Origin of the sequence: Klebsiella aerogenes, from assembly GCA_029027985.1 — a bacterium.
GTDB classification, from domain to species: domain Bacteria; phylum Pseudomonadota; class Gammaproteobacteria; order Enterobacterales; family Enterobacteriaceae; genus Klebsiella; species Klebsiella aerogenes_A.
Genome location: CP119076.1, coordinates 1959580 through 2017250, shown reverse-complemented (window position 1 = coordinate 2017250; position 57671 = coordinate 1959580). Strand labels below are relative to the sequence as shown.

Annotated in this window: 49 protein-coding genes and 2 pseudogenes (2 of these 51 only partly in view); 27 read left to right on the top strand and 24 right to left on the bottom strand. The window is 55.3% G+C overall.

The genetic code is table 11. From position 1 onward, the window contains the following. From narH to PYR66_09545, 3 genes are all read right to left on the bottom strand, one after another. On the bottom strand, positions 1-557 hold the start of the coding sequence (gene narH, locus PYR66_09555) for a nitrate reductase subunit beta (protein ID WEF29915.1). It extends 979 nt beyond the left edge of the window; the window shows 557 of its 1536 coding nt (coding positions 1-557); its start codon is at positions 555-557; its stop codon lies beyond the left edge, outside the window. After that, positions 554-4297: a nitrate reductase subunit alpha gene (locus tag PYR66_09550; GenBank protein WEF29914.1), complete on the bottom strand. Its 3744-nt coding sequence runs from the start codon at positions 4295-4297 to the stop codon at positions 554-556. The genes narH and PYR66_09550 overlap by 4 nt, the downstream gene beginning before the upstream one ends. A 389-nt stretch (positions 4298-4686) precedes the next feature. Continuing rightward, complete coding sequence (locus PYR66_09545; protein WEF29913.1) at positions 4687-6075, bottom strand: NarK family nitrate/nitrite MFS transporter; 1389 nt, start codon at positions 6073-6075, stop codon at positions 4687-4689. Positions 6076-6385: 310 nt separating this feature from the next. On the opposite strand from PYR66_09545, the gene narX reads away from it, so the two are divergent. Next, the gene (narX, locus tag PYR66_09540) at positions 6386-8164 is read left to right on the top strand and encodes a nitrate/nitrite two-component system sensor histidine kinase NarX (protein ID WEF29912.1); all 1779 of its coding nucleotides are present in this window, start codon (positions 6386-6388) and stop codon (positions 8162-8164) included. A gap of 10 nt (positions 8165-8174) precedes the next feature. After that, positions 8175-8825 carry a two-component system response regulator NarL gene (narL, locus tag PYR66_09535; protein ID WEF29911.1) on the top strand — a complete coding sequence of 217 codons (651 nt, stop codon included), beginning with the start codon at positions 8175-8177 and terminating at the stop codon, positions 8823-8825. On the opposite strand, the gene PYR66_09530 is transcribed toward narL, so the two are convergent. After that, a complete protein-coding gene (locus PYR66_09530) occupies positions 8822-10198 on the bottom strand; it encodes a YchO/YchP family invasin (GenBank protein ID WEF29910.1) in 1377 nt (458 codons plus the stop codon). The genes narL and PYR66_09530 overlap by 4 nt on opposite strands. A gap of 341 nt (positions 10199-10539) precedes the next feature. Between PYR66_09530 and PYR66_09525 the strand changes: the two genes are divergently transcribed. Both PYR66_09525 and PYR66_09520 read left to right on the top strand, forming a co-directional pair. Then, the gene (locus PYR66_09525) at positions 10540-10893 is read left to right on the top strand and encodes a DsrE/DsrF/TusD sulfur relay family protein (GenBank protein ID WEF29909.1); all 354 of its coding nucleotides are present in this window, start codon (positions 10540-10542) and stop codon (positions 10891-10893) included. Positions 10894-11120: 227 nt separating this feature from the next. Next, positions 11121-11363: a DUF1883 domain-containing protein gene (locus PYR66_09520; protein ID WEF29908.1), complete on the top strand. Its 243-nt coding sequence runs from the start codon at positions 11121-11123 to the stop codon at positions 11361-11363. Between the two features lie 28 nt (positions 11364-11391). Here PYR66_09520 and PYR66_09515 read toward each other — a convergent pair whose 3' ends face one another. Further along, entirely contained in the window at positions 11392-12072 is a 681-nt protein-coding gene (locus tag PYR66_09515; protein ID WEF29907.1) for a gamma-glutamylcyclotransferase, read from the bottom strand. A gap of 442 nt (positions 12073-12514) precedes the next feature. Here PYR66_09515 and chaA point away from each other — a divergent pair, with 442 nt between their 5' ends. Next, the gene (gene chaA, locus PYR66_09510) at positions 12515-13615 is read left to right on the top strand and encodes a sodium-potassium/proton antiporter ChaA (protein ID WEF29906.1); all 1101 of its coding nucleotides are present in this window, start codon (positions 12515-12517) and stop codon (positions 13613-13615) included. 97 nt (positions 13616-13712) lie between these two features. On the opposite strand, the gene kdsA is transcribed toward chaA, so the two are convergent. The 6 genes from kdsA to hemA are packed head-to-tail and all read right to left on the bottom strand — an operon-like array spanning position 13713 to position 19042. Continuing rightward, complete coding sequence (gene kdsA, locus PYR66_09505) at positions 13713-14567, bottom strand: 3-deoxy-8-phosphooctulonate synthase (GenBank protein ID WEF29905.1); 855 nt, start codon at positions 14565-14567, stop codon at positions 13713-13715. A gap of 39 nt (positions 14568-14606) precedes the next feature. After that, the gene (sirB1, locus tag PYR66_09500; protein ID WEF29904.1) at positions 14607-15419 is read right to left on the bottom strand and encodes an invasion regulator SirB1; all 813 of its coding nucleotides are present in this window, start codon (positions 15417-15419) and stop codon (positions 14607-14609) included. A 3-nt stretch (positions 15420-15422) separates the two neighbouring features. Then, complete coding sequence (gene sirB2 / locus PYR66_09495; GenBank protein WEF29903.1) at positions 15423-15815, bottom strand: invasion regulator SirB2; 393 nt, start codon at positions 15813-15815, stop codon at positions 15423-15425. Then, positions 15812-16663, bottom strand: a complete 852-nt coding sequence (prmC, locus tag PYR66_09490) for a peptide chain release factor N(5)-glutamine methyltransferase (protein WEF30401.1) — start codon at positions 16661-16663, stop codon at positions 15812-15814. Before prmC ends, sirB2 begins: the two co-directional genes overlap by 4 nt. Then, positions 16663-17745 (bottom strand): peptide chain release factor 1, encoded by a 1083-nt coding sequence (gene prfA / locus PYR66_09485; protein ID WEF29902.1) that lies wholly within the window; start codon positions 17743-17745, stop codon positions 16663-16665. Before prfA ends, prmC begins: the two co-directional genes overlap by 1 nt. A gap of 40 nt (positions 17746-17785) precedes the next feature. Then, on the bottom strand, positions 17786-19042 hold the full coding sequence (hemA, locus tag PYR66_09480) for a glutamyl-tRNA reductase (protein WEF29901.1): 1257 nt from the start codon (positions 19040-19042) through the stop codon (positions 17786-17788). Between the two features lie 272 nt (positions 19043-19314). Here hemA and lolB point away from each other — a divergent pair, with 272 nt between their 5' ends. From lolB to dauA, 4 genes are all read left to right on the top strand, one after another. Continuing rightward, a complete protein-coding gene (lolB, locus tag PYR66_09475) occupies positions 19315-19929 on the top strand; it encodes a lipoprotein insertase outer membrane protein LolB (protein WEF29900.1) in 615 nt (204 codons plus the stop codon). Continuing rightward, a complete protein-coding gene (gene ispE / locus PYR66_09470; protein WEF30400.1) occupies positions 19929-20780 on the top strand; it encodes a 4-(cytidine 5'-diphospho)-2-C-methyl-D-erythritol kinase in 852 nt (283 codons plus the stop codon). The genes lolB and ispE overlap by 1 nt, the downstream gene beginning before the upstream one ends. Before the next feature lie 179 nt (positions 20781-20959). After that, positions 20960-21907 (top strand): ribose-phosphate diphosphokinase, encoded by a 948-nt coding sequence (gene prs, locus PYR66_09465; GenBank protein ID WEF29899.1) that lies wholly within the window; start codon positions 20960-20962, stop codon positions 21905-21907. Between the two features lie 124 nt (positions 21908-22031). Then, positions 22032-23711: a C4-dicarboxylic acid transporter DauA gene (gene dauA / locus PYR66_09460; GenBank protein ID WEF29898.1), complete on the top strand. Its 1680-nt coding sequence runs from the start codon at positions 22032-22034 to the stop codon at positions 23709-23711. A 213-nt stretch (positions 23712-23924) separates the two neighbouring features. On the opposite strand, the gene ychH is transcribed toward dauA, so the two are convergent. Then, positions 23925-24200 carry a stress-induced protein YchH gene (ychH, locus tag PYR66_09455; GenBank protein WEF29897.1) on the bottom strand — a complete coding sequence of 92 codons (276 nt, stop codon included), beginning with the start codon at positions 24198-24200 and terminating at the stop codon, positions 23925-23927. Between the two features lie 271 nt (positions 24201-24471). Here ychH and pth point away from each other — a divergent pair, with 271 nt between their 5' ends. From pth to PYR66_09440, 3 genes are all read left to right on the top strand, one after another. After that, positions 24472-25056, top strand: a complete 585-nt coding sequence (gene pth, locus PYR66_09450) for an aminoacyl-tRNA hydrolase (protein ID WEF29896.1) — start codon at positions 24472-24474, stop codon at positions 25054-25056. Between the two features lie 117 nt (positions 25057-25173). Then, on the top strand, positions 25174-26265 hold the full coding sequence (gene ychF / locus PYR66_09445; protein WEF29895.1) for a redox-regulated ATPase YchF: 1092 nt from the start codon (positions 25174-25176) through the stop codon (positions 26263-26265). Positions 26266-26585: 320 nt separating this feature from the next. Next, entirely contained in the window at positions 26586-26915 is a 330-nt protein-coding gene (locus PYR66_09440) for a hypothetical protein (GenBank protein ID WEF29894.1), read from the top strand. On the opposite strand, the gene PYR66_09435 is transcribed toward PYR66_09440, so the two are convergent. After that, entirely contained in the window at positions 26890-27693 is an 804-nt protein-coding gene (locus PYR66_09435; GenBank protein WEF29893.1) for a DUF4225 domain-containing protein, read from the bottom strand. The two genes, PYR66_09440 and PYR66_09435, sit on opposite strands and share 26 nt — an antisense overlap. Positions 27694-28012: 319 nt before the next feature. On the opposite strand from PYR66_09435, the gene PYR66_09430 reads away from it, so the two are divergent. The 4 genes and pseudogenes from PYR66_09430 (at position 28013) to PYR66_09415 (ending at position 30571) form a co-directional block, all read left to right on the top strand. Beyond that, positions 28013-28840, top strand: coding sequence for an aminoglycoside phosphotransferase family protein (locus tag PYR66_09430; GenBank protein WEF30399.1), 828 nt, complete (start codon positions 28013-28015; stop codon positions 28838-28840). A gap of 179 nt (positions 28841-29019) precedes the next feature. Beyond that, positions 29020-29553 (top strand): annotated as a pseudogene (locus PYR66_09425) (SDR family NAD(P)-dependent oxidoreductase). Between the two features lie 6 nt (positions 29554-29559). Then, a complete protein-coding gene (locus PYR66_09420; protein ID WEF30398.1) occupies positions 29560-29763 on the top strand; it encodes a hypothetical protein in 204 nt (67 codons plus the stop codon). Positions 29764-29884: 121 nt separating this feature from the next. Next, the gene (locus PYR66_09415) at positions 29885-30571 is read left to right on the top strand and encodes an RluA family pseudouridine synthase (protein WEF29892.1); all 687 of its coding nucleotides are present in this window, start codon (positions 29885-29887) and stop codon (positions 30569-30571) included. A 4-nt stretch (positions 30572-30575) separates the two neighbouring features. On the opposite strand, the gene tdcG is transcribed toward PYR66_09415, so the two are convergent. The 9 genes and pseudogenes from tdcG to PYR66_09370 form a co-directional block, all read right to left on the bottom strand. Continuing rightward, positions 30576-31940, bottom strand: coding sequence for an L-serine ammonia-lyase (gene tdcG / locus PYR66_09410; protein WEF29891.1), 1365 nt, complete (start codon positions 31938-31940; stop codon positions 30576-30578). 87 nt (positions 31941-32027) lie between these two features. Beyond that, positions 32028-34322, bottom strand: a complete 2295-nt coding sequence (gene pflB, locus PYR66_09405) for a formate C-acetyltransferase (GenBank protein WEF29890.1) — start codon at positions 34320-34322, stop codon at positions 32028-32030. A gap of 33 nt (positions 34323-34355) precedes the next feature. Further along, positions 34356-35564 (bottom strand): propionate kinase, encoded by a 1209-nt coding sequence (tdcD, locus tag PYR66_09400; protein ID WEF29889.1) that lies wholly within the window; start codon positions 35562-35564, stop codon positions 34356-34358. A gap of 28 nt (positions 35565-35592) precedes the next feature. Beyond that, complete coding sequence (gene tdcC, locus PYR66_09395) at positions 35593-36924, bottom strand: threonine/serine transporter TdcC (protein WEF29888.1); 1332 nt, start codon at positions 36922-36924, stop codon at positions 35593-35595. Between the two features lie 21 nt (positions 36925-36945). After that, positions 36946-37935 (bottom strand): bifunctional threonine ammonia-lyase/L-serine ammonia-lyase TdcB, encoded by a 990-nt coding sequence (gene tdcB, locus PYR66_09390; GenBank protein WEF29887.1) that lies wholly within the window; start codon positions 37933-37935, stop codon positions 36946-36948. 98 nt (positions 37936-38033) lie between these two features. After that, the gene (gene tdcA, locus PYR66_09385; protein WEF29886.1) at positions 38034-38972 is read right to left on the bottom strand and encodes a transcriptional regulator TdcA; all 939 of its coding nucleotides are present in this window, start codon (positions 38970-38972) and stop codon (positions 38034-38036) included. A 585-nt stretch (positions 38973-39557) separates the two neighbouring features. Beyond that, positions 39558-40073 (bottom strand): glycoside hydrolase family 3 N-terminal domain-containing protein, encoded by a 516-nt coding sequence (locus PYR66_09380; protein WEF30397.1) that lies wholly within the window; start codon positions 40071-40073, stop codon positions 39558-39560. A gap of 5 nt (positions 40074-40078) precedes the next feature. Then, positions 40079-40333, bottom strand: a complete 255-nt coding sequence (locus PYR66_09375; GenBank protein WEF29885.1) for a carbohydrate porin — start codon at positions 40331-40333, stop codon at positions 40079-40081. A 103-nt stretch (positions 40334-40436) separates the two neighbouring features. After that, a pseudogene (locus PYR66_09370) lies at positions 40437-41794 on the bottom strand (glycoside-pentoside-hexuronide (GPH):cation symporter). Positions 41795-42304: 510 nt separating this feature from the next. Here PYR66_09370 and PYR66_09365 point away from each other — a divergent pair. The 9 genes from PYR66_09365 to PYR66_09325 all read left to right on the top strand — a co-directional run bounded on the left by PYR66_09365 (position 42305) and on the right by PYR66_09325 (position 53831). Then, positions 42305-44026: an alpha,alpha-trehalase gene (locus tag PYR66_09365; GenBank protein ID WEF29884.1), complete on the top strand. Its 1722-nt coding sequence runs from the start codon at positions 42305-42307 to the stop codon at positions 44024-44026. 178 nt (positions 44027-44204) lie between these two features. Further along, on the top strand, positions 44205-45233 hold the full coding sequence (locus PYR66_09360) for an ABC transporter substrate-binding protein (protein WEF29883.1): 1029 nt from the start codon (positions 44205-44207) through the stop codon (positions 45231-45233). Continuing rightward, entirely contained in the window at positions 45230-46213 is a 984-nt protein-coding gene (locus PYR66_09355) for an iron ABC transporter permease (GenBank protein ID WEF29882.1), read from the top strand. The genes PYR66_09360 and PYR66_09355 overlap by 4 nt, the downstream gene beginning before the upstream one ends. Then, complete coding sequence (locus PYR66_09350; GenBank protein ID WEF29881.1) at positions 46210-46974, top strand: ABC transporter ATP-binding protein; 765 nt, start codon at positions 46210-46212, stop codon at positions 46972-46974. Before PYR66_09355 ends, PYR66_09350 begins: the two co-directional genes overlap by 4 nt. Before the next feature lie 2 nt (positions 46975-46976). Further along, entirely contained in the window at positions 46977-47780 is an 804-nt protein-coding gene (locus PYR66_09345) for a methyltransferase domain-containing protein (protein WEF29880.1), read from the top strand. Next, positions 47777-48631: a ModD protein gene (modD, locus tag PYR66_09340; GenBank protein ID WEF29879.1), complete on the top strand. Its 855-nt coding sequence runs from the start codon at positions 47777-47779 to the stop codon at positions 48629-48631. The genes PYR66_09345 and modD overlap by 4 nt, the downstream gene beginning before the upstream one ends. Before the next feature lie 25 nt (positions 48632-48656). Further along, positions 48657-50627: a TonB-dependent receptor gene (locus PYR66_09335; protein WEF29878.1), complete on the top strand. Its 1971-nt coding sequence runs from the start codon at positions 48657-48659 to the stop codon at positions 50625-50627. 33 nt (positions 50628-50660) lie between these two features. Continuing rightward, positions 50661-51305 (top strand): MOSC domain-containing protein, encoded by a 645-nt coding sequence (locus PYR66_09330; protein ID WEF29877.1) that lies wholly within the window; start codon positions 50661-50663, stop codon positions 51303-51305. A gap of 405 nt (positions 51306-51710) precedes the next feature. Beyond that, positions 51711-53831, top strand: coding sequence for a TonB-dependent siderophore receptor (locus tag PYR66_09325; GenBank protein ID WEF29876.1), 2121 nt, complete (start codon positions 51711-51713; stop codon positions 53829-53831). A 49-nt stretch (positions 53832-53880) separates the two neighbouring features. Here PYR66_09325 and emtA read toward each other — a convergent pair whose 3' ends face one another. Beyond that, positions 53881-54492: a membrane-bound lytic murein transglycosylase EmtA gene (emtA, locus tag PYR66_09320; protein ID WEF29875.1), complete on the bottom strand. Its 612-nt coding sequence runs from the start codon at positions 54490-54492 to the stop codon at positions 53881-53883. A 161-nt stretch (positions 54493-54653) separates the two neighbouring features. On the opposite strand from emtA, the gene ldcA reads away from it, so the two are divergent. After that, the gene (gene ldcA, locus PYR66_09315; GenBank protein WEF29874.1) at positions 54654-55568 is read left to right on the top strand and encodes a muramoyltetrapeptide carboxypeptidase; all 915 of its coding nucleotides are present in this window, start codon (positions 54654-54656) and stop codon (positions 55566-55568) included. A 90-nt stretch (positions 55569-55658) separates the two neighbouring features. Beyond that, positions 55659-57392 (top strand): potassium/proton antiporter, encoded by a 1734-nt coding sequence (locus PYR66_09310; protein WEF29873.1) that lies wholly within the window; start codon positions 55659-55661, stop codon positions 57390-57392. A gap of 16 nt (positions 57393-57408) precedes the next feature. On the opposite strand, the gene dadX is transcribed toward PYR66_09310, so the two are convergent. Next, positions 57409-57671, bottom strand: the 3' end of a protein-coding gene (gene dadX, locus PYR66_09305; protein WEF29872.1) for a catabolic alanine racemase DadX. It continues 808 nt past the right edge of the window; the window shows 263 of its 1071 coding nt (coding positions 809-1071); its start codon lies off the right edge, out of view — the gene reads right to left on this strand; it ends in the stop codon at positions 57409-57411.

Below are 57671 nucleotides of genomic sequence, written 5' to 3'. Positions count from 1 at the left end.
CAGTGCTCGCACAAGCGCGGCAGGTACATCATGAAGGTGTTTTCGAACTGGCCGTACATCGCCTTCTGCATGTTGTCGAAGTTCTGATCTTTGGCGCGTTTTTCAAACTCGCCGCCGAGAATTTCTTCCCAGTTCGGACCGCTGGTAATTTTGTCCATGCGTTGGCCGGTAATCAGCGAACGCGGGCGCGCGATCGGCTGATGTTTGCTTTCCGGCGCGTTGTGCAAGTTCTGGTAGTCAAAATCAAACGGCTCGTAGTAATCATCGATCCCCGGCAGATGCGGGTTCGCGAAAATTTTACCCAGCAGCATCGCGCGGTTGCCCATACGCGGCTGCAGCTTACCGTTGATTTTGCGGATCCAGCCGCCTTTCCATTTTTCCTGGTTTTCCCAGTCGTTCGGGAAACCGACGCCAGGCTTACTTTCAACATTGTTGAACCAGGCGTATTCCATCCCTTCACGGCTGGTCCAGACGTTTTTACAGGTAACGGAGCAGGTGTGGCAGCCGATGCATTTATCGAGATTCAGCACCATGCCGACTTGTGAACGAATTTTCATTTTACGCTCTCCTGTACCTGGTCATTGCCTTCACCGTCTAACCAGTTAATGTTCTTCATCTTACGTACCACTACAAACTCATCACGGTTGGAACCAACGGTGCCGTAGTAGTTAAAACCGTATGCCAGATGGCCATAGCCGCCGATCATGTGAGTCGGTTTTGGCGTAATACGGGTGACCGAGTTATGGATACCGCCGCGCTGACCGGTGACTTCAGAACCCGGCAGGTTAACGATACGTTCCTGTGCGTGGTACATCATGGTCATCCCGGCTGGTACGCGCTGGCTCACTACCGCACGCGCCGTCAGGGCGCCGTTGGCGTTGAACACTTCGATCCAGTCGTTATCTTCGATACCCAGATCTTTTGCATCCGCTTCGCTCATCCAGACGATCGGACCGCCGCGTGACAGGGTCAGCATCAGCAGGTTATCGCTGTAGGTCGAGTGGATACCCCATTTCTGGTGCGGCGTCAGGAAGTTCAGCGCCTTCTCCGGATTGCCGTTGGACTTCTCACCCATCACCGCTTTCACCGAACGGGTATCAATCGGCGGACGATAGACCAGCAGGCTTTCTCCGAAGTCGCGCATCCACTGGTGATCCTGATACAGCGACTGACGGCCGGACAGCGTACGCCACGGGATCAGCTCATGAACGTTGGTATAACCGGCGTTATAGGAAACGTGTTCGTCTTCCAGACCAGACCAGGTCGGGCTGGAGATGATCTTACGCGGCTGCGCCTGAATATCGCGGAAGCGGATCTTCTCGTCTTCTTTGTTCAACGCCAGATGCGCATGTTCGCGGCCGGTAATTTCGCTCAGCGCTTTCCACGCCTTCACCGCCACCTGGCCGTTGGTTTCCGGCGCCAGAGTGAGGATCATCTCAGCGGCATCAATGGCGGTTTCCAGCTTCGGCTGTCCTTTCGCCGGGCCTTCGGCCTTGGTGTAGTTGAGCTTACGCAGCAGGTCCATTTCGCTCTGGGTATTCCAGGCGATGCCTTTACCACCATTGCCGATGGTTTCCAGCAGCGGGCCGATCGAGGTGAAGCGCTCGTAGGTCGCCGGATAATCACGCTCAACCGGAATAATATGCGGTGCGGTTTTGCCCGGGATTAGCTCGCATTCGCCTTTCTTCCAGTCTTTAACATCAAACGGCTGCGCCATTTCAGCGGCGGAGTCGTGCTGAATCGGCAGCGTGACGACGTCAGTTTCTTTGCCGAGGTGGCCCACGCAGACTTCGGAGAATTTTTTCGCGATACCTTTATAGATATCCCAGTCACTCTTCGATTCCCAGGCCGGATCAACAGCGGCAGACAGCGGGTGAATAAACGGATGCATATCCGAAGTATTCATGTCGTCTTTTTCGTACCAGGTCGCAGTCGGCAGCACGATGTCGGAGTACAGGCAGGTGCTCGACAGACGGAAGTCGAGGGTCACGACCAGGTCCAGCTTGCCATCGAGGCCGTTATCCCGCCATTCGACTTCTTCCGGCTTCACGCCGCCCTGCTTGCCAAGGTCTTTGCCCTGAATGCCATTCTCGGTACCCAGCAGGTACTTGAGCATGTATTCATGGCCTTTACCGGAAGAGCCCAGCAGGTTGGAACGCCAGATAAACAGGTTACGCGGATGGTTTTTACCGTTTTCCGGCTGTTCGGCCGCAAAACGAATAGAACCTTCTTTCAGCGACTTCACGGTGTAATCGACCGGGGTCATACCAGCTTTCTTCGCTGCTTCCGCGATACGCAGCGGGTTCACGCCTAACTGCGGCGCCGACGGCAGCCAGCCCATACGCTCTGCGCGTACGTTGAAGTCGATCAGGTGTCCGCTGTAGCGGGATTTATCCGCCATCGGCGACAGCAGTTCCTGCGCGGTAACGGTTTCATAGCGCCACTGGCTGGAGTGGTTATAGAAGTATGACGTACTGTTCATGTGGCGTGCCGGACGCTGCCAGTCAAGACCGAACGCCAGCGGCTGCCAGCCGGTCTGCGGACGCAGTTTTTCCTGGCCAACGTAGTGCGCCCAACCGCCGCCGCTCTGACCGACGCAGCCACAGAAGACCAGCATATTGATCAGCCCGCGGTAGTTCATGTCGAGGTGGAACCAGTGGTTCAGGCCTGCGCCGACGATAATCATCGAACGACCGTGCGTTTTATCGGCGTTATCGGCAAATTCGCGTGCAGTGCGGATGATGTGCGCGCGGGATACGCCGGTGATCTTCTCAGCCCAGGCCGGGGAGTACGCCTTCACATCATCGTAGCTGGTCGCGCAGTTTTCATCGTTCAGACCGCGTTCCAGACCGTAGTTAGCCATGGTCAGATCATAAACGGTGGTCACCAGCGCGGTAGAACCATCGGCCAACTGCAGGCGTTTCACCGGCAGTTTGTGCAGCAGGATGTTTTCGAGGTCAACTTTGTTGAAGTGCTCGGAACCTTCGCCGCCGAAGTACGGGAAACCGACATTGGCGATATCGTCATGGCTGCCAAGCAGGCTCAGGCGCAGCTCAATTTCATCACCGGTTTTACCATCGCGCTGTTCGAGGTTCCATTTCCCTTTGTCACCCCAGCGGAAGCCCAGTGAGCCGTTCGGCACGGTCATTTCGCCCTTCTCGTCAAAGGCGACGGTTTTCCATTCCGGATTCTGTTCCTGGCCCAGGGAGTCAACCAGGTCGGAAGCGCGCAGCATACGGCCAGCGGCATAGTAGCCGTCACGCTCCTCAAGTGTCACCAGCATTGGCATGTCGGTATAGCGACGCACATAATCGGTGAAATACTGGCTCGGTTTATCGAGGTGGAACTCACGCAGCATGACGTGGCCCATCGCCAGCGCCATCGCGGCATCGGTACCCTGTTTCGGCGCCAGCCACAGATCGCACAGCTTGGCGATTTCAGCGTAGTCCGGGGTAATCGCCACCGTTTTGGTTCCCTTATAACGAACTTCAGTAAAGAAGTGCGCATCCGGGGTACGGGTCTGCGGAACGTTGGAGCCCCAGGCGATGATATAGCTGGAGTTGTACCAGTCGGCGGATTCAGGAACGTCGGTCTGTTCACCCCAGGTCATCGGCGACGCTGGCGGCAGGTCGCAGTACCAGTCGTAGAAGCTCAGGCAGGTGCCACCGATCAGCGACAGATAACGCGCGCCAGAAGCGTAGGAGACCATCGACATCGCCGGGATCGGCGAGAAGCCGGCCACGCGGTCCGGGCCGTACGTTTTCACGGTATAGACGTTAGAAGCGGCAATCAGCTCGTTGACTTCTTTCCAGGAGGAGCGGACAAAACCGCCGCGACCGCGGGCTTGCTTGAAGCTTTTGGCTTTATCGGCATCTTCAATAATTGAAGCCCAGGCATCAACCGGATCGCTGTGCTGGACTTTTGCTTCACGCCACATCTTCATCAGACGCTTGCGCATCAGTGGGTATTTCAGGCGGTTAGCGCTGTACAGATACCAGGAGTAGCTGGCGCCGCGCGGGCAGCCACGCGGTTCGTGGTTCGGCAAGTCCGGGCGGGTACGCGGATAGTCCGTCTGCTGGGTTTCCCAGGTGACGAGACCATTTTTGACATAAATTTTCCAGCTGCATGAGCCGGTACAGTTTACACCGTGAGTGGAACGCACGATTTTGTCATGCTGCCAACGCTGGCGGTATCCATCCTCCCAATCCCGGTTGGTTTTAAGAAGCTGGCCGTGCCCATCGGCAAAGGTTTCACCCTTCTGTTTGAAGTAGCGAAACCGGTCCAGAAATTTACTCATCGGGTTTCTCCTGATATGGAGCCTGGCGGCTCTCTGATAAATCGACATTGCTGGATTTGCAGCGAAAATAGCGCTATGTAAGAAGAGGAGAATTGATGGCGATCAATCCGAAATACCTTATAAATCCGCACTTAACCCACCAATACCACCAAAGTAGTATCAATTCTTATTTTTCATCTATTTGTTTTATAAGGATTATTTAAAACAAATGTTAAAATAAACCGGGGATTACACCGCGCTTAGGTATTAAGTGGTAGATACCCTTGCCGACAGATATTTCCGTGAATTCAATTACATTGTTTACTTAAAAAGTATGTTGTAACTAATAAAAAGCCATAAAAAAGGGCGCAACATTGAGTGCGCCCTTCTGCTTACCATTAAGGATGAACTTATTTCTGTTTGCGGCCGTACACTGCCCAGGTGATCACCACACAGGCAATATAGAAGACGAGGAACACTTTCATCGCCCCGGCCGGAGAACCGGTCAGATCCAGCGAGATACCGAACGCTTTCGGGATAAAGAAGCCGCCGATCGCGCCAATCGCCGAAATAAAGCCCAGCGCCGCCGCCGTGTCCGTTGCCGCTTCGCGCATCGCCTGCGCTTCGCTACCGCCCTGTGCTTTTACGCGATCCATAGTCAGTTTACGGAAGATAACGGAAATCATCTGGAAGGTAGAGGCGCTACCCAACCCGGCCGTCAGGAACAGCACCATGAATACCGCGAAGAAGGCGATAAAGTTGCCGCCCTGGCCGTTCGTCGGCAAGGTCAGGAACAACAGCGCGCAGAAGATAGCCATCACCACGAAATTCACCAGCGTGACGCGGGTACCGCCCAAACGGTCGGAGATCGCGCCGCCCATCGAGCGCGCCAGTGCACCAATGAACGGGCCAAAGAAGGCGTAGTGCAGGATCTGTACGTCCGGGAACTGGGTTTTCGACAGCATCGCAAACCCGGCGGAGAAACCGATGAAGGAGCCGAAGGTCGCCAGATACAGCAGCGCCATAATCCACAGATGCAGACGTTTAAGAACCGGCAGTTGCTCGCTCAGCGACGCTTTAGAGGCCGACAGGTCGTTCATGAAGAACCATGCCGCCAGGGTGAAAATAATCAGGAACGGTACCCAGACCCACGCGGCGTTTTCCAGATACAGCATTGAGCCATCCGGCTGCTCGCTCCCCGTACCACCAAAGACGGCGAAGAGAGAGAGCGATACCACCAACGGAGCAACCAGCTGCATGACGCTGACGCCCATGTTGCCGAGGCCGCCGTTGATACCCAGCGCGCCACCCTGCTTTTCTTTCGGGAAGAAGAAGCTGATGTTGGCCATACTGGAGGCGAAGTTGGCGCCGGCGAAGCCGCACAGCAGAGAGATAATCACAAAGACGCTAAACGGTGTAGAGGTATCCTGTACAGCAAAACCCAGCCACACGCACGGAATAATCATGATACCGGTACTAAATGCCGTCCAGCGACGGCCGCCAAACAGCGGAACCATGAAAGCGTAAGGTACGCGCAGCAGCGCGCCAGACAGCGCCGGCAGCGCGGTCAACATAAACAGCTGATCGGTTGTAAACTGAAAACCCACTTTATTGAGGTTGACGGCAACGGCGCTGAACAACATCCAGACGCAGAAAGCCAGTAAAAGACAGGGAACGGAGATCCATAAATTGCGGCTTGCCACAGGGTGACCGCGCTGTTGCCAAAACTCAGGATCTTCAGGACGCCAGTCAGTGATGACTGAGCTGTTAGCCTTCTCCGGGATTGAAGAGTGACTCATAGATACCTCTGATTATTCATATTTCCTGTCGCTACCTTAGGGGTTGCTCAAGGTAGTAAGTTGATATAAATCAAAGGAAAAGCGCGGGCCAATTTGTTTAAAAAAAAAACATGCCCCAAAGTGAGTAGATAATTATGAGAAAAAAAGTGTGGTTTTTCACGTGACTGCCGGGTTTCATCCAACCCCCACCACCACACTACCTACCACCGACAATTAAGGGGTAATCCTTTAGGGGTATGGGTATACTCCAGGGGATGTCCGAGAATAAGCGCCACTCCCGGAGAGGTAACCGGTCAGGAGCCACGCATTCATGTTAAAACGTCTTTTTACCCCGCTAACGTTGGTCAATCAACTGGCGTTAATCGTGCTACTCGCCACCATTATCGGCGTGGCCGGCATGGCGATATCCGCACGTCTGGTACACGGCGTGCAAGGCAGCGCGCACGCCATCAACAAGGCCGGGTCGCTGCGCATGCAGAGCTACCGTCTGCTGGCGGCTATACCGCTGACTGAAAAAGATCAAAAGTTGATCCATCAGATGACCGCGACCGTCTTCAGTCCGGAACTGCAATCTTCCGCGCGCCGCGATGGCCAGGAAGTGCAGCTCAAAGCATTGCAGCAATACTGGCAGCTGGAGCTGGGGCCAGGCCTGAAACATGCGGTTAAGCAGGAAGACGTCGCGCAGGATGTGGCCGATTTTGTCGACCGTATCGACCAATTAGTCACCGCTTTCGACCATACCACCGAACAGCGTATCGAACGGGTAGTGTGGATCCATCGTATCCTCGCCATCGGTATGGCGTTACTGCTGATTTTTACCATTATCTGGCTGCGCGCTCGTCTGCTGCGGCCGTGGAAACAACTGCTGGACATGGCGCGGGCGGTGAGCCAGCGCGATTTTACCCAGCGCGCGCGCATTAGCGGACGCAACGAAATGGCGACCCTCGGCATGGCGCTGAACAATATGTCGGAAGAGCTGGCGGAAAGCTACTCGGTACTGGAGCGCCGGGTGCAGGAAAAAACCGCCGGTCTTGAACAGAAAAACGAAATTCTGGCTTTTTTATGGCAAGCTAACCGCCGCCTGCATTCCAGCGCCCCGCTCTGCGAACGCATTTCGCCAGTACTCAACGGCCTGCAGGGGCTAACGCTGCTACGCGACATTGAAGTGCGGGTCTATGATCTGGAAGATGAAGACAATCATCAGGAGTTTGCCTGCCACTCCAATATCGAGTGCGATGATAAAGGCTGCTATCTGTGTCCGCGCGACCTGCCGCCGCTGCCGGATGGCGGCACTACGCTGAAGTGGCGGCTGTCAGACGCGCATAATCAGTACGGCATTCTGCTGGCGACGCTGCCGGTTGGCTGCCACCTGAGCCACGATCAGCAGCAGTTGGTTGACACGCTGGTTGAACAGCTGACCAGCACTCTGGCGCTGGATCGCCATCAGGAAAAACAACAGCAGCTGATCGTGATGGAAGAGCGCGCCACCATTGCGCGCGAGCTGCACGATTCCATCGCCCAGTCGCTCTCCTGCATGAAGATGCAGGTGAGCTGCCTGCAGATGCAGGGCGACAGTCTGCCGGATGAAAGCCGCCAACTGCTGGGGCAAATCCGCAACGAGCTCAATACCTCATGGGCGCAGCTACGGGAGCTATTAACGACTTTCCGCCTGCAGCTAACCGAAGCGGGCCTGCGCCCGGCGCTGGAGGCGAGCTGTCAGGAGTACAGCGCCCACTTTGGCTTCACGGTGCAACTGGATTACCAGTTGCCGCCGCGTTTTGTCCCGTCGCATCAGGCCATTCACCTGCTGCAGATCGCCCGCGAGGCGTTAAGCAATGCGTTGAAGCACGCCAACGCGACGGAAGTAATCGTGACAGTGTCACAACGCGATAATCAGGTACGTTTAGTCGTCGCCGATAACGGCCGCGGCGTCCCGGACCACGCGGAACGTAGTAACCATTACGGTTTAATTATCATGCGGGATCGCGCGCAAAGTTTGCGCGGCGACTGCCAGGTGCGCCGCCGGGAAATCGGCGGTACCGAAGTCGTGGTGACTTTTATTCCGGAAAAATCGTTTTCAATCCAATAAGGAGACCCTTATGAGTCAACAGGAACGGGCAACCATCCTGCTCATTGATGATCATCCCATGCTACGCACTGGCGTAAAACAACTGATTAGCATGGCGCCGGACATTCAGGTTATCGGCGAAGCCAGCAACGGCGAACAAGGTATCGAACTGGCGGAAGCGCTGGATCCGGACCTGATTTTGCTGGATCTTAATATGCCGGGCATGAACGGTCTGGAAACGCTCGATAAGCTGCGCGAGAAATCGCTCTCCGGCCGTGTGGTCGTATTCAGCGTTTCCAATCATGAAGAGGACGTGGTCACCGCGCTGAAACGCGGCGCCGATGGTTATCTGTTGAAAGACATGGAGCCAGAAGATTTGCTGAAGGCGCTGCAACAGGCCGCTGCGGGCGAAATGGTATTAAGCGAAGCGTTAACGCCGGTACTGGCCGCCAGCCTGCGCGCCAACCGCGCGACGTCCGATCGCGACATCAGCCAGTTGACGCCGCGCGAGCGCGATATTCTGAAGCTGATTGCCCAGGGGCTGCCGAACAAAATGATCGCCCGCCGTCTGGATATCACCGAAAGCACCGTAAAAGTACACGTGAAACACATGCTGAAGAAAATGAAGCTGAAGTCACGCGTTGAAGCCGCCGTCTGGGTTCACCAGGAACGCATCTTCTAAGGCGACGCCGTCCAGGAGACGCCTGGAGCCGTAAACATGACCAGCGGCTCGGTCAGCGCCAGTGCGATCTCATTGGAAGAGACGCGCTGACCCGATTTATCCTCAACCACCACCGACAAATGCCAGCGATTCACCGCGCCTGGTTCGCTATTCCATACCGGCATAATCACGCTCCAGCCATCCGGGCTGTCAGCATTAACCGGCGGCGTCAGGCTTAGCACCTGAGTATCGCCCTGCCAGTGCAGCGATTTAATCCCGTTCAGGCTATTAATTTGCAGCTTCAGCTGTACCGTTTCCCCGGACTGCAGATCCCATGGCGGCGTTGCCAGATACGCGGTCAGATTCTTACGCTGGCGATACTCCACCACCGGCAAATTATCGCGTTCCGGGCTATCGTAGCGGCTGCCGCGCAGCGAATTGCTGATAGCCACCTCATCCGCCGCCAGTTGCTGTTTCAACGGTACCCCGAAACGATAGTTAAGTTTCAGGCCGACATTATTCTGACTGACGCCATTTTCACCCTGTTTATGTTTTGCGGTCACCGTGACCAGCGGCACTGGGGTGTAATTCAGCCCTACCGAGACCGCCACCGGGTTGTGGTAACCAGTACCAGAATGAAAAAGGTCGACGCTATCGCCGAAGTATTGCTCGACGCTGACGCTGGTGTTGATGTGCTGATAAAACGGCAACCGCGCCTGGGCGGTAACATCATAGCCCACCGCCATCCGTTGCTCCTGCGTCTGGTTTTCCCGCAGTTGCCAGTCGCCAAGCGGATGGTAGTAATTCGCCGACAGCCGCAGGTATTCGCCCCAGGCCTCCGCACCGACGCTGCCGCGCGCCAGGCTTTCGCTGAGCACTTTGTCGTAAAACGAGTTATAACCAAGCAGCCAACTGCCGACCCGCCAGCGCTGCCCCAGACCAATATTCCCCACCATATCGTTCTCACGCCGGGTGACCGAATACTGATTCCAGGTCAGGTAATGGTCATTGTCCTGCAACGGCACAAACCAACTGCCCTTGCTGCCGGTGAAGTTGCCTTCTTTATCCACCAGCAGGTCGATATTGGCATTGCCCCACGGCGACAACCAGCTTTCCAGCTGATGGCTGAACTCATTGCCAATTTTACCGATGGCGAACATTCGCGCCTGTTCGCCGGTGGTCAGCCCGTTATCGCTCATACTGGCTTCACCGAATGTCTTCGCTACCTCAGCGAAATGTTTCGCATCGTCGTCGACCTGCGGCGCGATCCCCAGATCGGGCAGCGCGGTTGGCGGCGAAGTTTGGCTATCGTTAGTGATTAGCGCATAAGCGGGAGCGCCTGTCAGCAGCAGGAGGAGCATTAATGATGGGGTCACGCGGGACAGCAAAGGCATCGAACGGATTAACGTAAACTCACGGGGAATAATAGCATCGCGTTAGTTTAACGTCTTTTGCCCTTCCCCGCAGCCCTCCGGATAATTCCAGGAATATACTGAAGCTGGTGGCATTTATTTCCCCATCACCTCAAACCTGCGTCCTGGAATTGCTCGCCACCAGCTCTGTACCATGCGCCCGGCGATGTGTGGTCATTCAACGGTGGTTTTTGCCATTGACGCGCATAATGAAATCAGCCGATTGCCTCAGGCGTCATGCCAGTCGTATTATTCATACCCCTTCCCGAATTCCGTCTTCAGGCAGAGTTAAGCAATAACCATGCCTTATAAAAGGAGTCTTTATGCAACGTATTGTGATTGTCGCCAACGGTGCTGCTTACGGCAGTGAATCCCTGTTTAATAGCCTGCGTCTGGCTATCGCCCTGCGCGAACAGGCGTCGGACCTCGACCTGAAGCTGTTTTTAATGTCCGATGCGGTGACCGCCGGCCTGCGCGGGCAAAAACCGGCGGAAGGCTACAATATTCAGCAGATGCTGGAAATCCTCACCGCGCAGAATGTGCCGGTGAAGCTGTGCAAGACCTGCACCGATGGCCGAGGGATCACCCATTTGCCGCTGGTGGATGGCGTAGAGGTAGGAACGCTGGTTGAGCTGGCGCAGTGGACGCTGGCGGCAGAGAAAGTGCTAACCTTCTGAGTTAGCTCCCGCGAGCGGGATTAAATGTCAGTCTGGCGGCCTTTACTAATGCAAAAGTACGCCAGCTAAATGCTTTCAGGACGATTGTCATTTTTGTTTAATCGTTATCCATTTTGTTGATCGAAATCATCATCCGCAGGCTCCCCCTTTGGTGTTATGCAACGAGCAAAGTGTGAACAATATCACGCGCAGGATGATGTATTCAGAGACAGAAACGGGGTATGAAAATGGCAATGGTAAAAGCAAGTTTGACGTTATTCGGCGGTGATACGCTGGTGGTGCGCTGTTCCGAGCGCTGTCATATTCACTTAATGAGCGCCAAGGCCGCTGGCGACAGCCACGCGGATATTTTGAGCGTGCAGGACAGGGACAACGCTTATCTGACCGTGCCCTACAGCGGCACCTGGAACGTGCTCATCGACAGCCACAGCCAGTCGCTGGAACACTCCATTAGCTACGTCCCTGCCTGATTTGCCACGCCCGGTAGCCCGGGCGTTTTTATGCCAGCCCGGGTTGGCTGGATTCCCCTACCAGATGCCGCACCTGAGTAATCAGATCGTCAAGACCGGCGTCGCGCATGCCAAGCTTACGCAGCTCCTGATCCAGCGAAAAAAGATATTGCGCATTGGTGCCAAGCGGCCCACTGGCGCTGGCGATCAGCGGCGCGATAGTCTGCGCGCTGGTATCGGATTCATACAATGGATGACGGGGATCCATAATAAACACCAGCGCGTTGACCGTGCGCCCATCGTCGAGTTCGAGGCAGCACCAGGTCGGCAAATAGCAACCGGTGATCATTTCCCGCTTCCACAGCAGGGTCAGTTCCTGTTCCAGCGTCTCGTCCGGCAGCCGGTAGGCTACGCCGGTGGTACGCCCGCCCTCTTTCAGCGCCAGCATCCTGCCCGGTTGGCAAGCACTGCCGCGACCGGCAGTCAGGCGCAGACAAAAAGCGCGATGCCAGCCCGGCAAGGTGCCGGTACAGGATTCGCGGTACTCCAGCGCCGGGTTCCACATCAGCGAACCATAGCCGAAGATCCACACCGAGCCGCTATCCGGACGGCAGGCCAGGGTTGCCGCCAGCGAGGCGGCCCGTTGCTCTGCGGACCAGAGCAGCGATTCCTCAATCGCGCCAAACGCCGTCTTACAATCCGCATTCATTAAGAAATCACGAGTTAACACGTTCTACTACCTCCGCCACTGCCTGCTTCCCGGCGATAATCTGTGCCATCCGTGAAATATTGCTGAATTATTATCCAGCTTTATAGCTCAATAAGCAATGAATGGCGCGTTAGCAAGGCGGATAGCGTTCAATTTCGCGGCGACGATGAACGAGGTCTCATTTTCTCCATCTGGGGCGGATGGCATTCTGAAGCAAAAGAAAATGCGTTCAGGAACCTATTTACAGGCGGTGAAAACAGCAAGAAGAGTGATAAACATTATTTAGTAATCACATGAATCATAACAATAAAACAGTAATAAAAATTATTTATAGCTAACTTGACAAATTATCTCTTCATAGCCGTAAATTTAAGTAAAAAATCATCTTGAATTAATCAATATCTGTTATTTTATCAACTTACGTTATCTATAATTATAACACCTGCACAAATGGAGATGGTTCATGACCCAAGCACATGAGGCGGTAAAGACCCGCCACAAGGAGACCTCCCTCGTTTTTCCGGTTTTAGCACTGGTAGTGCTGTTTCTCTGGGGAAGCAGTCAGTCACTACCAGTGGTCGTTGCGATTAATATTCTGGCGCTGGTCGGAATTCTGAGCAGCGCATTCAGCGTGGTCCGCCACGCCGACGTCCTTGCCCACCGCCTCGGCGAGCCCTATGGTTCGTTAATTTTGAGCCTGTCGGTGGTGATTCTTGAAGTTAGCCTGATTTCCGCGTTAATGGCCACCGGCGATGCCGCGCCAACGCTGATGCGCGATACACTGTATTCGATCATTATGATCGTCACCGGCGGCCTGGTCGGCTTCTCTCTGCTGCTGGGCGGGCGTAAATTCGCCACCCAATATATGAATTTGTTTGGTATCAAGCAGTACTTGATTGCCCTCTTCCCGCTGGCGATTATTGTGCTGGTGTTCCCCATGGCGCTGCCGGGCGCAAACTTTACCACCAGCCAGGCGTTACTGGTGGCGCTGATTTCCGCGGCAATGTACGGCGTATTCCTACTGATTCAGACCAAAACCCACCAGAATCTGTTTGTCTACGAGCATGAAGATGACAGTGACGATGACGACCCGCACCACGGTAAGCCGTCGGCGCACAGCAGCGGTTGGCACACCGCCTGGTTGCTGGTGCATTTGGTCGCGGTTATTGCCGTCACCAAAATGAACGCGCACCCGCTGGAGACGTTACTGACCAGCCTGAACGCGCCGGTGGCCTTTACCGGTTTCCTGGTGGCATTACTGATCCTCTCGCCAGAAGGGCTCGGCGCATTGAAAGCGGTGCTGAACAATCAGGTACAGCGCGCCATGAACCTGTTCTTCGGCTCGGTGCTGGCAACGATTTCACTGACCGTGCCGGTCGTCACCCTTATCGCCTGGTTGACCGGTAACGAGCTGCGCTTCGGTCTTGGCGCGCCGGAAATGGTGGTCATGGTGGCGTCGCTGGTGCTGTGCCATATCTCGTTCTCCACCGGGCGCACTAATGTGCTCAACGGCGCGGCGCACCTGGCGCTGTTTGCCGCCTATCTGATGACGATTTTCGCCTGATAACCCTCTTCGGCAGGCCGTAAACCTGCCGAATAACGGGTAATAAAAAAGCCTGGCGGTTGCGAAACCGGCAGGCTTTTTTCGCTCTCAACGAGGCTTAGTTGCTGGTATCCAGCTCGTCGAAGCTCTTCACCAGATCGTCGATCGCTTTCATTTGCTTCAGGAACGGCTCCAGTTTAGCCAGCGGCAGCGCGGACGGGCCGTCGCATTTCGCGTGTTCCGGATCCGGGTGCGCTTCGATGAACAGACCCGCGATACCGACCGCCATCCCGGCGCGAGCCAGTTCGGTCACCTGCGCGCGGCGGCCGCCGGATGCGGCGCCGAACGGGTCGCGGCACTGCAGCGCGTGGGTCACGTCAAAGATAACCGGCGAGTTGTTGGAGGCTTTCTTCATCACGCCGAAGCCCAGCATATCCACAACCAGGTTGTCGTAGCCGAAATTCGCGCCGCGATCGCAAAGGATAACTTTGTCGTTACCGCCTTCGATGAATTTATCGACGATATTGCCCATCTGACCCGGGCTCACGAACTGCGGTTTTTTCACGTTGATAACCGCGCCGGTTTTGGCCATCGCTTCCACCAGATCGGTCTGGCGCGCGAGGAACGCAGGCAGCTGGATCACGTCAACCACATCGGCCACCGGCTGCGCCTGGCTGGCTTCGTGAACGTCGGTGATGATTTTCACGCCGAAAGTCTGCTTCAGCTCCTGGAAAATCTTCATCCCTTCTTCCAGACCCGGGCCGCGATAGGAGTGAATGGAAGAACGGTTGGCTTTATCAAAAGAGGCTTTGAACACATACGGAATGCCCAGCTTTTGCGTGACGGTCACATAATGTTCGCAGATACGCATCGCAAGATCGCGGGACTCCAGCACGTTCATTCCGCCAAACAGCACGAACGGCAGGTCGTTTGCTACGTTGATATCACCAATGCTAACCACTTTTTGTTTCATAAGATCGCCTTATCAGGGTGTAACCGGAATGGTTCCAGACTAATGCAATGTAATTTGTTTGTGCGAAATCGTGTTGATCTGCGCGCGGATCATCTCGCTAATCGGATCCTCCGGGCACTGCTCAACAAAATAATTGAGATCCAGCAGCGCCACGTGTTCGCACTCCAACTGGGCGTAAATCAGCCCACGGTCGCGAATTTCATACGGATCTTCCGGATTAAACTGCAGCAGCGCTTCACTGGCGCGCAGGGCCAGTTCCATCTGCCGCTCTTCCATCAGCGCCGATTTCAAGGTGTCGAGCAGCTTGCGAATCACTTCGGCGTTATCCGCCTCGTCGAGATCCTCGTTGAATAGCTCGGCCACCGGGCTGATGTTGCCCTTCAGCCACACCTCAAGCGTGTGTTCATCGAGCGTCTCGCCGTTGAACGGGTTGATCAGCCACATCTCTTCGCTGGTGTCCGGGTCCGCGCGCAGCAGCATCTGCGTCGGGAAAATCACCGGCACCACCGGCAGCGCTAAACGCTGGGCGATCCATAACAGAATCGCCCCCAGCGAGACCGCGCTGCCCTGGCGATTAACCAGTACTTTATCCAGCCATAACGCATCAGACAGGCGGTAGATACCCTGCGACGCGCCGAAGCCCCACTCGTGGTAGAACAACTCCAGCAGCCGGTCGAGCTGACGCTCCTGGTCCCAGGAAGCGGCAATCTCTTCCTGCGCCAGTTTTAACAACCGCTCCAGCTCATCCTGCACGAAGTGCGTCGGAAAATCGTCGCGGATCAATTCAGAAATGAGGACTATGCCTTCGCACAATGGCGCTTTGTTAAATTCGAAATCAGCTAATGACCTCATGCCTTACCCCAGTAACGGTATTCTTGTGATGGCGAGTTGGACAATAACGAACAACACCACCAGCGCCAGCAGAAAGGCGATAAACCGGGTCTGCTGACGGCGCGGGCGACGTCGGCCCAGCGCAATAAATCCTAACGCGATGTAAATGATAACGCCAAACAGCTTTTCAGTCAGCCATGCGCCGTCTTCGGTAAACGGCAGATAGTGTGTTATCGCCATTAATCCGGCGCCGCTGAGGAACAGCAGCGTATCGCTACAGTGCGGCGCAATGCGCACCCAGCGCTGATTCAGCAACGCGTTGCCGCTGTAGGTCCACCAGTAGCGCAACACAAAAAGCCCGACGGACACCACCACGCAGGTAATATGTAAATAGAGTACGGTCGTTAATACATTCATTCGCCAGCTTGCTCCTTGTGCGGCCAACGCCCGAGAGTCAGACGTTCGTTATCACCGTAATCGCGGCAGGTCGCGACATCGCGGTAGCCCGCGTCGTTAAACAGCCCGCGTACCGCCTCGCCCTGCTTCCAGCCGTGTTCAAGTAGCATATAACCGCCGGGCAGCAGAAACTGCCGCCCCTCGCGGATGATATGCGCCAGATCGGCCAGCCCCTGATCGGCGGCAACCAACGCCGTTTTCGGCTCAAAGCGGACATCACCCTCGGCAAGATGCGGATCGGCTTCGTCGATGTAGGGAGGATTGCTGACGATCATCGCGAACGACTGCCCGCTGAGCGCGCTAAACCAGTCACTCTGCAGGACAGTCACGTTGTCGATAGCGAGATGGGCGGCGTTGCGCGCGGCAAGCGCGGCGGCGTCAGGCATAAAATCAACGGCGGTCACCAGACAATCCGGGCGCTCGCTGGCCAGCGCCAGCGCGATAGCGCCAGTACCGGTACCAAGGTCGAGGATCCGGCATGCCGTCTGCGGTAGACGGGCCAACGCCTGCTCAACCAGACATTCGGTATCCGGACGCGGGATCAGCGTCGCCGGTGAGACAAACAGCGGCAGCGACCAGAATTCGCGTTGGCCGACCAGATGGGCCACCGGCTCGCCGTTGACACGGCGGCTCAGCAACGCTTCCAGCTCGGCTAATTGCCCGCTCGTCAGTACGGTTTCGTCGAAAGCGAGGATCCAGGTTCGCGCTTTACCGCTGACGTGACCCAGCAGGATCTCGGCATCACGACGCGGGCTATCGCTCGCGCCGAGCCGGGCTATCGCCTGAGTTAGCCACTGTCGGAAGGTCATCATTCCTGCTCGGAAAGGGCTGCCAGCTGGTCAGCCTGGAATTCCTGCACGATCGGCTCGATCAGCATATCCAGTTTGCCTTCCATGGTTTCATCCAGACGGTACAGCGTCAGGTTGATGCGGTGGTCGGTCACGCGGCCCTGCGGGAAGTTGTAAGTACGGTTGCGATCGCTACGGTCGCCGCTGCCCAGCAGGTTGCGGCGGGTAGACGCTTCCGCCTGCTGACGTTTGGCTACTTCAGCGGCGCGAATACGCGCGCCCAGTACTGATAACGCTTTGGCTTTGTTTTTATGCTGCGAACGCTCGTCCTGACACTCGACAACAATACCGGTCGGCAAGTGGGTAATACGGATCGCAGAGTCGGTGGTGTTGACGTGCTGGCCGCCCGCGCCAGAAGAACGGAAGGTATCGATGCGCAGATCCGCCGGGTTAATATCCGGCATTTCGGCTTCCGGCAACTCCGGCATCACCGCCACGGTACAAGCGGAGGTGTGGATACGCCCCTGAGATTCGGTCGCCGGCACGCGCTGTACGCGATGCCCGCCGGATTCAAATTTCAGACGGCCATACACGCCGTCGCCGCTGATCTTGGCAATCACTTCTTTAAATCCGCCATGTTCGCCTTCGTTGGCGCTCATGATTTCCACGCGCCAACGACGGGCTTCGGCATAACGGCTATACATACGGAAGAGATCGCCGGCGAACAACGCAGCTTCGTCACCGCCGGTTCCGGCGCGGACTTCCACAAAAGCGTTACGTTCATCGTCCGGATCTTTCGGCAGCAACAGGACCTGCAATTGCTGTTCCAGCGCTTCGCTTTTTTCTTTGGCATCGCGCAGTTCTTCCTGCGCCATTTCGCGCATTTCCGGATCGTCGAGCATCATCTGCGCGGTGTCGATGTCGTCCTGCACCTGACGCCAGTCGGTATAACAGCGGGCGACATCACCCAGCTGGGCATATTCACGCGACAGCGCGCGGAAACGGTCCTGGTCGGCAATAGTGGCGGCATCGCCAAGTAGCGCCTGAACTTCTTCATGGCGTTCGTACAGAGCTTCCAGTTTAGCAACAATAGAAGGCTTCATAGGCGTGAATTCACCCTGTCTTTAAAAAGAGAAATGTGCGCTATTCCAGCCCGAGGCTGTTGCGCAGAATATGCAGGCGTTCATCATCCCCGTCACGGGCAGCCTGCTGAAGAGATTTGGTTGGAGCGTGGATCAGGCGGTTGGTTAGCTTACGGGCCAGATCCTGCATGATGTCCTGCGCATCGCCGCCCTGCGCCAGCGCAGCAAGCGCTTTCGCCGTCAGTTCTTCACGAACCTGCTCGGATTGGGAACGATATTCGCGGATAGTCTCGCTGGCGCTTTGGGCGCGCAGCCAGGCCATAAATTCGCTGGTCTCCTGCTCGACAATCGATTCCGCCTGCACCGCCGCGGCCTTACGCTGCGCCAGATTGTGCTGAATGATATTTTGCAGGTCATCGACGCTGTATAGATAGGCGTTGGCCAGCTTGCCGACTTCCGGCTCGACATCGCGAGGCACCGCGATGTCCACCAGCAGCATCGGCTGATTGCGACGCGCCTTCAGCGCGCGCTCGACCATACCTTTGCCGATAATCGGCAGCGGGCTGGCGGTAGAACTGATAATGATATCGGCTTCTTTCAGCCGCTCGTCGATATCGCTAAGGGCGATAACGTCCGCCCCGACTTCATTCGCCAGCGCCTGCGCGCGTTCGCGGGTACGGTTGGCAATCACCATCTTACGTACGTTGTGTTCACGCAGATGACGGGCGACCAGTTCGATGGTTTCGCCCGCGCCGACTAACAACACCGTCACGCTGGAGAGTGATTCAAAGATTTGCCGCGCCAGCGTACAGGCGGCGAATGCGACAGAGACCGCGCTGGCGCCGATGTCGGTTTCAGTACGCACGCGCTTGGCCACCGAGAACGACTTCTGGAACATGCGTTCCAGTTCGCTCACATTGAGATGGCCGCGGCTGGAGTCGGCGAAGGCTTTCTTCACCTGGCCGAGAATTTGCGGTTCGCCGAGAACCAGCGAATCAAGACCGCTGGCGACGCGCATCAGGTGACTGACGGCATCATTATCCTGATGCCAGTAGAGGCTTTTACGCAGATCTTCTTCGTTGAGGCCGTGGTAATCGCACAGCCAGCGAATCAACACTTCCTGCAGGTTGTCCTGCTCTTCAACGCTGAGATACAACTCGGTACGGTTACAGGTCGATAGCACGACCCCGCCCTGCACCATTGGCTGAGCCAGTAAGCTCTCCAGCGCCTTATCGAGCGTATCCGGCGAAAACGTTACGCGTTCTCGCAGCGCTACCGGAGCTGTTTTATGATTGATGCCAAGAGCTAAAAGGGTCATGGTGAGGGAATAGTACCAGCGTTGCTAAGGTTAGTCTGAGGGCATCATACAGGATGCGCGTAATCAATAAAAGAGACGCTCCCCTTTTGGAGTAATAGACAGGGTTTAACAGCCAGTAACGGTAATTTTTTGATTTCAGACAACTTGAACGTAGACGCTATCGGCCAGCGACGCTAGCATTAAGGGTTATTATTGCAACCCGCTACACAAATCGGTGTGCGAACCATCCAGTCGCCGCATTTCACTGTAGACATCAAGGATTTGTCATCATTATGAATCGACTGTTCCGCCTGCTGCCGTTGGCAAGCCTCGTTCTGACCGCCTGTGCAATCAACAACCCGCCGCAAGGCCCCGGCAAAAGCCCGGATTCGCCGCAGTGGCGCCAGCACCAGCAAGATGTCCGCAATCTGCATCAGTTCCAGACTCGCGGGGCGTTTGCGTATCTTTCCGATGAGCAGAAAGTGTATGCCCGCTTCTTCTGGCAGCAAACCGGTCAGGATCGCTATCGCCTGCTGCTGACCAACCCGCTTGGCAGCACCGAGCTGTCATTGACCGCGCAGCCGGGCAGCGTGCAGCTGATCGATAACAAGGGCCAGACCTATAACGCCACCGATGCCGAAGAGATGATTGGCCGCCTGACCGGTATGCCAATCCCGCTAAACAGACTGCGTCAGTGGATTATCGGTCTGCCGGGCGACGCCACCGACTATTCGTTGGATGATCAGTACCGCCTGCGCGAGCTGAACTACACGCAGAATGGTAAAACCTGGCACGTCACCTATAGCGGCTATACCAACGACACCACACCGACCCTGCCGTCGAATATGGAGTTGAACAACGGCAGCCAGCGCATCAAGCTGAAAATGGATAACTGGATTGTGAAATGATGAGTCGCTGGCCCGCTCCTGCAAAACTGAACCTGTTTTTGTATATCACCGGCCAGCGCGCCGATGGTTATCACACCCTGCAAACGCTGTTCCAGTTTCTCGACTATGGCGATACGCTGACCATTGAACCCCGTCGCGACGGGAAGTTACGGCTGTTAACGCCCGTCGACGGCGTGCCGGACGAAGAAAACCTGATTATTCGCGCCGCCAGGTTGTTGATGACCGCGGCTGAATCTCACGGCCAACTGCCGGCGGGCAGCGGCGCCGATATCCGTATCGATAAACGCCTGCCGATGGGCGGCGGTTTAGGCGGTGGTTCCTCTAACGCCGCCACGGTGCTGGTGGCGTTGAACCACCTGTGGGGCTGCGGGCTTAGCGAAGACGAGCTGGCGACCCTCGGGCTTCAGCTCGGCGCCGATGTCCCGGTATTCGTGCGCGGTCACGCGGCATTTGCCGAAGGCGTCGGCGAAATTCTGACCCCGGTCGACCCACCGGAAAAATGGTATCTGGTGGCCCATCCGGGGGTAAGCATCCCAACACCGATCATTTTTCGCGATCCGGACTTACCACGGAATACCCCAAGCAGGTCAATTAATACCTTACTAAACTGTGAATTCGGCAACGATTGCGAGGTTATCGCAAGAAAACGTTTTCGTGAGGTTGATGCAACGCTTTCCTGGCTGTTAGAATACGCGCCGTCGCGCCTGACTGGCACAGGGGCCTGTGTCTTTGCTGAATTTGACACTGAATCCGCTGCTCGTCAGGTGCTGGAAAAAGCCCCGGAATGGCTGCAAGGCTTTGTTGCGCGAGGAATTAATGTCTCGCCGCTGAAGCAAGCCCTACTGAAGTAATTCTGCTTTTGCATGAATAACGGCAAGTTTGCCGGGCAAACAGAGTATCGGTGACAACGTCACCCTGTTCCAGACGTTGCATCGTGCTCTTTAATACACCGCCTGGATGAGATGGCGCCGGCCCGCACAGTTAATGGCCCGTTTCATCCACCACTGGACGCATGCCTGAGGTTCTTCTCGTGCCTGATATGAAGCTTTTTGCTGGTAACGCCACCCCGGAACTAGCACAACGTATTGCCAACCGCCTGTACACTTCTCTTGGCGACGCCGCTGTAGGTCGTTTTAGCGACGGCGAAGTCAGCGTACAAATCAACGAAAACGTACGCGGTGGTGATATTTTCATCATCCAGTCCACTTGTGCTCCCACCAACGACAACCTGATGGAGTTGGTTGTTATGGTTGATGCCCTGCGTCGCGCTTCTGCAGGCCGTATCACCGCGGTAATCCCTTACTTCGGCTATGCCCGTCAGGACCGTCGCGTACGTTCTGCGCGTGTGCCTATCACCGCGAAAGTCGTCGCTGACTTCCTGTCCAGTGTCGGCGTTGACCGCGTGCTGACCGTTGACCTGCACGCCGAACAGATTCAGGGCTTCTTCGATGTTCCTGTTGATAACGTCTTCGGTAGCCCAATCCTGCTGGAAGACATGCTGCAACTGAATCTGGACAACCCGATCGTGGTTTCTCCGGACATCGGCGGCGTCGTCCGCGCCCGCGCTATCGCCAAACTGCTGAACGATACCGACATGGCTATCATCGACAAACGCCGTCCGCGCGCTAACGTTTCCCAGGTGATGCACATCATCGGCGACGTTGCTGGCCGTGACTGCGTGATGGTTGATGACATGATCGATACCGGCGGCACCCTGTGTAAAGCCGCGGAAGCGCTGAAAGAGCGCGGCGCGAAACGCGTATTCGCCTACGCAACGCACCCGATCTTCTCCGGCAATGCTATCCAGAACATTAAAAACTCTGTGATTGATGAATTCGTCGTCTGCGATACCATTCCGCTGACGCCGGAAATCAAAGCGCTGGATAAAGTCCGTACCCTGACGCTGTCTGGTATGCTGGCCGAAGCGATTCGTCGTATCAGCAACGAAGAATCAATTTCTGCTATGTTCGAGCACTAATCGAGCCCGGCCGAAAAACCCGCTGCGGCGGGTTTTTTTGTCTCTGATTCATATTTGTATGACTAATGCCTCCTTCACCTGCCATTCAGTTGACAGATGATGCGCCCATGGATGAAACATTATTGTGAATAAATTATTTTCCTCACATGTGATGCCTTTCCGCGCCCTCATCGACGCTTGCTGGAAAGAAAAATACACTGCATCGCGCTTCACCCGCGATGTGATTGCCGGGATAACCGTCGGGATTATTGCTATCCCGCTGGCGATGGCGTTGGCAATAGGTAGCGGCGTGGCGCCGCAGTATGGTCTGTACACCTCGGCGGTCGCGGGGATTGTGATCGCTCTGACCGGCGGTTCGCGCTTTAGCGTCTCCGGCCCCACCGCGGCATTTGTGGTGATCCTCTATCCGGTATCGCAACAGTTTGGCCTTGCAGGCCTGCTGGTGGCGACGCTGATGTCGGGTATTTTCTTAATCCTTTTCGGCCTCGCCCGTTTTGGCCGCTTGATTGAATATATTCCGCTGTCGGTCACCCTCGGCTTTACCTCCGGTATCGGTATCACCATCGGTACCATGCAAATTAAAGACTTCCTCGGCCTGCAGATGGTGCACGTACCGGAGCACTATCTGCAGAAAGTCGGCGCGCTGGCGATGGCGCTGCCGACGATCAACATTGGTGACGCGGCTATCGGCGTCGTCACGCTCGGCATTCTCATCTTCTGGCCGCGGCTGGGCATCCGCCTGCCGGGGCACCTGCCCGCATTACTGGCCGGTTGTGCGGTGATGGGTATCGTCAATCTGCTCGGCGGCCACGTGGCGACCATCGGTTCCCAGTTCCACTACATACTCGCCGACGGCAGCCAGGGTAACGGTATCCCGCAGCTACTGCCGCAATTGGTGCTGCCGTGGGATATGCCAGGTTCTGATTTCACTCTGAGCTGGGCTTCGCTGCAGGCGCTGCTACCTGCCGCCTTCTCCATGGCGATGCTCGGCGCCATTGAATCCCTACTCTGCGCCGTGGTGCTCGACGGCATGACCGGCACCAAGCACAAAGCCAACAGCGAGCTGATCGGCCAGGGGCTGGGCAATATCGTCGCACCGTTCTTCGGCGGTATTACCGCGACTGCGGCGATTGCCCGTTCCGCGGCTAACGTGCGCGCCGGAGCAACATCGCCAATCTCGGCGGTGATCCACGCGCTACTGGTGATCCTCGCGTTACTGATCCTCGCGCCGCTGCTCTCCTGGCTGCCGCTCTCGGCGATGGCCGCCCTACTGCTGATGGTGGCATGGAACATGAGTGAAGCGCATAAGGTGATCAACCTGCTGCGCCACGGACCGAAAGACGACATCATCGTCCTGCTGATGTGTATGTCGTTGACCGTGCTGTTTGATATGGTCATCGCCATTAGCGTCGGTATCGTGCTGGCATCGCTGCTATTTATGCGTCGCATCGCGCGCATGACGCGCCTCGCGCCGGTTAACGTTGATGTACCGGAGGATGTGCTGGTGCTGCGGGTTATCGGGCCGCTGTTCTTTGCCGCCGCGGAAGGGTTGTTTACCGATCTCGAAAGCCGGCTTGAGGGAAAACGCATTGTGGTGCTGAAGTGGGATGCGGTGCCGGTACTGGACGCCGGTGGTCTTGACGCCTTCCTGCGCTTTGTTCAACGCCTGCCGGAAGGCTGTGAATTACGGGTATCGAATCTCGAGTTCCAGCCGCTGCGCACCCTGGCGCGCGCAGGCGTCCAACCCATCCCCGGACGCCTGAGTTTCTACCCTGACCGCAATGCGGCGCTGGCGGATATCTGATTATCGCGCGGCGGGCCGCTGGGACTGCCGCATCCAACCGGGCATATCAGGCATCATCCGGGTTCCCTCCATCGGTACACAGAAACAAGCGATGGTGAAGGCGGCGAGGCAACAAAAAGTCAAACAGAGAGGCACGGACATCGCCCGTTGAATAAGGGCGATAGAAGAAAAACGCTCGCCGGAAGAAAAGAATATCCGACGAGCTGAATTCAGTTAGCTGTGGCGATGCTGGTCGCGGCGGCAGCGTTTATCATAGTGGCGGACCCACCAGTAACGGTCGGTGACTCTTTCATGGCCGCCGACACGGGCGCCCGCCAGCCACAATACCGCACCGACGAAAATACTTAACACCGCACCATGAGCGAAGAATTGCGGCAGATTAAGTTCCGGAAGTTGGTTTAAAATAGAATAACCAACGCCGACAACCATCACGACCAACCCTAAACCCATCAGTATGTTACCGAGTAACGAAGCGTTTCTGCGTTTCATATGTCACCTCCGGACCTTGGGCTACTTGGGAATATCCCCAAAATTTATAGGTTAAGTATAGACAATGGGGATAAGAGTGATTGCGTTGGTGATCACATTCGGGAACATCTGGTCAACAAAAGTTTACAAATAAGCTACTGAACAACATCAAATTCTAATGGTTCAACACGGAAATTATCAATGGCGACACCGTTTCGTCGGTAGAATTTTGTCAAGCGCCGCCGCAGACAGTACACTACGCGCCAAAGAACGACCCATGCAGGAATAAAAAGTGACGATAAAACTGATTGTCGGCCTGGCCAATCCCGGTGCGGAATACGCAGCGACGCGGCACAACGCCGGCGCCTGGTACGTAGATTTACTGGCGGAGCGTCACCGCGCGCCGCTGCGTGAAGAGAGCAAATTCTTCGGCTATACCTCGCGCATCAACTTTGCCGGGGAAGACGTGCGTCTGCTGGTGCCGACCACCTTTATGAACCTTAGCGGCAAGGCCGTGGCGGCCATGGCCACCTTCTACCGTATTAATCCGGATGAAATTCTGGTCGCCCACGACGAGCTAGATTTACCGCCCGGCGTCGCCAAATTTAAACTCGGCGGCGGACACGGCGGCCACAACGGCCTGAAGGACATCATCAGTAAACTCGGCAATAACCCGAACTTTCACCGCTTACGCGTCGGAATAGGCCATCCGGGCGACAAAAATAAAGTTGTCGGCTTCGTGCTGGGTAAACCACCGGCCAGCGAACAGAAGCTGATTGACGAAGCGGTTGACGAAGCGGCGCGCTGCACCGAGGTCTGGCTGAAAGACGGATTGACCAAAGCAACCAACCGTTTGCATGCCTTTAAAGCGCAATAAGCGGTCGACGTGCGGAATTTTTGCCGCGCACCGTGTATAATAGGCGAAGCTATTTACTTTTCTACAGTCTGTTATTCATAACAGACTGATTATCCAAAGATTAAGGTGATTTAAATCATGGGATTCAAATGCGGTATCGTCGGTTTGCCCAACGTCGGCAAATCCACCCTGTTCAATGCGCTCACTAAAGCAGGTATTGAAGCGGCCAACTTCCCGTTCTGTACCATCGAGCCGAACACCGGTGTCGTACCGATGCCCGATCCGCGTCTGGACAAACTGGCTGAGATCGTCAAGCCGCAGCGCATCCTGCCGACGACCATGGAATTCGTTGATATCGCCGGTCTGGTAAAAGGCGCGTCCAAAGGCGAAGGTCTGGGTAACCAGTTCCTGACCAACATTCGTGAAACCGAAGCGATCGGCCACGTGGTCCGCTGCTTCGAAAACGACAATATCATCCACGTCGCGGGTAAAGTCGATCCGGCGGAAGATATCGATGTTATCAACACCGAGCTGGCGCTGTCCGACCTTGATACCTGCGAGCGCGCTATCCATCGCGTTTCCAAGAAAGCGAAAGGCGGCGATAAAGACGCGAAAGTGGAGCTGGCCGCGTTGGAAAAATGCCTGCCGCAGCTGGAAAACGCCGGTATGCTCCGCGCGCTGGATCTGAGCAAAGAAGAGAAAGAAGCGATCCGCTACCTGAGCTTCCTGACCCTGAAACCGACCATGTACATCGCGAACGTCAACGAAGACGGCTTCGAGAACAACCCGTACCTCGACCAGGTTCGCGCTATCGCTGAGCAAGAAGGTTCCGTCGTGGTTCCCGTTTGCGCCGCCGTTGAAGCCGATATCGCCGAGCTGGATGACGAAGAGCGTGACGAGTTCATGGCTGAACTGGGCCTCGAAGAGCCGGGCCTGAACCGCGTGATCCGCGCCGGTTACGCCCTGCTGAACCTGCAGACCTACTTCACCGCTGGCGTGAAAGAAGTTCGCGCATGGACCATCCCGGTTGGCGCGACCGCGCCGCAGGCTGCCGGTAAAATCCATACCGACTTCGAAAAAGGCTTTATCCGCGCCCAGACCATCGCCTATGAAGATTTCATCGCTTTCAAAGGCGAACAAGGGGCGAAAGAAGCCGGTAAGATGCGTGCGGAAGGTAAAGACTATATCGTCAAAGATGGCGATGTAATGAACTTCCTGTTCAACGTCTAAATTAAATTTGTTGTCTCGTGAGGTTTCATTGAACCTCATGAGCATAGTAAAAAACTATAAAATCCACGCAATTGCGTGGATTTTTTTCGTCTCCACCCCGGTATCAAACTTAACCATTTCAGATGGTCCTCGTTGCGCCAGGAGCGGACGTTAAGAAAATGGCTTGTTTTACTCAATCGCGGCAAATCAGAGAGATTTAGGATCCGTTGGATACCTAAACATAGGGCAATATCGACACATTTCGGATAGTGAACGTAAAAGACGGAAGAAAAGGTACTAATAAATAGTGTATGCTTTTTTAATCAGTTCAGAAGGAGAGAATGACGGTGGAGAACCAGGAACTTATCGCGGCAGGTTTCACAAGTAAGGATATTGAAAAGATTAAACGCCACCAGGCAACCGGGGACTCCCTGGACAAGATTCTGAAGGATCTATCCGGTCATTTCCTGTCGGTAACCTGGATCGCCGGCGGAATGGCGATCATTACCCTGCTTACAGCGATTTTTGGTAGTCCTACCCACATTATCTCCTGTGCAGTTGCCGTCATATTCCTATTAGTTGTGCTGCTTCTGGTGATGCCAGTCAAACTCGGATACAAATCATGGAAGTTGATGAGGTCGCATATCAGCGATTCCGGTCATCAGAGGTAAGTCGTTCCAGTACCACCTTCGCACTGACGCCCCATCCCAGAACTTTCATACTCAGTTTACCCGCAGACATTGTTTCTACTTTGCGGAAATAATCACCTGGGAGGTAACGAAAAAGCCGCCAGGCCTCCGCTCTACCAGTCAACCCGAACACACCATACACGCTGGCGGCAAGGGTGGTTGCATTAAAGACCCCCAGGCCGACATCGCGACTGAACCCCATAAACTCCGCCACGGACATAGCGCCGTCTGCAAGAATCCCCTCAGAGGTCGGTTCATGCAGAAACTGGCGGGCCACTTCTCTTGATACCGTATTTAGAGCATCACCGACCAGCACTGCACCGGCAAGCATCCCTACAGGTGTCATGGTGGCTATCATCACTCCGCCAAACACCGCCTGAACGCCTGCAAGAACGACTTTTATCCCGGAAATGAAGTATCCAACAACTTTATTCTGTTCAGTTACATATTGAACTTCAGCGTAGAGCCGGGCATAACCGGTTTTCAGCATGCGTGACTGTTCAAGCAGGCTCTCATTCTCAGCCCTGAGTTTTTTCAGGCAGGTAATGCTGTCGTCATCGTTCCTGGCTCGCCTTGCTGCATCAAACTGCTGCATGACAACCTGTCTTATTTCATCTACGAATTTCAGACGGGTCAATGAATCACTGAGGTGCATGGCCGCAACCGTATTTGCGGTATTCACAAGTTTCCTGGCCTCAAGATTGATCATTGTATCAACCCACTGACGCCGACTCTGACCGGGAAAAAGAGCGATATCCATTTCATCTTCCTTAATTATTATTAGAAGGACAACACCAGAGAATGGTCTCTTCATGACAGCCTGTTCTCATCCGGAAACGTCCTTGAGAATATTAAACAAGCGAAGCCACAATACCCATTATCATCACCGCAGTTACACTGTATATCAAAGCCAAGTTCAGCCCTCCGGGCTGAGGCAAAGCTGAAATGTCCACTCCGTGCCAGAAGCGGAAGTTGCCTTACTAAAAACAGCATGCAGGAAAGCACTTCACCTATGGGTTAAAATGCCTGAATGCATGTCTGTTTCTCGCTCTGATGGTAAGGATGTTAAAGAAAGTTTTATGGATACGTTCAAGTTAAAACCTTGGCTAAATCGCTGGAACCTCATTCCTGATGGCACTCCATTTATAACTCATACATCACAGTTATATCCGGTCAAAACAGCAGCACACGGTATTAAAGCCATGTTAAAAGTTACGGATGATACTGATGAACAAGCCGGTAATGCACTAATGGCATGGTGGGAAGGGAATGGCGCAGCACAGGTGATTGCACATGAAAATGAAGCAATACTTCTCTCAAGAGCCACAGGTTCCGCGTCTTTATCAGCAATGTCCCGTGGAGATAAGGATGACGTAGCTTGTCGTATTTTGTGTATTACTGCGAACCGACTTCATTCATTCACAAAAAGACCGTTACCCCAGCTTACACCTTTACATGAATGGTTTAATCCTTTAAAACCAGCAGCCTTGAAGTATGGCGGTATGCTGACACGTTGCGCAGAAATTTCAGAAGAATTACTTTCTTCTCCGCAAGATGTGGTTGCATTACATGGTGACTTACATCACGGTAATGTGCTTGATTTTGAAGCGTCTGGTTGGTTGGCCATTGACCCCAAAGGGCTAATAGGTGAACGGGGATTCGACTTTGCTAATATTTTTACTAATCCGGATCTTGGTAATCCAGTGCCTCCTGTCGCGACTGTACCGGAGACATTTAAACGACGTCTAAGTATCGTCACCAAAATGGCTGACCTGGACAGAGAACGCCTGCTCAAATGGATAATTGCATGGTGTGGCCTTTCAACCGCCTGGTCCCTCTCAAGTAACGAAACTATTTCAGCAACAATAAAAGTTGCCGAGTTGGCGATGATTGAATTGGGGCTGTGAGTGGGATACTGACCCGTTGAACTCACAGCCAGAAGCGGACGGATTGGCACGCTATTAAAAAGATTGCAGTACAGCTTATCCAACCCGTCGTCTAAAAATGGCACTAACTGAAAGATGCTAATCCAACTCCTCATGTATATCTATCTCCACACATAGTCATTAGTAAAGGATGGATGAAGATGCTGAGAGGTAAAAGAGCTGTGATTACCGGTGGCGGAGGTGGATTTGGTCAGGCGCTGTGCGTGTGGTTGGCGCGAGAAGGCGTAGAGGTGGATTTTTGCGCGAGGCGTGCTGATGATATTCAAAAAACCTGTAACACCATCACGGCTGAAGGCGGGATTGCAAAAGGGTATGTCTGTGATTTAACCCAGCCTGATGCCATTGCTCAGTTTTCTTCACAGTTATTAACTTCAGACAAGCCCATAGATATTTTAATCCTCAATGCTGCTCAGTGGTTATCCGGAACGTTAGACGATCAACCAGACACAGAAATTATCAATACTGTCAGCTCAGGACTAACAGGTTCGATTCTACTGACTCAGGCGGTGCTGCCCAGCTTAAGACGTTCAGAAAGTGCGGATATAGTCTCAATTATATCTTCATGTGGGATTCCGAATTTTACAGATTCAATTGCGCATCCCGCTTTTTTTGCCAGTAAACACGGCCTTAGCGGGTTTACAACTAAACTCTCACACCAGTTGTCCGAAGAGAATATACGTGTGACCGGGTTGTACCCCCCGGATTTCGAACTGACAGGGCTAGATACGTTTATAGATAGCCAATCCAAAATGGGGGAGCGTTTAATGAATGGGCGCTCGATCTGGGAAACAATTCGCTTTGTGTTGTCTCAACCGCGTAGTTGCCACATTAGTAGCATCTATTTTGACGGTCCTACACGCGAAAAACTGAGGGATAACGGCTGAATTTGGGGACGTTGAACAGAGTAGCCAACGTCCCCTCCTGGCTCCCCTCAGCCCATCTTAGCATTCGCCAGCGGCCTCCGGATTCGTTATCATCCGCCCTCACCCCTTTAAAGCGTGCTCCATGTCTACCATCGTCGATACCTTTGTTGCCCCGTCCTGCTCCGCGCAAATTGAAATCCTCTACGAGGACAAACATCTGTTGCTGATTAACAAGCCCAGCGGCTTGCTCAGCCTGTCGGGTAAGAATCCGCAGAATCTGGATTCGGTCCATTACCGTTTAGTGCAGGACTACCCGGGCTGCACGCTGGTGCATCGGCTCGATTTTGGTACTTCCGGGTTGATGGTGGTGGCGCGCAACAAAGCGATCAACGCCGCGCTGTGCCAGCAGTTCAGCCAGCGCGCGGTCAGTAAGGTCTATAACGCGCTATTATGCGGGCATCTGGCGGAAGATGAAGGGGTAATAGATGCGCCGATTGCCAAAGATCCGGCGCTATTTCCCCGCATGACGATTTGCGCGCAGAACGGCAAACCGGCGCGCTCGCGCTATCAGGTGCTCTCACGGGAATGGCGGCAGGTCACAGACGGTTCACAGGCGTTAACCCGCGTACGTTTGTTGCCGGAGACCGGGCGCACCCACCAGTTACGTATCCACTGCCAGTATCTGGGGTACCCCATTCTCGGCTGCGATCTCTACGGAGGGCTGGCGGCGCACCACGCCCCGCGTCTGATGCTCCACGCCAGCGAACTACATTTTCACCATCCGATGAGTGGTGAAGCGATAGCTGCACGCCAGCCCAGCCCCTTCTGATCGGTCAATCGCAAATGACTTTAATCGCCAGCCCGCCGCGCGAGGTCTCGCGGTACTTGTCGTTCATGTCTTTGCCGGTTTCATACATAGTTTCGATCACCTTATCGAGGCACACCCGCGGCTCGCTGGTACGGCGTAGCGCCATCCGCGCGGCGTTGACTGCCTTCACCGCATTAATGGCGTTGCGCTCAATACAGGGGATCTGCACCTGTCCGGCGACAGGGTCACAGGTCAGGCCAAGATTATGTTCCATGGCGATTTCGGCGGCATTACACACCTGCGCCGGACTGCCGCCAAGCAGTTCCGCCAGCCCCGCAGCCGCCATCGAGCAGGCCACGCCAATCTCGCCCTGACAGCCGACTTCCGCGCCGGAGATGGAGGCATTCATCTTGTACAGCGAGCCGATCGCTGCCGCAGCCAACAAATAGCGGGCAATGGAGTTGGCGTTCACCGGGCGGCGAAACTTATCATAATAGGCCAGCACCGCCGGAATAATCCCACACGCGCCATTGGTCGGTGCGGTAACGACCCTGCCGCCGGCGGCATTCTCTTCGCTCACCGCCAGCGCGAACATATTGATCCAATCGATCACGTTCATCGGATCACGGGAAAGGCTGTCGCTGGCAACTAACTGTCGACGCAGCGCCGCCGCCCGGCGCGGCACGTTAAGCGGGCCTGGCAACACGCCTTCGGTGTTCATTCCACGTTCAATACCGTTGCGCATCACCGCATAAATGGCGGCAAAACCAGCATCGACTTGCCCTTTATCACGCAGCGCCAGCTCGTTTTGCATCATCAGGCCGGAAATGGAAAGGCCATGGTGCCCGCACAGCTGGAGTAGTTCATGGGCGGAGCGGAAATCAAAAGGTACCGGCGTCGCGATATCGTGAGTCTGGCCAAAGCGCGCTTCCTCAACGATAAAACCGCCGCCAATCGAGTAATAGGTTTTGCTTAACAGCGGCTGCTGGTCATTCCAGGCACTGATGCGCATGCCATTCTCATGGCGCGCCAGCGCGTTATCGTGAAAAATAATGCTCTCCGGCAGCGGGAAATCAACCCGCTGGCTATCCATCGCCACCGGCAGGCGGCCGCACTCTGTCACCTGCTGAATAAATGCCGGAATAGCGTCAATATCAACATCCTGCGGGCTATTACCCGCCAATCCCATCATGATAGCGACATCGGTCGCATGGCCTTTGCCTGTCAGCGACAGCGAGCCATAGAGATCGACGACAATACGCGTGGTCTGCGGTAAGTTGCCGCTGGCGACCAGTTCGGCAATAAAACATTTCCCCGCATTCATGGGGCCCACCGTATGGGAGCTTGAAGGACCAATACCAATTTTGAAAATATCGAAAGCGCTAATCATATCCACACCTCGGTTTACCGTGCAGTGAAGACCAAATGTCACATCGATGATAAAAAGCAGGGCGACCATTTGCGTCGCCCTGTTGCGTTACAGCGCCTGAGTGAAGGTCCGCGAAATGACATCCTGCTGTTGTTCATGGGTCAGCGCGTTGAAGCGCACCGCATAACCCGAAACGCGGATGGTCAGGTTCGGATAGTTTTCCGGATGGGCGATAGCATCCAGCAGCATTTCGCGGTTCATCACGTTGACGTTGAGATGCTGGCCGCCTTCAATCCGCTCTTCATGATGGAAGTAGCCATCGAGCAGACCGACGAGGTTGGTTTGTCGGACACCCTCCTCTTTCCCTAACGCCGCCGGCACGATCGAGAAGGTATAGGAGATCCCGTCCTTCGCGTAGGTGAACGGCAGTTTCGCCACAGAAGTTAGCGAGGCGACCGCCCCTTTACGATCGCGACCGTGCATTGGGTTCGCTCCCGGCGCAAACGGCGTACCGGCGCGACGGCCGTCCGGGGTGTTACCGGTTTTCTGACCGTACACCACGTTGGAGGTGATAGTCAGAATCGACTGCGTCGGCACTGCGTTGCGGTAGGTCGGCAACACCTTAATTTTCTTCATAAAGCGTTCAACCAGGTCGCAGGCGATGCTGTCAACGCGCTGGTCGTTGTTACCATACTGCGGATAGTCGCCGTCGATCTCAAAGTCGATCGCCAGGCCGCTGTCGTCGCGAATCGGCTTCACCTTCGCGTGCTTGATGGCCGACAGAGAATCCGCCGCCACCGACAGCCCGGCAATGCCGCAGGCCATCGTGCGATACACATCGCGATCGTGCAGCGCCATCAGCGAGGCTTCATAGCTGTACTTATCGTGCATGTAGTGAATGATATTCAACGCACTGATGTATTGCACCGCCAGCCAGTCCATGAAGTGATCGAGACTCGCCATCACTTTGTCGTAATCCAACACCGCGTCCATTAGCGGTGCGGTTTTCGGCCCAACCTGGATTTTAAGTTTCTCATCCACCCCGCCATTGATTGCATACAGCAGCGTTTTTGCGAGGTTGGCGCGGGCGCCGAAGAACTGCATCTGCTTGCCGATAACCATCGGGCTGACGCAGCAGGCAATAGCGTAATCATCACTATTGAAATCGGCGCGCATCAGGTCGTCGTTTTCATACTGCAGCGAGGAGGTGATGATCGACACTTGAGCGGCGTATTTCTTAAAGGCGATCGGTAGCGCTTCCGACCACAGCACGGTGAGGTTCGGTTCCGGCGCCGGACCCATGGTGTGCAGCGTATGCAGGTAGCGGAACGAGTTTTTCGTCACCAGCGTGCGGCCATCCAGCCCCATCCCACCGATCACCTCGGTGGCCCAGATAGGATCGCCGGAGAACAGCGTGTCGAATTCCGGCGTACGCAGGAAACGCACCATGCGGATCTTCATAATGAAATGGTCGATCAGCTCTTGTGCCTGCTGTTCATCGAGGATCCCTGCCTGGAAGTCACGTTCAATATAGATATCAAGGAACGAAGCGGTGCGTCCCAGCGACATCGCGCCGCCGTTTTGCGATTTCACCGCCGCCAGATAGGCGAAGTAAACCCACTGCACCGCTTCCTGGGCGGTACGCGCCGGGCGGGAGATATCACAACCGTATTTCGCCGCCATTTCCTGCATTTGCAGCAGCGCGCGGCGGTGCTCCGCCAGCTCTTCACGCAGGCGAATAGTGGCTTCCAGATCCTGCCCGCGTTCCAGCGTTGCTTGTAGATCGGCAAACTGCAGTTCGCGCTCGCGCACCAGATAACCAATGCCGTACAGCGCCACGCGGCGATAATCGCCGATGATGCGTCCGCGGCCGTAACCGTCCGGCAGGCCGGTCAGCACGCCGGATTTACGGCAGCGCAGCATATCCGGCGAATAGGCATCGAAGACGCCCTGGTTGTGGGTTTTACGCAATTCGCTAAACAGATATTCAAACTCGCTATCCATTTCGCGGCCGTAGGCATCAAACGAGCTTTTAATCATATTGATGCCGCCGAACGGATGCAGCGCGCGCTTGAGCGGTTGATCCGTTTGCAGGCCGACGATTTTTTCCAGCGTCTGCTCAATATAGCCAGCATCGTGAGCGGTAATGGTGGTGGCAATATTGCTATCAAAATCGACTGGCGCGTGGGTGGCATTCTCCACGCGGATCCCGGCCATCACTTTTTCCCACAACGCGGTAGTCGCAGGCGTCGCCTCAGCGAGGAAAGATTCATCCCCGGTGTATGGCGTATAGTTGCGCTGAATAAAATCACGGACATTAATTTCTTCTTTCCAGTCCGTACCGTTAAATCCGTGCCATGCTTCGGCGTACAGCATATCGCTGGTATCGATATTTACCTTCATGAAAAATAATCTCTCTACAGGACAACAACTCAATTAAACAAATTCTACGGCGGCATTAATTCTGCCTAAATGAATCGCGTCGAGCGCAATCATCTTCTCTTCATTGGTGGGGATCACCGCGCACACGACTTTTGCTTCGCGGGCGGAAATAATGCGCTCGCCGGTGGAGTTCGGTTGTTTATTTAGCTCATCATTCAGGCTGACGCCGAATACCGCCAAATGTTCGATAACCAACTGGCGAATAAGTACCGAGTTCTCACCAATACCGCCGGTAAAAATAATACCGTCAAGACGCGGCAACGAAGCCGCATGGCCAGCAATATGGCGGGCAATACGATGCACAAAAGTTTTAATCGCCAGTTGCGCGCGCTCATGCCCATCATGCCAGGCTTTTTCCAGCACCCGCAGATCGGATGACAGCCCGGAAATGCCCAACAGGCCGGACTCTTTATTCACCACCCGTTCGAGGTCGCTGAGCGTCTGGTTAGTTTCGCTGGCAATCCACGCCATCGCGCCAAAATCGACATCGCCGCTCCGGGTCCCCATCATCAACCCTTCCAGCGGCGTCATGCCCATGGACGTGTCAACGCTTCGCCCGTTGTGTACCGCGCAAATCGACGCGCCGTTGCCAAGGTGGGCAATCACCAGCCCGCTGTCCTGCTCAGGTAACTCAAGCAGCGCCAGCGCGCGCTGGGCTACATAACGGTGCGAAGTGCCATGGAAACCATAGCGGCGCACGCCCCATTGTTGGTAATAGTCCCACGGCAGGCCGTAGAGAAACGCTTCCGGCGCCAGCGTCTGGTGGAAGCTGGTATCGAATACCGCCACCTGTTGTACGCCAGGGAACAATTGCTGCGCCGATTCGATTCCGCTGAGGTTGGCGTAATTATGCAGCGGCGCCAGCGGCGACACCTGGCGAATATTATTGATGACGTCATCAGTAATCATCACCGATTCGGTAAATATGCTGCCGCCGTGTGCGATACGGTGGCCAATTAACGCCACGCTATCGATTAAATCGCGTTTTTCTAATTCAAATGCAATCGCCTTCAATGCGCCTTCGTAGCTGCGGTGAGCCAGCCTGGCTGGCTCACCGCCATTAACTGACAGGAACGCATTTTCAGAATTAATGCCATCTGCAATGCCAGCCATTAATACATCACAGCTGGCGGCATCAAGGACTGAAAATTTAATTGAAGACGAGCCGCAGTTAATGACCAGTACTACCGGATATTCATTCATGTCATCACTCCGCTCGTCCTGAGCTTAATTAAAACAGTTTGTAAACGATGTTCAGAATGGTCAGCAGACCGATAGCCGTGACGAAGACGTTATCCAGGCGGCCACGATATTTGGCCAGCGACGGTGCTTTACGGATAGCGTACATCGGCAGCAGGCAGAGCAGCGAGGCGATAATCGGTGCGCCCATCGCTTCAATCAGGTCAAGAATGTTCGGGTTGGCGTAAGCGACGACCCAGGTTGAGCCCATGATGAAGATCATGCTGATGGTGTTGAGCTTGCCGCTGGAAACCCGGGTTTTATCGCCTTTGTAACCAAACTTCAGCACCAGACCGTTCAGCCCTTCCAGGGTGCCAAGGTAGTGGCCGAAGAAGGATTTGAAAATCGCCACCAGCGCGATGATTGACGCGCCGTATTCAAGGACCGTTGCGAATGTTGATTTGGTGCCTGACAGCGAAGCAAAGTGGTTAGCCAGGTAAGAGAGCACCGGGATATTCTGCGCTTTAGCGTCCGCCATGTTTTGCGGCGACAGCGTAAACAGGCAACTAAAGGCGAAAAACATCACCACGGCGACCATCAGCATGCTGGCGCGGGAGATAATCTGCGAACATTTACGCTCGGTAAACTCACGGCCAAACTCTTTCTCATACTCTTCACGCTTGGAGACCACGAACGAGGAGACGATCGGCGAGAAGTTGAACGAGAACACCATAATTGAGATGCCCAGCCAGACAGTCACCAGAATGCCATCGTGACCGGTCAGCGAGATGTCGCTCAAATTCACCTGATCGATAACTGCGGCGTTCCAGTACGGGATCAGCGACAGCGAAATCAGCACCAGACTGGCGATAAACGGCCATACCAGATAGCTCATCACCTTCACCATCAGGTCTTTACCAAACCAGATGACAAACGCCATCAGCAGTAGCAGGAACAGCGCGACAAAACCGCGGTTCAGCGCTGGCATCTGCAGCTGGTTTTCCCAGAAGGTCATAAAGGTATTGGTGATCGTGACACCGTAAATCCACAGCAACGGACAAATCGCGAAGAAGTACAGGAAGGTAATCACTACCCCGCCGGTTTTACCAAAGTGCTCCTCCACGGTTTCGGTAATGTTGCCGGAAGGGTTAGAGCCGGAAAGACATAGTCGCGCCAGCGCCCGGTGGCAATAGAAGGCGATCGGGTAGGCCAAAACTAACATCAATAAGATGGGGATCAGGCCGCCGAAGCCAGCGCGGATCGGGAAGAATAATACCCCAGCGCCAATGGCGGTGCCGAATAAGCCCAGGGTCCAGGTGGTGTCCGATTTGCGCCAGGACGACTCTCTTGTCTGGCTGGATACAATGCTATCAGTGGTACTCATATCCTATCCTCATCAAAAAGATTAAGCGTCAACTAAACCAGTAATTTGCGATACACGAGACAGGTCGATATTGCCGCCAGAAATAATGCTGACGGTTTTACGGTTCTGGATATAGCTATCCAGCTTGCCGCTTAATAATGCGGCGCAGGCTAAAGCCCCGGCTCCTTCGGTGATAACTTTATTACGCTGAATAAGCGCAACCATGCTATTGCGAATTTCATCTTCGCTGACCAGGACAATATCATCGACTAATTCCCGGACGATTTGATAGGTGATATTCCCCGGGCGAGAAACATCGCAACCATCAGCCAGCGTGGCGCTGGTACGGTGATTCGTTATTTCTCCGGCATAATAAGAGGCAGCCATACCGTGAACATTTTCTGACTGTACGCCAATAATACGGATGGTCGGATTGATAGATTTAATCGCCACCGCAACCCCGGCAATTAAACCACCGCCGCCGATGGGCACAATGACGTTATCGACATCATATAAATCTTCCATAATTTCGAGGCCAATCGTGCCCTGACCGGCAATCACTTTCGGATCGTCGTACGGAGGAATAAATATCCGCCCTTCCATTTCGACAATTTCACTCACTTTGGCAATGGTGTCATTGAAGTTATCGCCGTGCAGCACCACTTCCGCCGAGTAATCGCAGGTCGCCGCCACTTTCGATTTTGGTGCCCCTTTCGGCATTACTACTTTACCGTCAATGCCGAGCATGGCGCAGGAAAGCGACACGCCCTGCGCATGGTTGCCGGCGGAACAGGCCACCACCCCCTTGCGTTTTTCGGCGTCGGTCAGCGAACTGAGCTTGTTAAAAGCCCCGCGAATTTTAAATGAACCGGTACGCTGCATATTTTCAAACTTGAGGAATATTTCACCTTTGCAACGTTCGCTAAAATAGTTAGAGCGCGGCATCCCCGTTTTATATATTTTACCGGCTAATCTTTTTTTCGCTTCGAGGATATCTTCAATAGCAACCGGGAGATCGTATGTAATATGCATTAGAACCTCTTAACCTGGAATTGAACAAATAGAATCCACGGGCCAGCAACTGATAAACAGTTCGCGGCTTGATGTTTAACTAAAATAAAAAGACGGCATTAATCAACAGTAATTAATTGTCGTCGCCTACAACCGCTATGGGCTGAATATTCTTTCGCTAATTCGACTAACGCCGAGGCGGCGCTTTTAATACGATAATTCTTCGACCATACCGCCGCATAATGCGCCACCGGTAAAGCATCGGCGACCGGGATGGTAATAAACTGGTTGGAACCAAAAGGCGCGGTCATATCACAAGGAATAACCGTCAGGAAATCAGCATTGAGAACAAGATTATAAATAGTGACAACGGAGTCTGTTTTAACGATGTTTTCATTGTTGATGCCACTGCGTTGAAGCGTTGCGAGGAGTTCGCTGTAGTAACCCATATTGGTTTGCGGCAACACCCACTGTTCGTTTTGTAACGACGCCAGCGTGGCGGTGCCGGTGCGCGTTCGTGATTTACTGGCCACCAGCACAAACTCGGATTCAAATAGCGGCTCAACGTGCAGATCGTGCAGTTTCATTTCGTCGCTAAGGGTGCCGATGGCGAAGTCGAGACGGCCATCGCGAATCGCCGGCAAGAACGACGAGAGCTGCGCTTCGTACATCGAGACCTGCGCTTTTGGGAAGATCTTTTTGAATTTGTGGATCATATCCGACATAAAGGTGAAGCCGATCAGCGACGGAAAACCGAAAGAGACATCAACGACAGTGCTACAAGTCATGCTGTTCATTTCGTTAACCATATTCTTCATTTCACGGGTAATCGATTCCGACCATGTCAGCAGCACCTGCCCGGCATCAGTTAAGGTGACGCCGGTATTTTTACGCACCATCAATTCAGTGCCGAAATAGTCTTCAATATCATTAATCGTTTTACTGACGGCAGGTTGTGTTAAGCCTAACTCTTTTGCTGCCGAACCAATCGAACCACTTCTGATAACCTCCTGGAATACAACCAGGTGCTGGGTTTTAGGGAGCGGAATAGTATTCATATTGGTAATCCACGTTAATGACTTTCTTGACGCCGGGAAGTGTATCAAATGATGATCGCGCGGTTGTGTGAGACCACTCACAAAGCCCCGTCGCCTATAATTAACCTCATCCGTGGAATAAAATAAAACCATATTTATCATCAGGATAAATAAAAAAACGAGAAATTAAGCATGATTTTTGTCAAGAAAATATGAGGGGATAAAAAATAGTTATGGGGATAAAAAAGGTTATTTTTCGCTCTATTCGCCATGAATAAAAAGTACAATATTCAAGCAAAGAACGAGGAAATTGTATGCAAATCACTGATTAAAACGCAGATATAAAAAATCAAATAAAATGACAAAACTGTGTTTATTTCGTGTCATTCCGCTATGGGGTCACAATTTCTCACCTTATTTGTATGTAAAGATATATTTCATTAATATCAATGAAAATAAAAACAAACAAATACATTGCATTTATAACATCATATTAACCACGTTTTTAGGTCATTTTATAGCAGGTAATTCCTTGATAAAAATCAATCTCGACTTTTCATCCAACCCAACGGCTGGCAAATAGTGATTTGTGCTAATCATCACAAATCAGTAAAACAACCCGGCTATGTTCCAGTTCCAGTATCCTGCCAACCTGCGACGAGCCTCACAATCTGTAGGTAATGCTCGCCGCGGATCGACAACGCTATGAGCGTTAATCGTCAATGTGCCGCTCGCCAGCGCCGCCAGGGTGTTATCCTCGCCGGCATTCACCTCCGCGCCATTATTGCCGATCACCATATAAAGGTCGTTCTGGGCGCGGACCATCGCTGCCGTATTGTGACGCGACGCTTCGCCGCCGCGCACCGGATCGTTCATCGTCGCCCACCAATCGGTCATCACGATCCCGTCAAATCCCCACTCCTCACGCAGCAGTGTGGTGGTGAGGTCGTAGTTGGAGGCCGCATGGAAACCGTTAACCGGGTTATAGGCGGTCATCACCGCACAAGCGCTGCCCGCTTTTACCGCATATTCAAAACCTTTAAGGTAGATCTCGCGTAGCGCGCGCTCAGAAACAACAGCATCAACTCTGGCACGGGCAAACTCCTGGTTATTACAGGCCAGATGCTTCAGGGTAGCGATACCGCCGCCGCTGCTGCTGCGCCCACCTGTACCGATGGCGCGCTTTTCACCGCCGCCACCTGCTGCTGTTGCAGCGTCTGGATTTGCGCTTCCGCCGCACTGGCGCGTTGTTCCGCCTGCATTAAACGCTGCTCCAGTTGCGCCAGACGTTGATTAATATCGACAGCTTTATTATTTTCCGCTGCCATCAGACCAGAGGACATGGCGACGCTAATGGCTAACGCCACATATTTCAGTTTCATTTATTGCATCCCTCAATGAATTATTATTTATTTTTGGCAAAGGCATGCCCGGGACAATACGGGGAAAATACCCCCTATTGTCTCCCGGACGTTGCCGAATGAATTAAGACTGTGCGAAGGTTCCGTTTTTTAAATCAGTTACGATGCCGTTCATTTTGTTTTCGGTTAAGCCATAGAATTTAATCGAGAGCGCTGTCAGGACGTAGAACAACGCCGGGACCAGGGTGAACAGCAGCACCACGCCATGTACCGCTGATGCGGGCTGCGCCGCGCTGTTGGCGGCATAATGGAAGTATGCCAGCACCCAGCCCAACACCGCCCCACCGACGGCGACACCCAGTTTTATCACGAAGATATTGGCCGCGACGTTCATGCCGGTAATACGCCGTTGGGTTTTCCACTCACCATATTATTGGTATCGGTAATCATTGACCACTGCAGCGCGCCATTACCGCCCTGAATAATAGAAATCAGGATGTGTACCGTCAGCACCAGCGTCCAGTATTGCACCGGGACAATAAAGCAAAGGACGCCAAGCGCAGCGGTCAGCAGGTTAATCCAGAACGACAGTTTCACTTTGCAAAAACGGGTGCCGAATGGTTTGGCCAGTACCGAACCAAGCATGGAGGCAAACATCCCACCCAGCATAAATAGCGTAATCACCTCCGCGCCTTTATTCAGCACACTATTCACGTAATAGACCACCGAACCGCCGCGGATCACCACCGCCACCAACATCATAAAGTTATAGACCGAGAGGATGAGCCACTGCTCGTTGCGAAAAAGGATTTTAACATCGCGGGTAATATTGAGATTTTCCTCTTTAATCGGCTGCACGCGCTCTTTAGTGGTGGCGAAGCAGACGATAAACATCAGACAACCAATGACGCCAAACAACGCCATCGACACCTGGATACCGGTCGCGCGATCGCCGGGATAGAGAAAATCAGCCAGTGGTAAAATAAACGCCGTGCCCAGCGCGCCGCCGATGGGAGTGATAGCGAAGCGCCAGGATTGCAGCGAGAGGCTTTCACGCGGGTCGGAGGTGAGTGCCGCCCCCAATGAGCAGTAAGGTATATTAATCGCGGTGTACATTAGCGTCATAAATATATATGCCGCTACCGCATAGACAATTTTGCCTGAATCGGAGAACGAGGGGATGGAATAAACCAGCACGCAGCTAACGGCAAACGGAACGCAAATCGCCAGCAGCCACGGACGAAAGTGTCCCCAACGGGTGGAGGTGGCATCGGCAATCGCCCCCATGATCGGATCGGTAATCGCATCCAGCAGGCGTACCAGCAGAAACATAGTACCCATCACCGCCGGCGGCAGGCCATAAATATCGGTATAAAAATAAGCAAGGATGGCAACGGATGAGTCAAACACAATATGACTGGCCGCATCCCCCAGGCTATAACCGACTTTCTCTTTTATCGAAATTTTATCGCCAGCAGACATACATTACTCCTTCAGGTCAAATGTAACCGGTTTCTTTCTGGCCTGCATTCTTCCCTTTTAGCGCCTCCTGTCGCCATTATGTTTTTTTATTAATTATTTATGTTTTTTAATTTATGTGATCGCGAGAGTGTTCAAATGAAAGGGTGAAATAGGTTTTGTTTTGCCGATCACAATTTACCAGCGGATTACTGATTCATTTTAATCATTGAGGGTGAGAACCTGTTCTTTTATCGCACATAATAAGATCGATACCGTTAGCCATTTATCACTCTTACTCCCTAATTATATTTTTTATTAATATTCGCAAGGCGATTCATTATATTTACATCATTCTCGTCAGGCTAAGTTGGCATAACGGCATCCTGTCGCTCGCCGCGGCGCCAGGTAAATAATCTGTTTTCGGCCAAAATGTTAACTACGACACGCGCGGTAACAGATATTCGGCTAAGGTTTTCTGATGGCCGTTCGCAGTGGCGCGAAGTCAGTAACATACAAAATGGAGAATTATCGATGACGAGATCGGTTCCACGTCGCCCGGAAACCCTATCCTGGCTTATTCAACTGGCGTTGGGAGGCGCACTGTTAAGCCTGACGACCTTTGCCGTTCAGGCCGACGAGAATACCCCCGCCCTACCGCCATCGCCTGATGTGCTATTGGGCCCGCTATTTAATGATGTACAAAGCGCGAAACTGTTCCCTGACCAAAAAACCTTTGCCGACGCGGTACCGAACAGCGATCCGCTGATGATCCTGGCCGACTATCGAATGCAGAAAAGCCAGGCCAGTTTCGACCTGCGCCATTTCGTCGAGATCAACTTCACCCTCCCGCGCGACAACGATCAATACGTGCCGCCGAAAGGGCAAACCCTCCGCCAGCATATTGACGGCCTGTGGCCAGTACTGACCCGCAGCACCGTCGAGGTGGAAAAATGGGATTCGCTGCTGCCGCTGCCGAAACCTTATGTAGTACCCGGCGGACGCTTCCGCGAAGTCTATTATTGGGACAGCTATTTCACCATGCTGGGTCTCGCCGAGAGCGGGCACTGGGATAAAGTGAAAGACATGGTGACTAACTTCGCCTCCGAGATAGACAACTGGGGCCATATTCCAAACGGTAACCGCAGTTACTACCTGAGCCGCTCGCAGCCGCCGTTCTTCTCATTTATGGTTGAACTGTTAGCCAGCCACGATGGCGATCGGGCGTTGAAAACCTGGCTACCACAGATGGAAAAAGAGTACCGCTATTGGATGGAAGGCGCCGACGCGCTGGCGCCCGGGAAGGCCAACAAACGGGTGGTACGCATGGAAGATGGCGCACTGCTCAACCGCTATTGGGATGATAACGACACGCCGCGCCCGGAATCCTGGCTCGACGACGTGACCACCGCCAAAAACAACCCGAATCGCCCGGCGACTGACATCTACCGCGACTTGCGCTCTGCCGCGGCGTCCGGCTGGGATTTCAGCTCCCGCTGGATGGATAATCCGCAGCAGTTAGGCACCATTCGTACCACCAGCATCGTCCCTGTCGACCTCAATGCGCTGATGTTCCACATGGAGAAAACCCTCGCTCTCGCCAGTAAAGCCGCCGGCGATAACACCAAAGCCGGGCAATATGATGCGTTGGCTAACGCCCGCCAGAAAGCGCTGGAGAAATACCTGTGGAACGATAAAGAGGGCTGGTATGCCGATTACGATCTGAAAAGCCATAAAGTCCGTAATCAGTTGACCGCTGCGGCGCTGTTCCCGTTGTATGTCAAAGCGGCATCCAGCGAACGCGCGGCGAAGGTTGCCGCGGCGGCGGAAAGTCGTCTGCTGAAACCGGGCGGTTTAACCACTACTACGGTCAATAGCGGCCAACAGTGGGATGCGCCAAACGGCTGGGCGCCGCTGCAATGGGTGGCGGTGGAAGGCTTGCAGAACTACGGCCAGAAAAAAGTGGCGATGGACGTGACCTGGCGCTTCCTCAGCAACGTACAACATACCTACGACAGCAAGCAGAAACTGGTAGAGAAATATGACGTCAGTTCAACGGGCACCGGCGGCGGCGGTGGCGAATACCCACTCCAGGACGGTTTCGGCTGGACCAATGGCGTGACGCTGAAAATGCTCGACCTGGTCTGCCCGCAGGAAAAACCGTGCGATGCGCTACCGGCGACGCGTCCGGCCGCCAACGATCCGTCAGCCAGCGCTGACGCCAATAAACCGGCCGCCGCGCCGGCCGCTCAGTAACTTCATCTCGCCCGGCGTCCCTGCGCCGGGTTCCTTCACGACGTTATCGACTCTGCGTCATCCTTACGGGGTAATCCTCTGGCAAACCCGGCGATTTTTGATCTCACGCAATAGTGATTGCGTTATATATGTAAATATATAGCGATTTTTTAATCTCTTTGTTTCCGGATTGAAACATATGCCATGTTCCCGCCGTACCTTTCTGCAGGCGCTGAGCCTGACGCTGTGCTTACCGAGCATCAAAGGCTGGGCAAGCACAGCGTCCCCAGCATTTACTCTCGGGAGCATCCCCGCGCCCGCGACTATTCAGCGTATCGTTAGCGCCGGCGCGCCGGCCGATATGCTGCTACTCGCCGCCGCGCCGGAAAAGCTATTAGGTTTCTCCTCTTTTGATTTTTCCCGCCTGCCGCATCCTCCGCTGGCGCAAGAGATTGCCCATCTACGCAAACTCGGACGTCTCGCCGGGCGCGCCAGCACCCTATCGCTGGAGACACTAGTTGCGCTTGCGCCCGATCTGATCGTCGATTGCGGCAACGCGGATGAAAGCTGGATATCACAGGCCAGGCGGGTCGGCGCGCGCAGCGGCATTCCCTGGGTGTTAATCAGAGGTACGCTGGCAACGTCGGCGCAGCAGCTATTAACCATTGGCGAAATTGTCGATCGGCCGACGCGAACTCAGGCGCAAGCGGCGCTGGCGCAGCGTTTTATTAACGACGCCCTCGCCTTTTCCCATTCGGCTGGCGCCGCAAATAGTTTCTACGCCGCCCGCGGCGCGAAGGGGCTGGAAACCGGGCTCGCCGGATCATTACATACCGAAGCGGCGGAACTCCTGGGGCTGACCAACGTCGCTCGCGCCGCCGGGCGCACGGGGTTAAGTCAGGTGTCGCTGGAAAATCTGCTGCAGTGGCAGCCGGATATTATTTTGACCCAGGAGGCGACGACCTGGCGGCATATTACTCAGGATCCGCGATGGCGAGCCGTCGACGCCGTGGCGAAAGGGAAAGTCTTGCTGCTTGATGGTTTACCCTTCGGCTGGCTGGATGCCCCGCCCGGGATTAACCGCCTGGCTGGTCTGCGCCGCCTGCACGGCTGGCTGGATCCACAAATTCAAACCACACTGCAAGCCGACCTTACTCGCTATAGCGCGCTGTTCTGGCATACGCCGCTCTCCTCTCAACGCTACGCGGAGCTTATGAGTCCAGCATGAAAAATCTTAGCCTGAGCTTCACGTTATTCGCGGCCCTTTTGTTCACCCTGAGCATCGCGCTGCTGACCGGTCCCTGGGATCTGACGCCCGCGCGCCTTTACGATCTGCTGTTCTCTTCCAACGCCAACACGCGCGACAGCATCGTCTTCTGGCAAATTCGCCTGCCAAGAATTGTTGCCGCATTGCTGATCGGCGCGTCGCTCTCCGCCGCCGGGACCGCCTACCAGGGTATATTTCGTAACCCGCTGGTTTCACCCGATATCCTCGGCGTCGCCGCCGGTGCAGGTCTCGGCGCCTGCTTCGCCATCTGGAGTGGAGGCAGCGCGTGGTTTATCCAGCTTTGCGCGTTCTTCGGCGGTCTGGCGGTGGTCGGCGGCGTGATGGTTATCGCGCGCGCCGCCACCCGCCACGAGCCCGTACTGACCCTGGTACTGGTCGGAATCGCATTAGGGACGCTATGCGGCGCGGGGATATCGCTGATTAAAATCATCGCCGATCCTTATACCCAATTGCCAACTATCACCTTCTGGTTGCTGGGCGGGCTTGCTGACATCACCACCGGCGATCTGGTTTTTGCCGCCCCGCTGATGGTTATCGGCTGCTTGCCGCTATGGCTGTTGCGCTGGCGACTCAACGTCCTGACGCTTTCCGATGACGAAGCCCGCGCGCTGGGATTAAACGTCGCGCGCCTGCGGCTGGTTATCGTGCTGTGCGCCACGCTGGCCACCGCCAGCGCGGTGGCGATTGCCGGCATCATCGGCTGGGTTGGGCTGATTGTCCCACACATCGGCAGGCTGCTTACTGGCAGCAACCATCAGCGGCTGCTACCGGTCGCCATGACGCTGGGAGCAATACTACTTATGCTCACCGATACACTCGCCCGTGGCATCAGCGCGACGGAAATCCCGCTCGGCATTCTGACCTCATTTATCGGCGCGCCATTCTTCCTCGCTCTGCTATTACGACGGAGTCCGCTATGACGTTACTTGCCGTTCGTCAGGCCTGCGTCGGCTACGCCCAACGCACGGTTCTGAACAATGTCTCTTTTACCTTATCCGCCGGGACAATTTGCTGCCTGTTGGGGGCAAACGGTAGCGGAAAAACGACGCTAATGCGCAGTATACTTGGCCTGCTTAAGCTACACGGCGGCGAGATAACCCTCGACGGTACCGCTATCGGGAGGATGTCATCGCGCGAACGCGCCAACGCGATCGCCTGGGTTCCACAGGCCCACGATGGCGCTTTCGCTTTTAGCGTCATCGATATGGTGCTGATGGGCCGCAGCCCGCATTTGAATACCTTTACCCAACCCGCGCCGCGCGATCGTGAGATAGCGCTGGCCCAGCTTTCATCATTTGGAATTGCTCATCTCGCCGAACGTAGCTGGTCAACCCTCAGCGGCGGCGAACGCCAACTGACATTAATCGCCCGCGCGCTGGTTCAGCAGCCGCGGTTGCTGTTACTCGATGAACCTGCTTCCAGCCTCGATTTCGGTCACCAAATCCGCCTGCTCGATGCCTTACGTCAGCTACGCCAGCGCGGCGTCACATTGCTGATGTCGACCCATCATCCTCTGCACGCGTTGGCGATTGCCGATCGGGTCATCCGCGTCGAAGCGAACGGACAAGTTAGCAGCGGCTCGCCGCAGGAACAGCTCAGCGTCAGCGCCCTTGCCGAGCTCTATGGCGTCACGCCGGCGCAGATCCACCGCCACCTTGGTCACTCTTACGTTGAAGGATAATTATGCTCATTGATGATATCGATTTTGCCGAACTCTACCGCCAGCAGCTGAAGCTCGCCGGGCGAACCGAGAAATCCCCCGCGCACTGGGATGCCCGCGCGGAAAAAATGGCCACGGACTGCGCCCGCCCCAGCGATAGCTATTTACTGCAACTGCTGGAGAAAATCGATTTAACCGACGCCGAAAGCCTGTTTGATATGGGCTGTGGACCCGGTACCGTTGCGCTGGCGCTGGCCGATAAGCTCACTCAGGTGCACGGCGTCGATTACAGCGAGGGGATGCTGGCGGTGGCCCAGCGCCGCGCCGCCGCGCGTAACATCGACAACGTCCGCTGGCACCGCCGGGCGTGGGAGGAGTCGTGGGATGACCTGCCGCGCTGCGATATCGCCGTCGCTTCACGTTCTACGCTGGTTATCGATATGCAATCGGCGATGGAGAAGCTCAACCGTCAGGCCAGACTTCGCGTCTACACCACCCATCTGGTAAGCCCGTGGTTTATGTCGCCGGCCATCCAGCGCGCGCTGGGCCGCGAGGTGGTCGAACTTCCAAACTACATCTATGCGCTGAACGTACTGTATCAGATGGGTATTCACGCACAGGTCGATTTTATTCGCGGCCCGAACTGCCAGCAGGACAACAGCACTTTCGCACGCTTCGAAGAGAACGTGAAGTGGACGCTTGGCGTACTTGATGATGACGAACGCGCCCGCCTTCAGCACTGGTATCGCCAGCAGGATCCGCAGCGCATCGCCCCGCCCACCCGCGACTGGGCGCTGATTTCCTGGCAATGCGGGGCCGCCTCATGATCTATTTCCCCCAGGCGCTCACCGATAGCTGGTTGATGGAGGATATCAGTGGCGGTGATTTAACGACGCGCGCGCTGGCTATAGGCGAAAAAGCCGGGGTGATGACCTGGCGCCTTCGACAAGGTGGCTGCGTCAGCGGGATCGCCCCGGCGGTGCAGATGCTGCAAAGCCTCGGTTTGACGGTTTCACAGCAAGCGTTTGATGGCGCACAGGCCGGCCCGGGCGATATCTTGCTGTGCGCTAACGGCCGCGCTGAAGCGCTGCACCAGGGATGGAAAGCGGTGCAAAACGTACTCGAATGGAGCTGCGGCGTCTCATCCTATGTGGCGCAGATGCTGGCGGTATTGCATCAGCGACTGCCCAATGGGCATATAGCCTGTACCCGTAAAGCGATCCCCGGCACGCGGCTGTTAGGCACTCAGGCGATTATCGCCGCCGGCGGAATTATCCATCGTGCCGGGTGTGCGGAAACGCTGCTGCTCTTCGCCAACCACCGCCATTTTCTGACTCCCGACAACGACTGGCCTGCGGCGATCAAACAGCTACGACGCCGCGCGCCGGAAAAAAAGGTCGCCGTTGAAGCAGACAACGTTGAGGAAGCGCTGGCCGCACTGGAGGCGGCTCCGGATATTTTGCAACTGGATAAATTTACCCCACAGCAGGCCCGCGATATCGCGCTACGGGCGCAGTGCCTCGCCCCGCGCTGTACGCTGGCGATCGCTGGCGGCATTACTTTAAGCACCCTTCCTCATTATCTCGATTGTGGCATCGAACTATTTATCACTTCCGCGCCATGGTACGCGCCGCCGGCCGATATTCAGGTCAGCCTGCAGATGGATAGCTCGCAATAAAAAAACAAAAACAGGAATAATAAAAATGAAAATCAGGAACAGCGTTATTTATACCGCTCTGGGTTTAGCAATCAATCAGTCCGCCTGGTCAGCGGCGGCCGAAGAGTCAATGACCGTCTGGTCAAGTCCGGTACCGGCGGCAGCCACCAATATTCTCGGCCAGGAGATGATGCAGTCTCTGGATAAAAACGACGTCGCCCACGCGCTATCGGTGGTTCCCGGCGTGATCATGCAAAAAGCCGGCAGCCGCAACGAACTCCAGGTGAAAGTACGCGGTTTTGACGGCCGCCAGGTACCGGTCTTTTTTGACGGCGTGCCGATTTACGTCCCCTACGATGGCAATCTCGACCTCGGCCGTTTTCTCACCTCCGATATTGCGTCGGTCGAAGTCTCCAAAGGCTATTCCTCTTTACTACAAGGCCCCAACCAGATGGGCGGCGCGATTAACATTACCACCCCGCGGCCGAGCAAACCGCTGGAGGCCAGCGTCGGCTATCGCCAGGGGTGGAGTCGCAGTAAAGATAACGCCTTCGATACCCACGCGTCGCTTGGCGCCAGTAACGATCTTGGCTATATCCAGCTCAGCGGTAGCCGCCTCAAGCAGGATTTTCTCGGTCTGCCGCATGGCGTCAACAATTCGATCGCCGGTGAAGATGGCAAAATGGCCAACTCCGCCAGCGACGATAAGCGCGGCATCATTAAACTGGGCTTCACGCCGCGCGCTAATGACGAATATGCTTTCACTTACATTAAGCAGGACGGCGAAAAGCAGAATCCGCCGTATGCTGGCACCAGCAGCCAAAAATCACGTTACTGGCAGTGGCCGGAATATGACAAGGAAAGCTACTACTATCAGGGAACAACTCATCTTGGCGACGCTTTTACCCTGAAAAGCCGCCTGTACCACGATACCTTTAAAAATACGCTGTTGATGTACAACACCCTTACCGACCTCAACAACAAAAAAGGTAACTACAGTCATTACGATGACTACAGCACCGGCGCAGGTCTACAGCTCTCGGCGGATGTTCGCGACAGCGACCAGCTTTCGCTGGCGGTAAACTGGAAAGATGATGTTCATCGCGAAAAAAGCGCGGTAAATGGTCCCTACGATCGCTATCAGGATCGCACCTGGTCGGTCGCCAGCGAATATCAATGGGCCGCCGCCGACGATCTCGATATCGTCGCCGGCATCAGCTACGACTGGCGAAATAGTCTTGAAGGCAAAAAGCACGAAAACGACGGCAGCGTGACCCATTATGCCGACAACCGGCAAAGCGCCTTTAACTGGGAAACCATGGCTCGTTATCACTTTGCCAGCCAGGACACCCTTGCCTTGTCCTGGTATGATCGTACCCGTTTCCCGACGCTCAAAGAGCGCTACACCACCTCAAAACCGGCAAAAGATCAGGTCGCGCTGGTCAACCCGCAGCTGAAACCGGAACGCGCCCGCGGCGTGGATCTCACCTGGAATGGCCATATTAACGACAGCTGGAGCTACGAGGTTAGCGGCTGGTACAACCGGGTCAGCGATGCGATTCTGGCGATCAATATTGATGATGATACCGTGCAGAATCAAAACAGTGGGCGCGTCGATTACAGCGGGATTGATATAGGGATTAAAGGATCGCCGCTCACGCTACTGGATGTTGGGCTGAGCTATGGCCTGATACACGCCGATGCAAAACGCCAGGAAGCGGGGAAAGTCACCGACCTGCCGAATCAGACCTTAACCGCCTGGCTGACCCTTAAGCCGATAGAACCACTACGCCTGACGCTGTCGGAAGAGGCCCGCTCATCCAGCTACAGCAATAGCGATGGTTCCCAGCGCGCGCCGGGTTTTGCCATTACTCATCTGCGGGCCGATTACGCGATTGGCCGCGGTTTCAGCGTCAATGCCTCGGTCAATAACCTGTTCGATACCCGCTATTACTACAGCGAAGGATTTGTAGAAGAGGGACGTAATTTTTGGGCCGGCGTCGAATATCAATTTTAAATACGGTTCCACGGCGGAATCAGGGAGTCAACGATGAACGCAAATCTTTCAGTCAGGCTGAAGGCCATTTTAGGTAACCGACGTCAGGCCGATGGTACGCAACGCAAAACGACACTTCACGGCCGCGTACGTCTCGAAACCCACGGCCTGGAAGCGGAAAACGGTATTCAGGAGCACTTCCCGGATCCGGACTGCGCGCTGATGCATTATGCGCTGGAGCATTACGATTTCTGGCGCGAACGCTACCCGGCGCTGAGCGGCCAGGCGCTATACACCGGGCTGTTCGGCGAGAACTTTTCCACCCGCGGGATGACGGAAAACGACGTCTGTCCGGGCGACGTTTTTCGCCTCGGCAGCGCGGAAATTCAGGTCTCCTGGGGCCGAGTCGCCTGCCAGACGATGGCCGAACGATTACAAGATCCTAATGCGCCGGACATCATGCATCAGCAGTCACGCAACGGCTGGTTCTATCGTGTTGTCACGCCAGGGGAAACTGGCTGCGATGATACGTTTATTCTTATCGATCGCCCTGCTGAAGGCTGGCCGCTCAGCCGAGTACAACGAATAGTGTTTAACCACCGGGGGAGTGATGAAGAGCTATGGGCGCTGTCGGCGATGCCGTTTCTTGCCGCGCCATGGCGGGCGTTGGCCATGTTACGACTGGAAAGCCAACGCTGAGTTCAAGGCCGAGGCTTGTACTATTCCTTACGTGCAGAGAGAACCGGCCAGTTTCTCTGCCACGCAGTTCGGGTGCCGCACCGAACTGCGCCTCTCCACAAGTGATAAACCGAACAGTATCACCCGGCACCACACATTAGTGGGCCCACGCAAGCGCAGCGCCAACGGGCAATATCCGCGGATAAGGAGCCGCTTTTGCGCCGGATGGCGGCTGCGCCTTATCCGGTCTACCGTTCGTGCGGCTGCCGTTAATTTTTTCACCGTGTTCGCTGAATTTATACGGCATTCGCTTGATCATGCAAAAGCAAACGATAATAATTCGCATTATTTTTAACGAAAAAGTGTTTCGTTTGTTTTCCGCGGCGGCGCACAGGAGTGCCAAACCGCGCTATTCAGGATTATGGCATGATCTCATCCGTTTACTTTAAGCGCTCAGCGCTGGTGTGCGCGTTCGCCGCCGCCTTTCCTCTCGCCGCGCAAGCGGAAGAAACTCTGGTGGTGACCGCGCAGCCTGACGACTCCGCCAGCGCGCAGACTCAGGGTTACAACGCGAAAACCTCTACCGGGGCCAGCAAAACCGACCAGCCGCTGATCACCACCGCGCAGTCGGTTTCGGTCATCACCCGCCAGCAGATCGCCGATCAGGGGGCCAACACCGTCAGCCAGGCGCTACAGTACACGCCGGGGGTTTACTCCAGCTTTGGCGGCGGCGCGACGCGCTTCGATACGATTTCCCTGCGCGGCTACCACGGCGGCGATGTCGATAACCTGTTCCTCGACGGCATGCGCCTGATGAGTGATGGCGGCAGCCATAACGTTCTGCAAATCGATCCGTGGTTTATCGAACGCGTCGATGTTATTCGCGGCCCCTCTTCCGCGCTCTACGGCCAGAGCGTGCCGGGCGGCGTAGTCAACCTGACCTCCAAACGCCCGCAGTTCACCCAGCAGGGCCACTTCCGCCTAACCGGTGGCACGCAAAACACCAAGGGCGCGGCCTTCGATTATACCGATGCCATCAATGATCAGTGGGCCTGGCGGCTGATCGGCATGACCCGCAGCAGCGACACGCAGTATGACCATACCCGCGAAGAACGCTACGCGATCTCGCCTTCCGTGTTATGGCAGCCGGATAGCGATACCTCACTGCTGCTGCGCGCCTATTTGCAAAAAGACCCCTCCGGCGGCTACCACGGCTCTCTGCCGCTGGACGGCACCCGCTACGCGCACAATGGTCGTAAGCTCTCTCCCGGCACCAACGAAGGCGATCCGGGCGATGGCTACCAGCGCCGCGAGCAGATCTACAGCTATGAATTTAATCACCAGTTCAGCGACGTCTGGTCGGCTTATTCCGCCGGTAGCTATACCCACACCAACGTCTCACTGGATCAGGTCTATCAGGTCGGTTGGGTCGGCGACAGCGATATGCTCTCCCGCGGCTACAGCGGCTCACGCGGGTCGCTGGACGCCTGGTCAACCGATAACCGCCTGCGCGCCGACTTCAATACCGGCGAGCTGGCGCATACGCTGATCCTCGGCGCCGAATATCACCGCTTCCGCAATGATCTCTGGACCGGCGCGGGCAGCGCGGCACCGCTCAACCCGTTCACCGGCTACACCCGGCAAACCGGGCATACCGTGACCTGGAGCGACAACAATAACCGCCGTTATTATCAGACCGGGCTGTATCTGCAGGATGAAATGGTCTGGAATCGCTGGCATGTTGATGTTTCCGGGCGCTATGACCGGATCGTTTCACAGCAGGTTAGCGATACCTGGGGCACGTCAAATCGCCGCTCCGACGATCACATTAGCGGCCGCGCCTCACTGCTGTACGCCCTCGACAATGGGCTCTCGCCCTACTTAAGCTACAGTCAGGCGATTACCCCGGCGATGCTGCCGGGCGCCGACGGCAAGCCCTTAAAACCCACGACGGCCGAACAGGTGGAGGCGGGTTTGAAATTCCAGCCGCCAGGCAGCAGCGACCTGTACAGCATCGCTATCTACGATCTGACGCAGAAGGATGTCGCCACCCGCGATCCGAACATCGCCACCGCAACCTATATTCCGGCCGGGAAAGTCCATTCGCAGGGCGTAGAACTGGAGGCGCATAACCAGATTACGCCGCAGCTGAGCACGATTGCCTCCTATACCTGGAACCGCCTGCGCTTTCAGGACACCAAAGACGGCACCGATAACAATACACCGCAGTTGACGCCGGACCAGATGGCCTCGTTGTGGGCGCATTACCAATTGCCTGCGGGGATTAGCATCGGCGCTGGCGTGCGCTATATCGGTAAGCAGTGGGCGGATGACGCCAATACCGAGCGTCTGCCGTCGGTCACGCTAGTGGATGCGATGGCGCGCGCTGACCTTGGCGCCTGGTCGCCAGCGATGAAAGGCGCTTACGTGCAGGTAAACGCCAATAACCTCGGCGATCGCGAGTATATTTCCGGCTGCTACGGCACCGGCAACTGCTACTGGGGAGCGGAACGTAGCGTCACGGCGACCGTAGGCTACGATTTCTAATCGGGGTATTGCCTCCGGGAAAACCCCGGAGGCAAGAGGCAGACCGACGTTACATCGCGTCCAGCGCTTTCTGCAGCTTCCAGATATAGCGCGGCGCCTGTGGAGCCGGATGTTTTTTCGCCACATGTTCGAAGAACTCATCGGCGTCGAGATCGTTAATCTCATCAATGGCGTCCTGGCGATTCGACGAGAAGGTGCGCAGCAGCGCGCCCGCGCCGTTGGCATACGACACCACCACCGCATAGCGCATCACCTGTGGGTCTTTAATCCCCGCCAGCGGGCCATTTTCCAGAATACTCAGGTAGGCCGCGCCCATCGAAATATTGCGCTCGGGGTTTTTCAGTTCACTGACCGAAGGCTCGCCTCGCCAGCCCATCCGCTGATAAACATCGCGCCCGGAAGTCGATGGCTTCAGCTGCATCAGCCCCACTGCGCCGGATTTGCTGACCACCGTCGGGTTGCCGCCGGACTCAATCGCGATGATCGCCGTCACCAGTTGTGGATCCACGCCCCACGCGGCACCGGCTTTTTCGCTGATCGGCATCCACTGCATCGCCCGTTTCACCGGCACCTCGGCGTTCCACGGCGGGTTAGTGTAATCATGCTTTGAGCTACAACCGGCCAACAGTACAAATAAAACAACAAACCATCTCAATTTCACACATCTATCCTTATGGAACCTGAATCATTTCCACTGAGCGAACCGCGCCAGCCCAGCGGCGAGTTGAATGATGACGGATACAGGCTGAAGTTTGCCACCGGAGATGACATTAGGCCCTCCAGGCGGCATGATAACCCTTTCATTCTTAGCAAGGAATTGCCATGTCTCAGTTTTATCTGGTCGCCCCTTCCGGTTACTGCATCAATCAACAGGCGGCGGCCCGCGGCGTGACCCGTCTGCAGGAGGCCGGTCATCAGGTGCTGAACCAACAGGCGATCCCCCGTCGACAGCAGCGTTTCGCCGGTAGTGAAAGCGAACGACTGGCCGATATTAACCAACTTGCCGCCCTTGAGGGAAAAAATCGCATCGTGCTGGCGGTTCGCGGCGGCTATGGCGCCACCCGTCTGCTGCCGCACATTGACTGGCAACGGCTTGCCACGCGCCAGCAGCAGGACCCGCTGCTTATCTGCGGTCACAGCGATTTCACCGCGATCCAGATGGGGCTATTGGCTCAAGCGAACACCATCAGCTTCAGCGGGCCGATGTTGGCGGGCAACTTCGGCGCCGAAACGTTAAATGACTTTACCGAACGCCACTTCTGGCAGGCGCTACGCGAGCCCGAGTTTACCCTCGAATGGCAAGGCGAAGGCCCAAATTGCCACACCGAAGGAACGCTGTGGGGAGGGAATCTGGCGATGATCGTCTCGCTTATCGGCACCCCATGGCTGCCGCAGATTAGCGACGGTATTCTGGTGCTCGAGGATATCAACGAACACCCATTCCGCGTCGAGCGTATGCTGCTGCAATTGCTGAATAGCGGCATTCTCGCCCGCCAACGGGCCATCGTGCTCGGTAGTTTTACCGGCGCACAACCCAACGACTATGACGACGGCTACGATCTGCCCTCGGTTTACACCTGGCTGCGCGACCAGCTCGCGATTCCGCTGATCACCGGCCTTGAGTTTGGCCACGAGCAGCGCACCGTAACCCTACCGCTCGGCGCGCGCGCTCGGCTGGTGAACAACGCTTCCGCCACGACATTAACCCTCAGCGGCCATCCGGTGCTGGCGGAATAAAAAATCCTCCCCGCGAGTTTCCGGATACCTCGCGGATTGTTAAAATGGTGTAATTTTCATCCCTTCACGCTGACAAGGAGTACGTGAACATTGGACGCCGCTGCGGTCATTAGTCTGTTTATCCTGGGTTCTGTTTTAGTAACCTGCAGTATTTTATTGAGTTCCTTTTCCTCACGTCTCGGCATCCCGATTCTGGTTATTTTCCTCGCCATCGGCATGCTGGCAGGCGTCGATGGTATCGGCGGCATTCCATTCGATAACTACCCCTTTGCCTATATGGTGAGCAACCTCGCGCTGGCGGTGATCCTGCTGGACGGCGGGATGCGCACCCAGGCCAGTTCGTTTCGCGTCGCGCTATGGCCCGCGCTGTCGCTGGCAACGGTCGGCGTACTGATTACCTCGGCGCTTACCGGGATGATGGCGGCGTGGATCTTCAAGCTCGATTTGATTGAAGGGCTACTGATTGGCGCGATTGTCGGCTCCACCGACGCCGCGGCGGTGTTTTCGCTGCTCGGCGGCAAGGGCCTGAACGAGCGCGTTGGCTCCACCCTTGAAATCGAATCCGGTAGTAACGATCCGATGGCGGTATTTTTGACGATCACCCTTATCGAGATGATCCAACAGCACGAGACCGGCCTGAGCTGGATGTTCGTGGTGCATATCATTGAGCAGTTTGGTCTGGGGATCGCCATTGGCCTTGGCGGCGGCTATCTGCTGCTGCAAATGATCAACCGCATCGTCCTACCGACCGGGCTCTATCCGCTGCTGGCGTTAAGCGGCGGGATTATGATTTTTGCCGTCACGACCTCACTGAACGGGAGCGGCATTCTGGCGGTCTATCTCTGCGGTTTTCTGTTAGGCAACCGGCCGATTCGCAACCGTCACGGCATCCTGCAAAACTTTGACGGCCTGGCGTGGCTGGCGCAAATTGCCATGTTCCTCGTGCTCGGTCTGCTGGTGACGCCGTCCGACCTGTTGCCGATCGCCATTCCGGCGCTGCTGCTATCGATGTGGATGATTTTCATCGCTCGTCCGCTGTCGGTATTCGCTGGCCTGCTGCCGTTCCGCGGCTTTAACCTGCGCGAGCGGGTATTTATCAGTTGGGTCGGCCTGCGCGGCGCGGTGCCGATTATTCTCGCCGTCTTCCCGATGATGGCCGGGCTTGAAAACGCACGCCTGTTCTTTAACGTCGCCTTCTTCGTGGTGCTTATTTCGCTGGTGTTACAGGGAACCTCACTGTCGTGGGCGGCGAAAAAGGCCAAAGTCGTGGTTCCGCCAGTTGGCTGGCCTATCTCACGCGTCGGGCTAGATATCCACCCGGAAAACCCGTGGGAACAGTTTGTTTATCAGTTGGGCGATGATAAATGGTGCGTCGGCGCGGCGCTGCGCGACCTGCATATGCCGCCGGAGACGCGCATTGCGGCGCTGTTCCGCGACAATGTTCTGCTTCATCCGACCGGTAGCACGCGGCTGATGGATGGCGATATTCTCTGCGTTATCGGCCGTGAGCGCGACCTGCCAGCGCTGGGTAAAATGTTCAGCCAGTCGCCGCCGGTATCGCTCGATCAGCGCTTCTTTGGCGACTTCATCCTCGATGCTGAAGCCAAATTCGCCGACGTCGCGCAAATCTACGGCCTCGACGGCGGCGAGGAGTTCCGCGAACACCAGCAATCGCTGGGCGATGTGATTCAGCAACTGCTGGGCGCAGTGCCGGTTGTCGGTGACCAGGTGGAATTTGCCGGAATGATATGGACGGTCGCAGAAAAAGAAAACGATCACGTACTGAAGGTTGGGGTACGCGTCGCGGAAGAAGAGGCGGAGTGATCCGCCTCACATTAAGTTACACCGTCACGACCGGGACGCGCGGCGCCAGCGCGCACATTAATTCATAACCGACGGTGCCGCTAGCCGCAGCGACATCGTCAATCTTAATGTCCTGCCCCCACAACTCAACCGGCGCGCCAATACCGGCCTGCGGACAAGGCGTCAGATCCACCGCCAGCATATCCATCGAAATACGCCCGACCGTCGTGGTCCGTACGCCATCGACCAGTACCGGCGTGCCGCTTGGCGCAACGCGCGGATAACCGTCGGCATAGCCGC

Excerpts from the sequence above, each read along its gene's own strand:
- chaA (WEF29906.1), top strand. The coding sequence starts at position 12,515 with ATGACCCAAGCACATGAGGCGGTAAAGACCCGCCACAAGGAGACCTCC.
- tdcB (WEF29887.1), bottom strand. The coding sequence starts at position 37,935 with ATGCATATTACATACGATCTCCCGGTTGCTATTGAAGATATCCTCGAA.
- PYR66_09435 (WEF29893.1), bottom strand. The coding sequence starts at position 27,693 with ATGGATATCGCTCTTTTTCCCGGTCAGAGTCGGCGTCAGTGGGTTGAT.
- PYR66_09330 (WEF29877.1), top strand. The coding sequence starts at position 50,661 with ATGAACGCAAATCTTTCAGTCAGGCTGAAGGCCATTTTAGGTAACCGA.
- PYR66_09440 (WEF29894.1), top strand. The coding sequence starts at position 26,586 with ATGACGGTGGAGAACCAGGAACTTATCGCGGCAGGTTTCACAAGTAAG.
- PYR66_09355 (WEF29882.1), top strand. The coding sequence starts at position 45,230 with ATGAAAAATCTTAGCCTGAGCTTCACGTTATTCGCGGCCCTTTTGTTC.
- narL (WEF29911.1), top strand. The coding sequence starts at position 8,175 with ATGAGTCAACAGGAACGGGCAACCATCCTGCTCATTGATGATCATCCC.
- PYR66_09520 (WEF29908.1), top strand. The coding sequence starts at position 11,121 with ATGGCAATGGTAAAAGCAAGTTTGACGTTATTCGGCGGTGATACGCTG.
- pflB (WEF29890.1), bottom strand. The coding sequence starts at position 34,322 with ATGAAGGTAAATATCGATACCAGCGATATGCTGTACGCCGAAGCATGG.
- tdcC (WEF29888.1), bottom strand. The coding sequence starts at position 36,924 with ATGAGTACCACTGATAGCATTGTATCCAGCCAGACAAGAGAGTCGTCC.
- modD (WEF29879.1), top strand. The coding sequence starts at position 47,777 with ATGATCTATTTCCCCCAGGCGCTCACCGATAGCTGGTTGATGGAGGAT.
- PYR66_09365 (WEF29884.1), top strand. The coding sequence starts at position 42,305 with ATGACGAGATCGGTTCCACGTCGCCCGGAAACCCTATCCTGGCTTATT.
- tdcD (WEF29889.1), bottom strand. The coding sequence starts at position 35,564 with ATGAATGAATATCCGGTAGTACTGGTCATTAACTGCGGCTCGTCTTCA.
- hemA (WEF29901.1), bottom strand. The coding sequence starts at position 19,042 with ATGACCCTTTTAGCTCTTGGCATCAATCATAAAACAGCTCCGGTAGCG.
- sirB2 (WEF29903.1), bottom strand. The coding sequence starts at position 15,815 with ATGAATGTATTAACGACCGTACTCTATTTACATATTACCTGCGTGGTG.
- PYR66_09360 (WEF29883.1), top strand. The coding sequence starts at position 44,205 with ATGCCATGTTCCCGCCGTACCTTTCTGCAGGCGCTGAGCCTGACGCTG.
- lolB (WEF29900.1), top strand. The coding sequence starts at position 19,315 with ATGAATCGACTGTTCCGCCTGCTGCCGTTGGCAAGCCTCGTTCTGACC.
- PYR66_09335 (WEF29878.1), top strand. The coding sequence starts at position 48,657 with ATGAAAATCAGGAACAGCGTTATTTATACCGCTCTGGGTTTAGCAATC.
- prfA (WEF29902.1), bottom strand. The coding sequence starts at position 17,745 with ATGAAGCCTTCTATTGTTGCTAAACTGGAAGCTCTGTACGAACGCCAT.
- PYR66_09325 (WEF29876.1), top strand. The coding sequence starts at position 51,711 with ATGATCTCATCCGTTTACTTTAAGCGCTCAGCGCTGGTGTGCGCGTTC.
- PYR66_09530 (WEF29910.1), bottom strand. The coding sequence starts at position 10,198 with ATGCCTTTGCTGTCCCGCGTGACCCCATCATTAATGCTCCTCCTGCTG.
- prmC (WEF30401.1), bottom strand. The coding sequence starts at position 16,663 with ATGACCTTCCGACAGTGGCTAACTCAGGCGATAGCCCGGCTCGGCGCG.
- PYR66_09350 (WEF29881.1), top strand. The coding sequence starts at position 46,210 with ATGACGTTACTTGCCGTTCGTCAGGCCTGCGTCGGCTACGCCCAACGC.
- ychH (WEF29897.1), bottom strand. The coding sequence starts at position 24,200 with ATGAAACGCAGAAACGCTTCGTTACTCGGTAACATACTGATGGGTTTA.
- PYR66_09430 (WEF30399.1), top strand. The coding sequence starts at position 28,013 with ATGGATACGTTCAAGTTAAAACCTTGGCTAAATCGCTGGAACCTCATT.
- tdcG (WEF29891.1), bottom strand. The coding sequence starts at position 31,940 with ATGATTAGCGCTTTCGATATTTTCAAAATTGGTATTGGTCCTTCAAGC.
- PYR66_09545 (WEF29913.1), bottom strand. The coding sequence starts at position 6,075 with ATGAGTCACTCTTCAATCCCGGAGAAGGCTAACAGCTCAGTCATCACT.
- PYR66_09345 (WEF29880.1), top strand. The coding sequence starts at position 46,977 with ATGCTCATTGATGATATCGATTTTGCCGAACTCTACCGCCAGCAGCTG.
- ispE (WEF30400.1), top strand. The coding sequence starts at position 19,929 with ATGAGTCGCTGGCCCGCTCCTGCAAAACTGAACCTGTTTTTGTATATC.
- PYR66_09375 (WEF29885.1), bottom strand. The coding sequence starts at position 40,333 with ATGAAACTGAAATATGTGGCGTTAGCCATTAGCGTCGCCATGTCCTCT.
- PYR66_09550 (WEF29914.1), bottom strand. The coding sequence starts at position 4,297 with ATGAGTAAATTTCTGGACCGGTTTCGCTACTTCAAACAGAAGGGTGAA.
- PYR66_09525 (WEF29909.1), top strand. The coding sequence starts at position 10,540 with ATGCAACGTATTGTGATTGTCGCCAACGGTGCTGCTTACGGCAGTGAA.
- ychF (WEF29895.1), top strand. The coding sequence starts at position 25,174 with ATGGGATTCAAATGCGGTATCGTCGGTTTGCCCAACGTCGGCAAATCC.
- PYR66_09415 (WEF29892.1), top strand. The coding sequence starts at position 29,885 with ATGTCTACCATCGTCGATACCTTTGTTGCCCCGTCCTGCTCCGCGCAA.
- kdsA (WEF29905.1), bottom strand. The coding sequence starts at position 14,567 with ATGAAACAAAAAGTGGTTAGCATTGGTGATATCAACGTAGCAAACGAC.
- ldcA (WEF29874.1), top strand. The coding sequence starts at position 54,654 with ATGTCTCAGTTTTATCTGGTCGCCCCTTCCGGTTACTGCATCAATCAA.
- sirB1 (WEF29904.1), bottom strand. The coding sequence starts at position 15,419 with ATGAGGTCATTAGCTGATTTCGAATTTAACAAAGCGCCATTGTGCGAA.
- narX (WEF29912.1), top strand. The coding sequence starts at position 6,386 with ATGTTAAAACGTCTTTTTACCCCGCTAACGTTGGTCAATCAACTGGCG.
- tdcA (WEF29886.1), bottom strand. The coding sequence starts at position 38,972 with ATGAATACTATTCCGCTCCCTAAAACCCAGCACCTGGTTGTATTCCAG.